This is a genomic window from Tepidibacter sp. Z1-5 (assembly GCF_037844525.1).
Taxonomy (GTDB): Bacteria; Bacillota; Clostridia; order Peptostreptococcales; family Peptostreptococcaceae; genus Tepidibacter_A.
The window spans coordinates 1-57671 of record NZ_JBBMMD010000034.1 but is presented as its reverse complement, the minus strand read 5'-3'; the positions used below and the strand labels follow the sequence as shown (position 1 = coordinate 57671).

Annotated in this window: 61 protein-coding genes and 1 riboswitch (1 of these 62 running past the window's edge); of the genes, 56 read left to right on the top strand and 5 right to left on the bottom strand. The window is 30.6% G+C overall.

Annotated elements, in window-relative coordinates:
• On the bottom strand, nt 1-2275 hold the 5' portion of the coding sequence (locus WJW32_RS07270) for an EAL domain-containing protein (RefSeq protein WP_340256867.1). The gene continues 245 nt to the left of window position 1, outside the view; 2275 of the gene's 2520 nt are visible here — the first part of the coding sequence; it begins with the start codon at nt 2273-2275; its stop codon lies beyond the left edge, outside the window.
• 390 nt (nt 2276-2665) lie between these two features.
• Between WJW32_RS07270 and WJW32_RS07265 the strand changes: the two genes are divergently transcribed.
• The 7 genes from WJW32_RS07265 (at nt 2666) to WJW32_RS07235 (ending at nt 10343) form a co-directional block, all read left to right on the top strand.
• Complete coding sequence (locus WJW32_RS07265; protein WP_340256866.1) at nt 2666-4606, top strand: S-layer homology domain-containing protein; 1941 nt, start codon at nt 2666-2668, stop codon at nt 4604-4606.
• 17 nt (nt 4607-4623) lie between these two features.
• A complete protein-coding gene (locus WJW32_RS07260; protein WP_340256864.1) occupies nt 4624-4977 on the top strand; it encodes a response regulator in 354 nt (117 codons plus the stop codon).
• Nucleotides 4978-5104: 127 nt separating this feature from the next.
• A complete protein-coding gene (locus WJW32_RS07255) occupies nt 5105-6127 on the top strand; it encodes an HlyD family secretion protein (protein ID WP_340256863.1) in 1023 nt (340 codons plus the stop codon).
• A gap of 9 nt (nt 6128-6136) precedes the next feature.
• Complete coding sequence (locus WJW32_RS07250) at nt 6137-7264, top strand: ABC transporter permease (RefSeq protein ID WP_340256861.1); 1128 nt, start codon at nt 6137-6139, stop codon at nt 7262-7264.
• Complete coding sequence (locus WJW32_RS07245; protein WP_340256860.1) at nt 7251-8375, top strand: ABC transporter permease; 1125 nt, start codon at nt 7251-7253, stop codon at nt 8373-8375. Before WJW32_RS07250 ends, WJW32_RS07245 begins: the two co-directional genes overlap by 14 nt.
• On the top strand, nt 8353-8844 hold the full coding sequence (locus WJW32_RS07240) for a MarR family winged helix-turn-helix transcriptional regulator (RefSeq protein WP_340256858.1): 492 nt from the start codon (nt 8353-8355) through the stop codon (nt 8842-8844). Before WJW32_RS07245 ends, WJW32_RS07240 begins: the two co-directional genes overlap by 23 nt.
• 2 nt (nt 8845-8846) lie before the next feature.
• Nucleotides 8847-10343 carry a TolC family protein gene (locus tag WJW32_RS07235; RefSeq protein WP_340256857.1) on the top strand — a complete coding sequence of 499 codons (1497 nt, stop codon included), beginning with the start codon at nt 8847-8849 and terminating at the stop codon, nt 10341-10343.
• Nucleotides 10344-10783: 440 nt separating this feature from the next.
• Here WJW32_RS07235 and WJW32_RS07230 read toward each other — a convergent pair whose 3' ends face one another.
• A complete protein-coding gene (locus WJW32_RS07230) occupies nt 10784-11452 on the bottom strand; it encodes a hypothetical protein (protein ID WP_340256856.1) in 669 nt (222 codons plus the stop codon).
• Nucleotides 11453-11584: 132 nt separating this feature from the next.
• Here WJW32_RS07230 and fsa point away from each other — a divergent pair, with 132 nt between their 5' ends.
• On the top strand, nt 11585-12226 hold the full coding sequence (gene fsa, locus WJW32_RS07225) for a fructose-6-phosphate aldolase (RefSeq protein ID WP_340256854.1): 642 nt from the start codon (nt 11585-11587) through the stop codon (nt 12224-12226).
• A 555-nt stretch (nt 12227-12781) separates the two neighbouring features.
• On the opposite strand, the gene WJW32_RS07220 is transcribed toward fsa, so the two are convergent.
• Nucleotides 12782-12928, bottom strand: coding sequence for a hypothetical protein (locus tag WJW32_RS07220; protein ID WP_340256853.1), 147 nt, complete (start codon nt 12926-12928; stop codon nt 12782-12784).
• Between the two features lie 542 nt (nt 12929-13470).
• On the opposite strand from WJW32_RS07220, the gene pdxS reads away from it, so the two are divergent.
• The 27 genes from pdxS (at nt 13471) to WJW32_RS07085 (ending at nt 36713) form a co-directional block, all read left to right on the top strand.
• On the top strand, nt 13471-14349 hold the full coding sequence (gene pdxS / locus WJW32_RS07215; RefSeq protein ID WP_340256851.1) for a pyridoxal 5'-phosphate synthase lyase subunit PdxS: 879 nt from the start codon (nt 13471-13473) through the stop codon (nt 14347-14349).
• 1 nt (nt 14350) lies between these two features.
• Nucleotides 14351-14929, top strand: coding sequence for a pyridoxal 5'-phosphate synthase glutaminase subunit PdxT (gene pdxT / locus WJW32_RS07210; protein WP_340256850.1), 579 nt, complete (start codon nt 14351-14353; stop codon nt 14927-14929).
• A 400-nt stretch (nt 14930-15329) separates the two neighbouring features.
• A complete protein-coding gene (gene glpX, locus WJW32_RS07205; protein ID WP_340256848.1) occupies nt 15330-16331 on the top strand; it encodes a class II fructose-bisphosphatase in 1002 nt (333 codons plus the stop codon).
• Nucleotides 16332-16438: 107 nt separating this feature from the next.
• Nucleotides 16439-17407: a class II fructose-bisphosphatase gene (glpX, locus tag WJW32_RS07200; protein ID WP_340256847.1), complete on the top strand. Its 969-nt coding sequence runs from the start codon at nt 16439-16441 to the stop codon at nt 17405-17407.
• Between the two features lie 369 nt (nt 17408-17776).
• On the top strand, nt 17777-19129 hold the full coding sequence (gene rho, locus WJW32_RS07195; RefSeq protein ID WP_340256845.1) for a transcription termination factor Rho: 1353 nt from the start codon (nt 17777-17779) through the stop codon (nt 19127-19129).
• A 97-nt stretch (nt 19130-19226) separates the two neighbouring features.
• Nucleotides 19227-19427, top strand: a complete 201-nt coding sequence (gene rpmE, locus WJW32_RS07190) for a 50S ribosomal protein L31 (protein ID WP_340256844.1) — start codon at nt 19227-19229, stop codon at nt 19425-19427.
• A gap of 50 nt (nt 19428-19477) precedes the next feature.
• Complete coding sequence (locus WJW32_RS07185; protein ID WP_340256842.1) at nt 19478-20062, top strand: thymidine kinase; 585 nt, start codon at nt 19478-19480, stop codon at nt 20060-20062.
• A gap of 234 nt (nt 20063-20296) precedes the next feature.
• Complete coding sequence (locus WJW32_RS07180; RefSeq protein ID WP_340256841.1) at nt 20297-21253, top strand: DUF1385 domain-containing protein; 957 nt, start codon at nt 20297-20299, stop codon at nt 21251-21253.
• On the top strand, nt 21210-22055 hold the full coding sequence (gene prmC / locus WJW32_RS07175; protein ID WP_340256839.1) for a peptide chain release factor N(5)-glutamine methyltransferase: 846 nt from the start codon (nt 21210-21212) through the stop codon (nt 22053-22055). Before WJW32_RS07180 ends, prmC begins: the two co-directional genes overlap by 44 nt.
• A 40-nt stretch (nt 22056-22095) precedes the next feature.
• A complete protein-coding gene (prfA, locus tag WJW32_RS07170) occupies nt 22096-23166 on the top strand; it encodes a peptide chain release factor 1 (RefSeq protein WP_340256838.1) in 1071 nt (356 codons plus the stop codon).
• Between the two features lie 113 nt (nt 23167-23279).
• Nucleotides 23280-23957 (top strand): ZIP family metal transporter, encoded by a 678-nt coding sequence (locus WJW32_RS07165; protein ID WP_340256836.1) that lies wholly within the window; start codon nt 23280-23282, stop codon nt 23955-23957.
• Between the two features lie 46 nt (nt 23958-24003).
• Nucleotides 24004-25017, top strand: a complete 1014-nt coding sequence (locus WJW32_RS07160; protein WP_340256894.1) for an L-threonylcarbamoyladenylate synthase — start codon at nt 24004-24006, stop codon at nt 25015-25017.
• Between the two features lie 521 nt (nt 25018-25538).
• Nucleotides 25539-25988 (top strand): ribose 5-phosphate isomerase B, encoded by a 450-nt coding sequence (rpiB, locus tag WJW32_RS07155; RefSeq protein WP_340256834.1) that lies wholly within the window; start codon nt 25539-25541, stop codon nt 25986-25988.
• 22 nt (nt 25989-26010) lie between these two features.
• The gene (upp, locus tag WJW32_RS07150; RefSeq protein ID WP_340256833.1) at nt 26011-26640 is read left to right on the top strand and encodes a uracil phosphoribosyltransferase; all 630 of its coding nucleotides are present in this window, start codon (nt 26011-26013) and stop codon (nt 26638-26640) included.
• A gap of 156 nt (nt 26641-26796) precedes the next feature.
• A complete protein-coding gene (locus WJW32_RS07145; RefSeq protein ID WP_340256832.1) occupies nt 26797-27285 on the top strand; it encodes a deoxycytidylate deaminase in 489 nt (162 codons plus the stop codon).
• Nucleotides 27286-27306: 21 nt separating this feature from the next.
• Nucleotides 27307-28344, top strand: a complete 1038-nt coding sequence (locus tag WJW32_RS07140; RefSeq protein WP_340256830.1) for a glycosyltransferase family 4 protein — start codon at nt 27307-27309, stop codon at nt 28342-28344.
• An 11-nt stretch (nt 28345-28355) separates the two neighbouring features.
• Nucleotides 28356-29501, top strand: a complete 1146-nt coding sequence (gene wecB / locus WJW32_RS07135) for a non-hydrolyzing UDP-N-acetylglucosamine 2-epimerase (protein WP_340256829.1) — start codon at nt 28356-28358, stop codon at nt 29499-29501.
• Between the two features lie 269 nt (nt 29502-29770).
• Nucleotides 29771-30001 carry an AtpZ/AtpI family protein gene (locus tag WJW32_RS07130; RefSeq protein WP_340256827.1) on the top strand — a complete coding sequence of 77 codons (231 nt, stop codon included), beginning with the start codon at nt 29771-29773 and terminating at the stop codon, nt 29999-30001.
• 4 nt (nt 30002-30005) lie between these two features.
• Complete coding sequence (locus tag WJW32_RS07125) at nt 30006-30398, top strand: ATP synthase subunit I (protein WP_340256826.1); 393 nt, start codon at nt 30006-30008, stop codon at nt 30396-30398.
• A gap of 1 nt (nt 30399) precedes the next feature.
• A complete protein-coding gene (gene atpB, locus WJW32_RS07120) occupies nt 30400-31092 on the top strand; it encodes a F0F1 ATP synthase subunit A (protein WP_340256824.1) in 693 nt (230 codons plus the stop codon).
• Nucleotides 31093-31137: 45 nt separating this feature from the next.
• Entirely contained in the window at nt 31138-31395 is a 258-nt protein-coding gene (atpE, locus tag WJW32_RS07115) for an ATP synthase F0 subunit C (protein ID WP_340256822.1), read from the top strand.
• Nucleotides 31396-31463: 68 nt separating this feature from the next.
• Nucleotides 31464-31970, top strand: a complete 507-nt coding sequence (gene atpF, locus WJW32_RS07110; RefSeq protein ID WP_340256820.1) for a F0F1 ATP synthase subunit B — start codon at nt 31464-31466, stop codon at nt 31968-31970.
• A complete protein-coding gene (locus WJW32_RS07105) occupies nt 31958-32500 on the top strand; it encodes a F0F1 ATP synthase subunit delta (RefSeq protein WP_340256818.1) in 543 nt (180 codons plus the stop codon). The genes atpF and WJW32_RS07105 overlap by 13 nt, the downstream gene beginning before the upstream one ends.
• A 16-nt stretch (nt 32501-32516) precedes the next feature.
• Entirely contained in the window at nt 32517-34019 is a 1503-nt protein-coding gene (gene atpA / locus WJW32_RS07100; RefSeq protein ID WP_340256816.1) for a F0F1 ATP synthase subunit alpha, read from the top strand.
• Nucleotides 34020-34046: 27 nt separating this feature from the next.
• Nucleotides 34047-34892 carry an ATP synthase F1 subunit gamma gene (atpG, locus tag WJW32_RS07095; protein WP_340256814.1) on the top strand — a complete coding sequence of 282 codons (846 nt, stop codon included), beginning with the start codon at nt 34047-34049 and terminating at the stop codon, nt 34890-34892.
• Between the two features lie 12 nt (nt 34893-34904).
• Nucleotides 34905-36302: a F0F1 ATP synthase subunit beta gene (gene atpD, locus WJW32_RS07090; protein WP_340256812.1), complete on the top strand. Its 1398-nt coding sequence runs from the start codon at nt 34905-34907 to the stop codon at nt 36300-36302.
• Between the two features lie 6 nt (nt 36303-36308).
• Complete coding sequence (locus WJW32_RS07085; protein ID WP_340256810.1) at nt 36309-36713, top strand: F0F1 ATP synthase subunit epsilon; 405 nt, start codon at nt 36309-36311, stop codon at nt 36711-36713.
• Here the strand turns inward: WJW32_RS07085 and WJW32_RS07080 are convergent.
• A complete protein-coding gene (locus tag WJW32_RS07080) occupies nt 36710-37648 on the bottom strand; it encodes a hypothetical protein (RefSeq protein ID WP_340256808.1) in 939 nt (312 codons plus the stop codon). The two genes, WJW32_RS07085 and WJW32_RS07080, sit on opposite strands and share 4 nt — an antisense overlap.
• Before the next feature lie 191 nt (nt 37649-37839).
• On the opposite strand from WJW32_RS07080, the gene WJW32_RS07075 reads away from it, so the two are divergent.
• The 20 genes from WJW32_RS07075 to WJW32_RS06980 all read left to right on the top strand — a co-directional run bounded on the left by WJW32_RS07075 (nt 37840) and on the right by WJW32_RS06980 (nt 54940).
• A complete protein-coding gene (locus WJW32_RS07075) occupies nt 37840-38472 on the top strand; it encodes a coiled-coil domain-containing protein (protein ID WP_340256807.1) in 633 nt (210 codons plus the stop codon).
• Nucleotides 38473-38739: 267 nt separating this feature from the next.
• A riboswitch (molybdenum cofactor riboswitch) is annotated at nt 38740-38877 on the top strand.
• 62 nt (nt 38878-38939) lie between these two features.
• Complete coding sequence (locus WJW32_RS07070) at nt 38940-39962, top strand: molybdopterin-binding protein (protein ID WP_340256805.1); 1023 nt, start codon at nt 38940-38942, stop codon at nt 39960-39962.
• A 4-nt stretch (nt 39963-39966) separates the two neighbouring features.
• Nucleotides 39967-41184, top strand: a complete 1218-nt coding sequence (locus tag WJW32_RS07065; RefSeq protein ID WP_340256804.1) for a molybdopterin molybdotransferase MoeA — start codon at nt 39967-39969, stop codon at nt 41182-41184.
• Between the two features lie 151 nt (nt 41185-41335).
• On the top strand, nt 41336-41824 hold the full coding sequence (gene moaC, locus WJW32_RS07060) for a cyclic pyranopterin monophosphate synthase MoaC (RefSeq protein ID WP_340256802.1): 489 nt from the start codon (nt 41336-41338) through the stop codon (nt 41822-41824).
• Between the two features lie 72 nt (nt 41825-41896).
• Complete coding sequence (mobB, locus tag WJW32_RS07055; protein ID WP_340256801.1) at nt 41897-42403, top strand: molybdopterin-guanine dinucleotide biosynthesis protein B; 507 nt, start codon at nt 41897-41899, stop codon at nt 42401-42403.
• The gene (gene moaA / locus WJW32_RS07050; protein ID WP_340256799.1) at nt 42403-43374 is read left to right on the top strand and encodes a GTP 3',8-cyclase MoaA; all 972 of its coding nucleotides are present in this window, start codon (nt 42403-42405) and stop codon (nt 43372-43374) included. The genes mobB and moaA overlap by 1 nt, the downstream gene beginning before the upstream one ends.
• 14 nt (nt 43375-43388) lie before the next feature.
• Nucleotides 43389-43820, top strand: a complete 432-nt coding sequence (locus WJW32_RS07045; RefSeq protein ID WP_340256798.1) for an MOSC domain-containing protein — start codon at nt 43389-43391, stop codon at nt 43818-43820.
• 225 nt (nt 43821-44045) lie between these two features.
• The gene (gene acpS, locus WJW32_RS07040) at nt 44046-44432 is read left to right on the top strand and encodes a holo-ACP synthase (RefSeq protein ID WP_340256796.1); all 387 of its coding nucleotides are present in this window, start codon (nt 44046-44048) and stop codon (nt 44430-44432) included.
• 2 nt (nt 44433-44434) lie between these two features.
• A complete protein-coding gene (locus tag WJW32_RS07035; protein ID WP_340256795.1) occupies nt 44435-44884 on the top strand; it encodes a CBS domain-containing protein in 450 nt (149 codons plus the stop codon).
• 17 nt (nt 44885-44901) lie between these two features.
• Entirely contained in the window at nt 44902-45486 is a 585-nt protein-coding gene (gerS, locus tag WJW32_RS07030; protein ID WP_340256793.1) for a germination lipoprotein GerS, read from the top strand.
• Between the two features lie 19 nt (nt 45487-45505).
• Nucleotides 45506-46666 (top strand): alanine racemase, encoded by a 1161-nt coding sequence (alr, locus tag WJW32_RS07025; RefSeq protein ID WP_340256792.1) that lies wholly within the window; start codon nt 45506-45508, stop codon nt 46664-46666.
• A gap of 29 nt (nt 46667-46695) precedes the next feature.
• Nucleotides 46696-46980, top strand: a complete 285-nt coding sequence (locus WJW32_RS07020) for a CopG family ribbon-helix-helix protein (protein WP_340256790.1) — start codon at nt 46696-46698, stop codon at nt 46978-46980.
• Nucleotides 46973-47332, top strand: coding sequence for a type II toxin-antitoxin system PemK/MazF family toxin (locus WJW32_RS07015; protein WP_340256789.1), 360 nt, complete (start codon nt 46973-46975; stop codon nt 47330-47332). The genes WJW32_RS07020 and WJW32_RS07015 overlap by 8 nt, the downstream gene beginning before the upstream one ends.
• Before the next feature lie 94 nt (nt 47333-47426).
• Nucleotides 47427-47939: a hypothetical protein gene (locus WJW32_RS07010; RefSeq protein WP_340256787.1), complete on the top strand. Its 513-nt coding sequence runs from the start codon at nt 47427-47429 to the stop codon at nt 47937-47939.
• 407 nt (nt 47940-48346) lie between these two features.
• Nucleotides 48347-50407, top strand: coding sequence for a DUF5693 family protein (locus WJW32_RS07005; protein WP_340256785.1), 2061 nt, complete (start codon nt 48347-48349; stop codon nt 50405-50407).
• Entirely contained in the window at nt 50400-51524 is a 1125-nt protein-coding gene (csaB, locus tag WJW32_RS07000; protein ID WP_340256784.1) for a polysaccharide pyruvyl transferase CsaB, read from the top strand. Before WJW32_RS07005 ends, csaB begins: the two co-directional genes overlap by 8 nt.
• Nucleotides 51502-52254 (top strand): WecB/TagA/CpsF family glycosyltransferase, encoded by a 753-nt coding sequence (locus WJW32_RS06995; RefSeq protein ID WP_340256892.1) that lies wholly within the window; start codon nt 51502-51504, stop codon nt 52252-52254. The genes csaB and WJW32_RS06995 overlap by 23 nt, the downstream gene beginning before the upstream one ends.
• Before the next feature lie 18 nt (nt 52255-52272).
• Nucleotides 52273-53139: a YitT family protein gene (locus WJW32_RS06990; protein ID WP_340256782.1), complete on the top strand. Its 867-nt coding sequence runs from the start codon at nt 52273-52275 to the stop codon at nt 53137-53139.
• A gap of 53 nt (nt 53140-53192) precedes the next feature.
• Nucleotides 53193-54014: a transketolase gene (locus tag WJW32_RS06985; RefSeq protein WP_340256780.1), complete on the top strand. Its 822-nt coding sequence runs from the start codon at nt 53193-53195 to the stop codon at nt 54012-54014.
• A complete protein-coding gene (locus WJW32_RS06980) occupies nt 54014-54940 on the top strand; it encodes a transketolase family protein (protein ID WP_340256779.1) in 927 nt (308 codons plus the stop codon). The genes WJW32_RS06985 and WJW32_RS06980 overlap by 1 nt, the downstream gene beginning before the upstream one ends.
• 45 nt (nt 54941-54985) lie before the next feature.
• Here the strand turns inward: WJW32_RS06980 and WJW32_RS06975 are convergent, their stop codons facing one another.
• Nucleotides 54986-56764, bottom strand: a complete 1779-nt coding sequence (locus WJW32_RS06975) for a methyl-accepting chemotaxis protein (RefSeq protein WP_340256777.1) — start codon at nt 56762-56764, stop codon at nt 54986-54988.
• A gap of 378 nt (nt 56765-57142) precedes the next feature.
• On the opposite strand from WJW32_RS06975, the gene WJW32_RS06970 reads away from it, so the two are divergent.
• The gene (locus tag WJW32_RS06970; RefSeq protein WP_340256776.1) at nt 57143-57442 is read left to right on the top strand and encodes an iron-sulfur cluster biosynthesis family protein; all 300 of its coding nucleotides are present in this window, start codon (nt 57143-57145) and stop codon (nt 57440-57442) included.
• Nucleotides 57443-57671 lie beyond the last annotated feature (229 nt).

The following is a 57671-nucleotide window of genomic DNA, read 5'->3' as shown; positions in this document are numbered from 1 at the left end:
CCACTGGTAAAAAGGTTAAATAACTAAGGGAGGAATAGCCTGTTCCAAAATCATCTAGGGCAATTTTTATCCCTAAGCTCCTTAATTTATTCAGAAACGCTATGGTTTCTTCTTTTTTATCTAAAAATATACTTTCTGTAATTTCTATTTCTATATACTTACTTTCTACATTTTTTTTCTTTAATTCATTTTCTAAGAATGTAATATAATCTAAATCATCTAATTGCTTTGCTGAAAAATTAATGGCGATAGACTTTACATCAACTCCATTATTTTTCCATATTGATATTTGGTTGATTGCCTCTTTTGTAACCCATCTTCCAATTTCAATAATCATACCATTTTCTTCTACTGCTGGGATGAAAACAGCTGGTGAGATGGAATGATTTTTTAACCTTAAAAGAGCTTCAAACCCTACGATTGATCTAGTATAAGTACATACTTGAGGCTGGTATAGTAATTTGAATCCATCTTCTTTTATTGCCTCTCTTAAAATTCTTTCTATCTCAATGTGTTCCTTTAATTTTTCTGTCATCTCTTTTTTAAAGAACATATAGTTGTTTTTTCCTAGATCTTTTACTTTATACATGGCCAAATCAGCATTCATAATTAATTGGTTTACCTCGTTGCTATCAAAAGGATATCGAGTGATTCCAATACTACATCCTATATAGACACTATTCTCTTCTACCATAAGTTTGTTTTTAAATATATTGGTTACTTTTTTCGCATAATTTTCAATTTCAGTAATATCTTTTTCTCCTTCTATTAAAACAAGAAATTCATCTCCACCAAACCTTGATATAACTACTTTTTCATCTTTTATACTTATAAGCGCTTGTGCTACTTTACTTAACACTTTATCACCATATGTATGGCCTAATGTATCGTTAATTTCTTTAAAATTATCCAAGTCTAGTAACATAACAGCTCCTGATTGATTTTTATTAATTGATTCTTCCAGCTTTTCTAAAAAACTTCTTCGGTTTGGTAAGTTTGTCAAATTATCATTATAAGCAAGATGCTCTATATATGATGTGTAGTTTTGTATTTCATCATATTGAGCTCTGAGTTCTTCGTCTGATGCGGTTAGCTGCTGATAAGACGCTACTATCTCTTGGTTAGATATTTTTAAATTTTCTTGATTTTCTTTTAACTGGTACAAATATGTATTTGCTTTATCTAATAGGTTGTTAATAGAATAGGTTAATCCCCAAAAAGTATCTTTATCTACTAAGGGTAGTCTATATGCTATATTATTCTCCACGTCTATTTGATTGATGTTATGGTTTAATTGATTTACTGGTTTGATAATATTTTTATTTTGTACCCATAAAAATATTAAAAATATTATAATGGATATAATAGATGATGTTACAAAAATAGTATAAATAGAAGAATAAACACTTTCCATAGAAAGTCCTATGACTAGAGCGCCTGTGATTTCTCCATCAATAAATATAGGAACTGTAATTTCGAGCAATTTCTTATCTATTTTATCATAGAACCACTCTTCCGTACCTATATTCCCTTTGATAGCTTCTTTTAGTTTTTTTTCTTCAATAGAATCATAAACAATTCCAATATCTTCTATATCGGAATCAGCAATGGCTTTTAAATTTGTATCTACAATTGTTACATAAACAATATTTTCTTCTTGTGCTAATTCTTCGACTAATTTTTGATAGTTGAACTTTTGTGTTAATTTTTGTATATTATCTGCTAAAATACCTACCTGAACAAAATATCCATTTGCATTCTTTATGGAGCCATATTTAGTTGGAATACCAAACTTTGCATCTGGTCTTATATCCTCCATTAATTCTTGATCTTTACTGCGTACAAAATCATACAATGGATGACCTTTAAAAGGAATCCATCCTCTATACGCTTCAATGTTTGAATATAAAGTTTCTCCATTGTCATTTATCCAGTTCAATTCATCTATTTGAGAGTCTTTCGCTAGTTCTATTAAAAAATCATCGCTTAGATTTTTTTCATTTTTTATTACCATTTTCCCTGTTGTTTTAATTTGTTGTTCCAACATTTCATTAATTATATCTAATGAGGCTTCATTTCTTTCGATTTGTTTTGTCACTTGTTTTGTAAGATTGAGTCCATCTTGTTTTACTTGTTCTAATAAAAAAGTTTTATTTATGTAAAAACTCGAAATACTAATAATAAAAGGAGCTAATAGTGAAATCAATAAGGGTAAATATATTAATTTGTATTTATTTACTACATTTTTTCTTAGGTTGTTTTTTGTTTTTTCCATAAAGTTGCCTCCTTCCCATCAGCTCTTTAAGTATTACACCCACATTTTTATTTTTCGTCATAATTCTCCTTTGTTCTAATAATTATCACATATTCCTTTGTTTTTTTCAATATTTGCATTTCAAAACTGTTAACTATATTTCAATAGTTCTATGTATAATAATAAAAAATGGAAAATATTATATTTATATAATTTGTTTGGAGATGAAAAAAGATTAATTTCGCTCTAGAAATTACCGTTTGTTTTGAGATGGATCTTTTGGAATATATATAGTTTAATGGGTTAGAATGAGTTATACTATAATATGTCATTTATTATATCTTTTACATTGAATAATTATGTGGTAAAGTAAAAGTATATATCTTAATATAAGTAGGTAGGGGGTTCGATATGAAAAAATTAAGAATTAAAAAATGGGTTAAAAGTACTCTGGCTGTAATGCTAGCTGTATTTTTGATTTTGACGAGTGTTATGTATTCTTTTGGAGCTCAGATGTTCACGGACGTAACGAATAAGCATTGGTCTAAACAATATATAGAAAATATGGCTTCTAAAAAGATAGTAACGGGATATGATGACGCCACATTTAAACCAGATAAGTCGGTATCTAGGATAGAATCTATAGTTCTTATAACAAGATTATTCGACCCAAAAGAAGTGCAAGCTTCTTATGATGCGAATAAATCTAAATATGAAAAATCTCTTAAAGATTATGGAATATTGACATACGCAAACTGGGCTAAAGAAGAGATAGTTTTTGCTCTTGAAAAGAAAATAATAAACAATGAAAATTTATTATCTACTTTTATAAAAAATGGAAATCCACAAAATGCATCGAGATGGGAAATAGCGGTTTATCTTGCAAGGGGATTAGATCTTGAAAATAAATTGAACAAAGTAGTTATATTAGGGTTTAAGGATGCTAATGAAATACCATCAGAGGCTAAGCCATATGTAGATATACTTATACAAAAAGGAATAGTAAATGGATCTGGTGACTGGAAAGGAAACTTTAATCCCAAAAATCCTGTAACTAGAGCTGAAATGTCTAAGATGTTATCTGTTGGATATGATTTAAAGCATAATAATACAAATACAAATACAAATACAAATACAAATACAAACACAAATACAAACACAAACACAAACACAAACACAAATACAAACACAGATAATAGTCAAATTTTAACATCTGTTGAAGGTAAAATAGACGATGTATTAGAGTATAATGGAAATATAACTTTAACTATAAAGGATTCAAGGGATAAAAAACTTGTGTTTAGCAATAAAAGAAGTGACATAAGTATTAAGCTTGGAAGTCAAGTGGCAAAAATTGAGGATTTAAAAGAAGGAAGAGAAGTTAAATTAACTGTTAGTGGAAATAAGGTTTATGCCGTAAAATTAAGTGATGTAGAAGAACAAAAAGAAGGATATTTCTATACTGTTTCATTCGATGCTAATGGAGATCATACTGTTAGATTTAAAATTGAAAATAAATATAATGAATATAGAATAAGTACTACTAGTAGAGTAAAGCTTGATGGAGAAGATTCTAGTATTTACAAGCTTGAAAAAGAAGATAAAGTAACTTTAAAGTTAAAAAACGGTGTCATAGAAGAAATAGATGCTCAGTCTAAAGATTTTAAAGTTAAAGGAATAATTCAAGAAGTATCTTCTTCTAAAATAGAGATAAAAACTGATGACAAGTATGAAAAAACTTATAAATTCGATATAAACACAGATGCTAGAATAAGAAGAAATAATGATTCAGCTAAAATATCAGATCTTAGAGTAGGAGATAAGGTAGAGCTTGAGGTTGAGTACGATAAGGTAAAGGATATAGATGCAGATACAGTTAGGGCAACGATAAAAGGAACTTTAAAAGAAATAAAAATGGCACAAACTCCAGAGATAACTATATTAGATGAAGATAATAAAACAAAGACATACAAGCTACTTCCTGGATTTGAGGTTGAGATAAATGATAGATCTGCAGGCCTTTATGATCTTAGAATAAATCATAAGATAGATATAACTCTAGAAAGTGGAGAGGTAACTAAGATTAGATCAAATCAAAATGTAAGCATGAATACATATACAGGAAAGATAACTAATATAGATACTGGTGATAATGAAATCAGAATTGAAAACAATTCAGATGGAAAAACTATATATATAAGATATGATACTAGTAATGTAAGGTTTGTAGATATAGATGGTAGTACTATGAGAGAACATGATTTTGACAAAGATGATATAATATCTGTTGTTGGAGAAGATAAATTGGGTTCTATTGAAGCTAAGATAATAACAAGAATAGAGAATCATTAATATAGGGAGATGTATTTATGAAAAAGATACTTATTGTAGATGATGAGTTAGGATTAAGATCCCTTTTAAACAGTTTGTTCAGTGAAGAATACGAAGTTCATTTAGCAGAAGATGGAAATCAAGCCATAGATATAGTAAAAAATAATAAATTAGATTTAGCTCTTTTGGATATGAGACTTAAGAATATGGATGGTGCTGAAATTCTTGAAAATATAAGAAGATATGATAAAGATATAAAAGTTTTCATACTAACAGCATTCACAGACCCTAAAAAGATGCATAAACTTAATGAGCTAAAAATAGAAGGAATACTTCAAAAACCTTTTGACATATTTGAGTTAAAAGAAAAAGTTGATAGTGTATTAATGTAAAAAGAGTGGATATAATATCCACTCTTTTTATATGAAAAAACATATTTACAAAATGTTATTGAGGTAATATAATTAACATATAAACTAATTGATAAACATATTAACTATTTAGGGGAGGTAACATAACGTGAGAAATAAGAAAAATATTTTAATCTGTCTGATTATCATGACAAGCATGATGCTATTTGGATGTGCATCTAGTCAAGAAATTGAAACTAATGATAAATATCAAGGAATTATAGAGGCTCAAGAGGTAGATATAAATTCAAAGATACCAGGTAAAATCGGTGAGGTAAAAGTAGAAGAGGGGCAATTGGTTAAAGAAGGAGATGTAATAGCAACTGTAGATTCTAAGGAACTTGCGGCTAAAAAAGATCAAATGGAGGCTCTTGTAAGTGCAGCTAAGGGACAATTAGAGGCGGCTCAATCTCAAGTTGCAGCTGCTAATTCACAACTTACAAAAGCTGAAAATGGAGCTAGAAGTCAAGATATAGCAAAAGCTCAGACTTATTATGATCTTATGTTAAAAACTTGTGAAAGAGTAGAAAATTTATATGAAAAAGGGGCTGTGTCAGCTCAAAAGAGAGATGAAGTTAAGGCTCAACTTGATATAGCAGAACAAACACTTAGCATGGCAAATGAAGGAGCTAGAAGTGAGGATGTATCTGGAGCACAAGCTATGGTTGCAGCAGCTACTAATATGGTAGAAGCGGCAAGAGGTAAGTATGAGCAAGCTAAAGCTGGACTTGAAGAAGTTAATGCATATATACAAGACACGAATATGAAATCACCTATAAATGGGAATGTAACTCTTTTAAATGTAGACAAAGGAGAAATGGCATCTACAGGAATGAGTATAGCTACTATTTCTGATTTAAGCAATATGTGGATTGAGGTTAATTTAGATGAAACTAAATTAAGTGAGGTTTATGAAGGTCAAGAAGCTAAAATAACGGTTACGTCATTTAAAGATAAAACTTTTAAGGGTAAGGTTATAAGAGTTAATAAAAAGCCTGACTTCGCAGTGAAAAAAGCTACTAATGACAATGGAAATTACGATATAGTTTCATATGGAGTAAAAATAAAAGTAGAAGATGAGGAAAGTATATTAAGACCTGGAATGAGTGCGTTTGTGGATTTTGAAAAGTAGGTGATGTTGTTGAATAAAATAAAAAAATATATAATGGCATTTAGTTTGATATTCATAACACCTTTAGTGGTAAATGTAATGCTTTGCTATATGTTCTCGGATCATCAACTAAAAGAAATCCCTACTGCTGTATATCTTGGAGATAATACTCAGTTCTCTAGAAGTATAGTAAGTTATTTTGATGATAATGAAACATTTGATGTTAAGTATTATGTAGAGAGTCCATACGATATAGAAAAGTTGATAGTAGAAAATAAAGTTAGATTTGGACTTGTGATACCAGATGATTTTTATAAAGACTTAAAGGAGTATAAATCACCTACTATATTGACTGTATATGATGGGAGTCAGCTTGCTTATACTTCATTTACTAAGGCTCAAGCATCTGAAACACTTATGACTATAAAAGGAGGAGCTTTAGTAAAGGTGCTTCAGGCAAAGCTTAATCTTCCTTTTGATCAAGCTAAAAAAATAGTATCATCTATAAGCATACAAACTAGGATGTTATTTAATCCAACTAGAAATTATACTAATTATTTAATGCCTGGATTTATGGCTGCTATGGTTCAAGCAGGTCTTGTTATAGCAGCTTCTGTTAGTATAAATAGGGAAAAAAGAAAAAGTATGATTACTTATTTAGGATCTAAAATATTGGTGTATAGTATTCTTGGATTTATATCATTAATGTTAAATATATATATACAAACTAGTATATTTGATGTCCCATTTAGAGGTAATATTAAAGATCTTATGGTTATTACCTTTGTATTCTCTATGGCTGTATCTACTATTGGAATATTTATATCATCAGTAGTATGGGATAAAATAAAGGCATCTCAGGCTGCCGCTGTACTTTTCTTACCTAATACTATTATGATAGGTTATACATATCCTTTGATAGGTATGATGGATGGGTATAAATTTGTAGGAAAGTATATACCTCTTTATCATTATGCAGACAATCTAAGAGATTTAATGCTGAAGGGATATGCTATGAATTACGCTAAAGACATAAAATATCTACTATTTGTATCAGTTATATTTTTAGTTTTAGCTGTATTTGTTGAGATATTAAGAGAAAATAGAATTAGTAGGAAAAAGAGCTTGGGAGAAGGTGATACTATTGAAAATAATTAATGAGATAATAAAGTTTTTTAAGCAGCCTAAAAATATAGTTATATTAGTTTTAGGACCTTTATTTTTCACCTTTCTCATTGGCGGAGTTTACATGAAGGATTATTTAAATGATATACCTATAGTGGTGCTTGATATGGATAATTCATCTTCTTCAAGAATGATAGTAAATGAATTCGAAAATAATGATAGATATTATATAGCTTCTAGAGTTAATTCATTTAAAGAACTAAAATATTCTATAGATTCTAAAGAATCTCATATGGGTATTTATATACCTAAGGATTTTAATAAGGATATAAAAAAGCAAAAATCATCTAGTGTAGCTCTTATAATAGACGAAAGTAATATAACTGTAGGAAATACAGCTTTAGCATCTGCATCGGAGATATTGGCTACTTTAAATGCAGGTATAAATATAAAGATACTTCAAGCTAAGGGAATAGACCCTAAGACTTCTTATGATTTAGCGAAGGTATTCAATTTTGAATCTAGGGTATTGTATGATGCTAAGTACACTTATAAAGGGTATGTTATGCCGGGTATAATACTGGTATTCGTGCAACAATTGTTTTTGTCAGCCTTTATTCCTGCTATAATGGATGATAGAGAAAATATATTTATAAAATCAATTGTGTATTCTACTATAGGTAGCTTAACATATGTATTATGTGCATTGATTCTTAAACATGTTTTTCATATAAGCTTTACAGGTTCATTCTTATATGCATTTTTATATGTAACGATATTTATATTGACACTTGTTGGACCGGGTATGCTAATAGCAGCTTTATTCAAAGATAAGATTCAGGTTACGCAGTTTACAATGCTTTTATCAATGCCTACTTTTTTAACTGCTGGATATGTATGGCCCGTAGAGCAAACTCCTGTTGTTCTTTCGTATATAATAAAAATGATATGGCCTCTGATATATGCTATAGCTCCTGTAAGAGATATATTAGTAAAGAGCACACCTGCGGGTATATTTAGAAAAGATATAATTTGTCTTATGTTATTTGGGTGTATATGGGGGCTGATTGGATATAATTTGTTTAATAGAACATTTAAAAATAATAATCGAGGTGGTATGAGTGAACAACAAGGAGTTGTTTAATTTTTTAGATAGTTATAATTTCATTGAAGATGTGTCTGGAAAAACTATAATTAACTTATTAAAAAGTGTTGAGATAATGAGATTTATTTATAATAGCTTATTTGCAAATCATGGTATATCTGAATCGAAATTTTATATTCTACTGTTGCTTTCATACTCAGAAAACGGTATGGCTTTATCAGAAATAGGAGATAAGATGCTTGTAACAAGGGCAAATATGACAGGTCTTATAGATAGAATGGGAAAAGAGGGATTAGTAGAAAAGAAGATTAATCCTAAAGATAAAAGATCTTCTATAGCTTATCTTACTGATAAGGGAAGAGATCTATTTGATAACATAAAAGGTACTCATATAGATTTTAGTAGACAAATGACTAGCGGGTTAAGTATTGAAGAAAAAGAACAAATAAATACATTACTTGAAAAGCTTCAAAATGACATAGTGAAGAGTTTTAGTGAGGAGGAATAAAAATGAATAAAAAAATTATTTCCGTGGCAATATCGGCAGTGCTTGTTTTAACACCTATGAGTACAGCTTTTAATTCATATGGACAAGAAGATGTAAAAGAACAACAAATAAACGAAGAGCCTAAAAATTTGAATTTAACTTTGGATGATGCTATAAAGATTGCAACTGAAAATAACTATATATTAAAATCTCTGCAGGTAGACCTAGAAGCAGCAGATTTATCTTTAGATAGAGCAAAGCATAATGAAAGAAAGATAAAAAAGGGCCAGGATAAGCTTGATGATGGGCAGAAGCAATTAAAACAATTAAAAGGGAGTAAGGATTTATTAAATGGAGCGTATAGTCAAATAAAAGGAGCTTTAGACTCAGGTTATACATTAGATCAAATAGCTCAAAATCCTACTGCAAAACAAGGGTTAGATGCTTTAAAAAGTGCTGGTATAGATCCAACATCTAAAGACGGGTTTGATAAGCAATTCAATAATACTGTAGAAGCTGGAGAAAATGCTTTAAAATCAGGAGAAGGCGCTTTTGATTTAGCAATTGAAGATGCTAATTCAGTTATAGCACAGAAGTTAAATATAGATGTAGAAAGAGTTCTAGCAGTTGATTCTACAACTCAGCTTATGACTACTATGGCTGATCTTCAAAATGAGGTTACAAAGGATGGATATCTAATTGCTCAAAAGCAAATAGGACTTCTTACTCGTCAAAAATACTATGAAGTAATAAAGACTAAGAAGATAGAAGATCTTAAAAAAATAGCTCTTGATAGAGCTACTGCTCAATACAAGATGGCAAAAGATGCATATGATGCTGGAATGAAGGCTAAAGATGATGTTTTATTATCTCAAGCTCAAGTGAATCTTATGAACGTAGATTATAGAAATGCTTGTATGAACAGAAAGAATGCAGAAATAGAACTTAAAAAGGTTATTAATGTAGATCTTAATAAAAATATAAATTTAGTTCAAGATTTTACTACTACAAAGTTAGAAGTTAATTTAGAAGCGGGATTAAAGCAAGGTAGCGAGAAGAGAATAGAGATAAGAAAGGCTCAAGCTCAGTATTTAGTTGATAAATTGAGTTTTGAACTTACATCTGGTCAGTATCCAGAAAATACTTATCAGTATAAGGAAGCTAAAATAAAGATGAATAAGTCAAAGGTAGGGATTGAAAGTGCTGGACAGGATGTTAAATCGAGCATAATGCAATCTTATGAGGCTGTAGAAGCTACTGCTGATATGTTAGCTTATACAGAGGGTGTAGTTAATAATGCTAAGGAATCTCTTGAAATAGCTGAGTACAGATATAAAGAGGGGTATGGATTTGAAACTAGTGTTATAAAGAATGCAAACCTTCAAGATATGGCAGGTACTATGGTTGAGGTTATTGCAGCTCAAGAAAGGCTTGCTGATATAGAGGAGAAGGTTATAGAGGTTATATTTAATTATAATTTGGCTAGGGATAAATATTTAAATGATATAGGGAGTTATTAGAAATATATTTTTTCTTAGTGGGATTATGAGGCAAAAATACCTGTAATTAAAATAACGATAATGTGTTAAATGTTTTTATAAAACTAAACGTTACATCTTATTGAAAATCCTAAAAGTTCTAAACTCACTGTGTTCAGACAACGAACTTTCTTAACGGATATTCAAAAGATGCAACATAAGTTTTATGAAAAAACATTTAAATCATTATCTAACATTTTAATTACAGGTATTTTTTTAGTGTGTAGCCTAAGAGAAAAAAGTATATTTTTAAAGTGGAGGAGTATAAGGAAAAAACATTAAAACATTTAAAAGCTCTGAAATACTTGAGTTCATACAACGAAGTTTATTAATGTGTACTTAAATTATGTAATACAATTATTTAGATAAAGCACATGAAAACAAAGAAAGTATGTATTTAAATATTTAAAATAAAGATTTTTTTACTTACTTTCTTCAAATTGTTCATCGTAGAACATTATATCGCTTATTATTTTTTGAGCTCTAGGAAGGAATTCTTTTTCTAGGGCTAGTGGATATTGAACTATTAAATAGTACAACCTTTCGTTGTGGTTAAATAGAGATACTTTTCCTATAATATCTGTTTTACCTTCTTGCTTTTTTATTATATCAAACTCTTCATCAGCGTCATTTATTAGGGTGTAGTCGTTGACTGTCTGATCTGTTGTCTCAAATCCATCTTCTGTTACGTTATCTCTTGCTACCTTGGTCATGTTTTCTACGTTTGATGATACTGTTTTTATTGGTGAGAAGAATGTTATTTTGGCTTTTTTATTTTTCTCGTTGTTAAAGTTAGCGTATATTGTTAAAAAATCACCTTCTTTAGAAGAAGCTAACATGTCTTGGGGTATATATGTTGTGAATTCTAAGTTAGGATCATCGTATAAGTTGAAATCTAGAGTTATGTCTTGATTTGCAATTTTAAGTGTTTCATTCTTTGATTGAGCTCTTGTTTGAGCTGGAGTATCTTTGATTTTTTCCTTTTCTACTGCATTAGGATCTGGTTCTTGGTATGAAGGCGAAAAATCAAAACATGCTATTGTATTGAACAATATAAATATAAGTAAAATAATAAGAGATAATTTTTTCATGGTAAACCTCCTTGGTGGTAAAATACATAAGTTTTATATTAGTATGCCCAATGTAAAAATAAATATATATAGGACAAGTTAATGTATGTTAAAATAGAATATGAAAACGATTACATATAAGGAGTTGATTTTATGAAATTATTTATAGATACAGCTAATGTGGATGAGATAAGAGAGATAAATGACTGGGGAGTTATTGAAGGGGTTACTACTAATCCATCTTTAATAGCTAAAGAAGGAAGAGTTTTTAAAGAGGTAGTAAAAGAGATAACTAGTATAGTAGATGGACCTATATCTGCTGAGGTAATATCTTTAGAGTCTGAGGGTATGATTAAGGAAGCTGATGAGCTTGTTAAGATTCACCCTAATATAGTTATAAAGATACCTATGACTAAAGAAGGGTTAAAGGCTGTGAAGCATATGGCAGGTAAGGGAATTAAGACTAATGTTACTTTAGTATTTTCTGCAAATCAAGCTTTACTTGCAGCAAAGGCTGGAGCTAGTTATGTAAGTCCATTTGTTGGAAGATTAGATGATATAGGACATGTTGGTGTAGATTTAATAAGAGAAATATCTGATATATTTGATATTCATGGAATAGAAACTGAGATAATATCTGCAAGTATAAGAAATACTGAGCATGTTAAGCAATCTGCTCTTGCAGGAGCTGATATAGCTACTATTCCTTATAAGATATTTGAACAGATGTTAAAGCATCCTATGACTGATCTTGGAATTGAGAGATTCTTAAAGGATTGGGAAGGGGTTAAGTAAAAATATTTTTTAAGTTTAGTGCTTGAGCGAAAATGCTGATTATTGAAATAACGCTTCTTAGTTAAAATTTTTATAAAACTAAAGATTCTGCTTTATAAAATATCCTAAAACTTCTTAAACTCCCGTTGGTCAGACAAAGAAGTTTCATAACGGATATTTTAAAAGCACAATCTAAGTTTTATAGAAAAATATTAACTCAAAAGTAGCTACCTAAATTTCGTACAAATGTAATTATTTATTCACTATAAAATACCAATTGATCAAATCTCTAATTTGGAAAAATTATAGCTCTTAATCCANTAAAAGTTCTGAACTCCCTCAAGGTCAAACAACGAACTTTCTTAACGGATATTCAAACGCTGTAATTCAAGTTTTATACAAAAATATTTAAATCATTCGCTAACATTTTAATGCCATTTGTTTTTTAATATGTTTCTTAGATATGAAATGGATTTAAATATATGTTGTTCTCAAAAAAGACAAAAAGAAACAAAGGTAATTAATTCATTACCATTATTTATAATGAATATTCTGTTTTATTTCTTACCTAAATTATCATAAATTAAAACTCAACTGCTCATACGAAGGATTACGCATTGCGTTAGCAATAAGGTTTGCAAGTTTAGTTACGGTCGGAATATCTACAATTATTTCATTGAAAGTACGCTTTACAAATCCTTTTACATTTCCTACTTTTTTCACTAAGTCTCCTATACCTATATTCCATAAAACTTAGTAGTTCTAAGGTTTCTAATGTGATAAACATTCTTAGCCATTTTAAAAAAACTTCTATATTTTTCCAAAGAAGAATTTAGAAGGTCTTTGAATCTATGTGAGCAATGGACATTTCCAGAATCGAGATATATTTGTAGCATTCATTCGCCTTAAAAGAATATTAATTTGAGATTGGTCAGGGAAACTATCCATGTTAAATGAATTTGCTGATAGTTTTTAATAACCCACAGACCCTAAAAAAATAACCCAGATTTCGTTTGTACGAAATCTAGGTAGCTAACATTTCAATAATCAGCATTTTTTAGTTGAGTAGCCTAAGAAAAAATATTTTTTAGTAAGATAGATACTTAAAAAGAGATAATTGAAACTCAATTAAATTGTATTGATACAATTTAGGAAAATGAATTGATTTACATAATAATATTGATAAAAATGATTAAATATGAGATTATAATACTAGAAAAGGAAAAAGATGTAACTACCGTATGGGTACAATTGAGGAGGGGTTAATGATGAGTAGATATGAATTAAATAAAAACTTAGCTCAAATGTTAAAAGGTGGAGTTATAATGGATGTTACTAATCCAGAAGAAGCAAAGATTGCTGAAGAAGCAGGTGCTTGTGCTGTTATGGCACTTGAGAGAGTTCCTGCTGATATAAGAAAAGATGGTGGAGTTGCAAGAGCTTCTGATCCACAAATGATAAAAGGTATTCAAGAAGCTGTTTCGATACCAGTTATGGCAAAGGTAAGAATAGGACATTTTGTAGAAGCTCAGATACTTGAGGCTTTAGAAGTGGATTATATAGATGAAAGTGAAGTTTTGACACCTGCTGATCCAACTCTTCATATTGATAAAAAGGATTTTAAAGTTCCTTTTGTTTGTGGAGCTAAAAACTTAGGTGAAGCTTTAAGAAGACTTGGAGAAGGTGCTTCAATGATTAGAACTAAAGGTGAGCCTGGTACAGGAGATGTTATCGAAGCTGTTAAACATATGAGAATGATGAATTCTGAAATTAGAAGAATTCAAGGTTTATCAAAGGAAGAATTAATGAATGCTGCTAAAGAACTGCAGGCTCCTATTCATTTGGTTGAGTATGTTCATGAAAATGGAAAACTTCCTGTTGTAAATTTTGCAGCTGGTGGGGTTGCTACTCCTGCTGATGCTGCAATGATGATGCAGCTTGGTTGTGATGGAGTATTCGTTGGTTCTGGAATATTCAAATCAGGAGACCCAAGAAAAAGAGCTAGTGCTATAGTTAAAGCTGTTACACACTATAATGATCCAAAAATATTAGCTGAAGTATCAGAAAATCTTGGAGAAGCAATGGTTGGAATAAATGTTTATTCAATAGATAAAGATGAAAGAATGGCTAATAGAGGGTACTAAAATGAAAAAGATTGGTGTTTTAGCACTTCAAGGTGCATTTAGAGAGCATATAAATATAATTAAATCTATAGGGCACGAAGCAATTGAAATAAGAAAAGCTGAACAACTCGATGATATTGATGGGATTATTTTACCTGGTGGTGAAAGTACGGCTATGGGAAAATTACTTGATGATTTTAAAATTAAAGATATTTTAATAGATAAAATAAATAGTGGGTTACCTGTATGGGGAACATGTGCTGGAATGATTTTGCTTGCAAATGAACTAGACGGTAATGAAGATGCTCATTTGAAAGTTATGGACATAAAAGTAAGACGAAATGCGTATGGCTCTCAATTAGATAGTTTTGTTGCAAAAGAGGTAATTAAAGAGGTTAGTGATAAGGAAATACCTATGGTGTTTATTAGGGCTCCATACATTGTAGATGTAGGTGAAGATGTTGATTTGATTCATAAAGTTGATGGTAATATTGTAGCTGCCCGTCAAGGGAATATACTTGTTACTTCTTTTCATCCTGAACTTACGGATGATACAACTTTTCATGAATACTTTATTAATATGACAAATAATAGAATATAAGTATAAAAAGGCTGTTAGTTGATATCAACTAACAGTCTTTTTATACCTTGTTGGCAATATGAGTCACCGCGTTAGCGAGTAGACGAATTTTTTATTTTATACTATGAATTATTTAAGAAAGTTACAATTAGATTACAATAGTAAATTAATTAAAAACTATAATGTAATTGAATAAAGTAACAATAAGTAAGAAAAGATATGAATTCACTATACAACTCGAGGTGTTTTGTATATGTTAAGTACTAATAGTTATGAATTATATTAAATATAAGTGATATATAAGTAATAATAAAAAGAAAGATAACATAAATAATAAAAAATATAACATATATCTTTGCAAAATGTTTAAATATGATGTATAATCAAAGTGAAATTTGTATTTAACGGGAGGAAGTTGATTATGGATAGAAATTTAGCGTTGGAGATTGTTAGGGTTACGGAGACTGCTGCACTTGCTAGTGTTAGATTTATGGGCAAGGGCGATAAGAACGGAGCAGATGGAGCTGCTGTTGAAGGTATGAGAAAGGCTTTTTCTAGTATTAAGGTAAGAGGAGAAGTTGTTATTGGTGAAGGTGAGCTTGATGAGGCACCTATGCTTTATATAGGTGAGAAGGTTGGTTGTGGAACTGATGGTGATATGGAAGTTGATATTGCGGTTGATCCTTTAGATGGAACTTCATTAATAGCTAAGGGACTTCCTAATGCTATTGCTGTAATTGCCATGGCGAAAAAAGGATGTTTACTTCATGCACCAGATACGTATATGAAGAAACTTATAGTAGGACCTAAAGCTAAGGGATGTATAGATATAAATGATTCAATAGAAAATAATCTTACAAAGGTTGCAAAAGCGCTAAATAAGGAAATATCTGATTTAACAGTTATAATACAAGATAGAGAAAGACATGATGAAATAGTTGCTGAGGTAAGAAGACTTGGTGCTAGAATTAAAATGTTTGGAGAAGGAGATGTAGCTGCTGGTATTGCAACTTGCTTTGAAGATACTGGCGTTGATATATTAATGGGAATAGGTGGAGCACCTGAGGGTGTGATAACTGCGGCTGCTGTAAAATGTATGGGCGGAGATATGCAAGGAATTCTTTATCCTATGAGTGATGAAGAAAAAACTAGATGTCATGACCTTGGACTTAATGATGAGGATGTAAAAAAGGTATTAATGCTTGATGATCTTGCTAAAGGAGATGAGTTATTCTTTGCAGCAACAGGAATAACAGAAGGAGATCTTTTAAAAGGTGCTGTATGTTATGATGAAAATAGAATAAAAACACATTCTGTAGTTATGAGATCTAAAACTGGAACTATAAGATTTGTTGAGGCTGTTCATAGACTTGATAAAAGTAAGGTAATAGAAGAGCTTATGGAAAAATACGGAAATATATAATTTATTTACAGATAAAAAATATATAACATACAAGTGGAAGAGGTTGACTTTTTAAGTAGTATAACATATTATATATATTGTGATATACTTAAAAGGGGGAATTTAGTATGGATAGAAATTTGGCTATAAATTTAGTTAGAGTTACAGAGGCTGCTGCTATTGGAGGATCTAAGTATTTAGGTAGAGGAGACAAAAATATAGCAGATCAAGCAGCTGTTGATGGAATGAGAAAAGTATTTGATACTATTGACATAGATGGAGAAGTAGTTATAGGCGAGGGGGAAATGGATGAAGCACCTATGCTTTATATCGGAGAAAAAATAGGAAGACGCTCAGCTGATTCTATTAAGGTTGATATAGCTGTAGATCCTTTGGATGGAACTAACTGTGTTGCAAAAGGACTTCCTAATGCTATTGCAGTAGTTGCTCTTGCACCTAAAGGATGCTTACTTAATGCACCTGATATGTACATGGACAAAATTGCTGTTGGACCAAAGGCTAAAGGCCTTGTAAAATTAGATAATCCTGTTAGCTATAATTTAAATATACTATCTAATGTACTTAATAAGAGTATGGATGATTTGACTGTTACTATGCTAGATCGTGATAGACATTCAAAATTAATACAGGAATGCAGAGATGCAGGAGTTAGAATAAAGCTATTCAATGAAGGTGATGTAGGAGCTGCCATGGCTACTTGTTTTGAAGGTACAGGAATAGATATGATGATAGGAATCGGAGGTGCTCCAGAAGGAGTACTAGCAGCAGCAGCACTTAAATGTATGGGAGGAGATTTCCAAGGTAGACTTGTTCCTTTTGAGAAAGAAGAAGAACAAAGATGCTTAGACATGGGAATTGACCATAAAAAAATTCTTACGATGGAAGACTTAGTAAAAGGAAATGAAGTATATTTTGCAGCTACGGGTATAACAGATGGTGATTTTCTAAAGGGAGTTATATATAAAGGTAACAAAACTGCTCAAACTCATTCAGTGGTAATGAGATCGGAAACGGGAACTATAAGATTTATAGAAGCTATACACAAATTAGATACAAAACCTAGCTATGCAAAATAGGTATAAAAAATTCGTCTAGTCGCTACGCACTGACTCATGTCGCCAACAAGTCTTAACAGACTCTGTTGCTTAAAAATAGTTGAAAGTGTATTTCTTTCATCAATATTATCCACAGATTTTAAATTATATAGTTTTCTATAGAATAAAAAATAAGCATATGGATATATATAAAAGAGAGATTATAATCTCTCTTTTTTATATATAAGGAAACTATATAATTTGCAAGCTATGCGTTAGCATAAAGCGAATTTTTTTTCTTGACCTTATAATACAACAGTGGTAATATTACCTTATTAGATTTTCACTTCTATATTCATATCTTATTTTCCCGAGGTTAAATTAAACACTTTAAATTTGGAGGGATACCTATTGAATTGCCAAGATTTACAAAGCAAGACCATAGCACAACTTAGAGAGATTGCAAAAGAATTAAACATAAAATCTACAACTAAGTACAAAAAACTTGAACTTATAGATATGATACTTGAGATAGAGAAAAATGAGAAAAAAGATGACAATGAGAAAACTAATGATGTTGAAAAAAAGATAGAAGAGTTGAAGGTTCAAGATAGTCATATTCCTAAAAAGGTAATAAATGAGATGAGAAATGATCAAAAACAAGATATAGCACATGGAGTTTTGGAAATACTACCTGATGGATATGGTTTTTTGAGAGGTTCAAATTATCTTTCAACAGGACAAGATGTTTACATATCACCATCTCAAATAAGAAGATTTAATATGAAAACAGGAGATAAGGTAATGGGTATTACTAGACCTCCGAAAAGTGGGGAAAAATTTAGAGCATTACTTTATGTTCAAAAGATAAACAATGAAAATCCTGAAAATAGCATAAGAAGACCTTCATTTGAAAAATTGACACCTATATATCCTGATGTTAGAATTAATCTTCAAAATGAACAACATCAAATAGCTACAAGATTAATAGATTTAATAGCACCTATAGGAATGGGTCAAAGAGGACTTGTCGTAGCTCCCCCTAAAGCTGGTAAAACTATACTTCTTAAAAATATAGCAAACAGCATATCTTCTAATTATCCAGATGTTGAACTTATAGTTCTTTTAATAGATGAAAGACCTGAAGAAGTTACTGATATGCAGGAATCTATAAAAGGTGATGTTATATATTCAACTTTTGATGAATTACCATCTCATCATATAAAAGTAGCTGAAATGGTACTTAATAGGGCACAAAGACTTGTTGAACATGGAAGAGATGTTGTAATACTTCTTGATAGTATAACAAGGCTTGCAAGAGCTTATAACTTAACAATACCGCCAACAGGAAGAACTTTATCAGGTGGACTTGATCCTGGAGCACTTCATGGACCTAAAAAATTCTTTGGAGCAGCTAGAAATATAAGACAAGGTGGATCGTTAACTATACTTGCAACAGCATTAGTTGAAACAGGATCTAGAATGGATGATGTTATATTTGAAGAATTTAAAGGAACTGGAAATATGGAAGTTCATTTAGATAGAAAGCTTGCTCAAAAGAGAATATTCCCAGCCGTTGATATAGTTAAATCTGGAACTAGAAAAGAAGAATTACTTCTTAATAGTGAGGAAATGGCTCTTCTTTGGAAAGTTAGAAAGTCAATTGGAAACAATACTCAAGAATATACAGAAAAGATGATAAAATTCTTAAAACAAACAAAAGATAACAAGGAATTTGTAAATTTAGTAAATAAGAATATTTAATCTTGAAGAGAAAAAAGTCATATGATATAATGTAAGAGTTGAATATTGATAAGAAAATAAAATTAACATAATTAAAAATGTGAAAGAGGTGGAAAAGATGAAAAAGGATATACAACCAAAATACGAAGAAATAACTGTACATTGTGCATGTGGAAATACATTTCAAGCAGGATCAACTCAAGATGAAATAAGAGTAGAGATCTGTTCAGAGTGTCACCCATTCTACACTGGAAAGCAAAAGAACATTGAAAAAGGTGGAAGAATCGACAAGTTCAAGAAAAAATTCAACATTGGTTAATAGTGGAGGTTGGTTAATCCAACCTCTATTTTAATTTGGAGGGGATTTTTATGTATAGACCTATCCATCATGGATACATAGAAGTAGTTATTGGACCTATGTATAGTGGAAAAAGTGAAGAACTTATAAGAATACTTAAAAGGTCAAAAATAGCAAAGCAAAATGTAGTAGCATTTAAACCTGCTATAGACAATAGATATAGTGATGAAGATGTTGTATCTCATAGTGGAGCGAGCATTACGGCTATTCCAATTAAAAGTGCAAAAGAAATTTACGATCATATAGATTCAGATACACAAGTTGTTGGTATTGATGAGATTCAATTCTTTGAAGATGAAGTCGTTGATATTGCAATAAGCCTTGCAGATAAAGGTATAAGAGTGATAGCAGCAGGACTGGATATGGACTTTAAGGGAGAGCCTTTTGGCCCTACACCAAGACTTTTAGCTGTAGCTGAATTTGTACAAAAGCTTCAAGCTGTATGTATGGTTTGCGGAAATCCTGCGCATAGAACTCAGAGATTAATAAATGGACAACCTGCTAAATACGATGATCCAATAATATTAGTTGGAGCTACGGAAAGTTATGAAGCAAGATGTAGGAAGTGTCATGTAATAATAAAAGAAAATGATTAAATAAAAATACATATAGGGGATCCCCTATATGTATTTTTTTATACTATAGGAAACTATATAATTTTGAATCTGTGGATAATATTGATTGAAGACCTACATTTGCAACTATTTTGAGCAACTGATCCCGTAGGATCGTTGGGGACATGAGTCAGTGCGTAGCAACTAGACGAATTTTATGAGTATGTGCGAACTTTATATTTTTATGATAATATATATTGGAAAGGAGATGAGTCTATGGGTAAAAGTACTGTTGGAGGACAGGCTGTAATGGAAGGCGTTATGATGAAGAATCAAAATCAAATAGCTGTGGCTGTTAGAAAATCGGATGGAGATATTGAGATAGATAAGAAGAAAATTAAAAGCTGGGTTATTGATAAGGGATTTAACAAGATTCCATTTTTAAGAGGTGGATTTGTACTTCTTGAGACTATGGTTGAAGGGATTAAGGCTCTTAATTTTTCAGCTCAGTTTTTTGATGAGGAGGAAGAAGTTGAACCTTCTAAGTTTGAAAAGTTCTTAGAGGATAAGTTTAAGGATAAGACTAATGATATACTGATATACTTTTCTATGTTCATAGCTTTTGTATTCTCTATTTTATTGTTCATATTATTACCTACTTTTTTAGGTGGTATATTAAAGAAATTTACTGATAGTGTTATGATATTGAACTTTACAGAGGGATTGGTTAGAATTGGAATGTTTTTAGGATATGTATCTCTTATATCTTTAAATAAGGATATAAAGAGGGTATTTGAATATCATGGAGCAGAACATAAATCTATTTATTGTTATGAAGAGGGTCTTGATTTAACTGTAGAAAATGCAAGAAAATTTTCTACTCTTCATCCAAGATGTGGAACCAATTTTATGTTTATAGTTATGGTTGTATCTATGCTTATATACTTTTTGTTTGGGTGGCCAAACCCGGTTTTAAGAGTTATATCTAGATTGATATGTATACCTATTGTTGCTGGGATATCATATGAGATTATAAAGATTGCTGGAAAGTACGATAATATATTTGTAAGAATTATTGCATTTCCTGGTATGATGCTTCAAAAAATTACTACTAGAGAACCAGATGACGAGCAATTAGAGGTAGCTCTTTGTGCTCTAAAGGCTGCTCTTGGAGAAGAGGTGGATAAGAATGACCATAAGACAGATGATGAAAAAGTGGATAAGAGAGCTTAGTAATAGTACTACTGCAAAGCTTGATGTTGAACTTGCTATGTGTAAGGTACTTGATGTGACTAGACTTTATATACATCTTAATTTAGATGAGGAAATTTCTAAAAAAGATGAAAATAGGATTGAGGCTCTTTTGAAACAAAGAAGAAAAGGAAGACCTATGGCTTATATTATAGGAAAAAAAGAGTTTATGGGACTGGATTTCTTTGTTAAAGAGGGAGTGTTAATTCCAAGACCAGATACTGAGGTGTTGGTTGAAGATATTATAGAACAAGCTAAAAAAATAGATAATCCTTTGATAGTTGATATAGGAACGGGTTCTGGTGCTATAAGTGTGTCTTTAGCTAATTATATAAAAGATTCAAAAATATATTCTCTTGATATATCTGATGATGCTCTTGAGGTAGGAAGTATTAATGCTAAGAACAATGAAGTAGAAGATAGAATAACTTTTTTAAAGTCTGATGTATTCTCAGCACTTGAAAATGAGGATGTTAAATTCGATATAATAGTGTCTAATCCTCCTTATATAAGAAAAGCTGATATAGAAGGACTTGAGGTTGATGTTAAGAACTACGAACCATCTTTAGCTCTTGATGGAGGAGAGGATGGTCTTGATTTTTACAAAAAGATAACTGAGGATTCTATTAGATTTATAAAGGATAATGGAATCTTAGGTTATGAAGTAGGATATGATCAAGCAGAGGATGTAAAAAAGATAATGATACAAAATGGATACGGTGATATAAGAATATTAGAAGATTTAGCTTCTATACAAAGGGTTGTTATAGGAACAAAAATTTGATATAATGAAAAATTGATATATTGAAAGAGGTGAAAAACTTATGTTTGATAAAGTTGAACTTATAGAAGATAAGTATAAAGATTTAACTCAAAAGATTGGAGATCCTGAAGTTATTAACAGACAATCTGAGTGGCAAAAATATATAAAAGATCACGCAGAAATAGAACCTATAGTTATGAAGTATAGAGAATATAAGGAAATTGTTGGGGGAATTGAAGAATCAAAGCAAATCCTTCAAGAAGAATCTGATGAAGAATTAAGAGAACTTGCTAAGATGGAATTATCTGAACTTGAAGATCAATTACCTAAAGTAGAAGATGAACTTAAGCTTTTACTTGTTCCTAAAGATCCTAATGATGAAAAGGATGTTATCGTTGAGATAAGAGGTGGAGCCGGTGGTGACGAGGCTGCACTTTTTGCTGGAACTTTATTTAGAATGTACTGTAGATATGCAGAAACAAGAAGATGGAAAGTAGAGTTAATGAGTAGTAATGAAACTGGTGTTGGTGGATATAAAGAGGTTTCTTTCTCTATAAAAGGAAAAGGAGCTTATTCAAGACTTAAGTATGAGTCTGGAGTTCACAGAGTTCAAAGAATACCAGCTACAGAGTCTGGTGGTAGAATACATACGTCTACTGCTACTGTTGCAGTTTTACCAGAAGTTGATGATGTTGAAGTAAATATCAATCCTAATGATTTAAGAATAGACGTTTTCCGTTCTTCAGGAAACGGTGGACAAAGTGTTAATACTACCGACTCTGCGGTAAGAATAACGCATCTTCCAACTGGAGAAGTTGTGTCATGTCAGGATGGAAAGAGTCAGCTTAAGAATAAGGAAAAAGCCCTTAAGGTATTAAAGGCTAGATTATTCGATAAAGCACAAGCTGAACAACATAAAGAGATATCAGCTGAAAGAAAGAGTCAGGTTGGAACTGGAGACAGATCTGAGAGAATAAGAACTTATAACTTCCCTCAAGGAAGAATTACAGATCATAGAATAAATTTAACTTTATATAAGCTAGATAGCTTTATAGAGGGAGATATAAATGAAATGATAGATGCTCTTATAACTGTAGACCAAGCTGAAAAATTAAACGCTGTAAATAACTAAAATATTAGTCCTATATTATTCATTATGAATGATATTAGGACTTTTTTTAGAAAAAAGCATATTTTAAGCATAACTATCATAAAACTTATTGAGGTTTAGGTAGGGGGTATATTATGATTGAAATTACTTTGCTTGGTTTTTTGTGTGGGGTTGTTGGAACTTTTACTGGAGGGGTTATAGCTTTTATATTTAGAAAAAAGGCTGATAGGTACTTAAATCTGTTCATGGGTCTTGCAGGAGGAATTATGTTGTCTGTGGTTACATTTGACTTGTTGACTGAGGCTATGAATGCAATTGGTGTCAATCTGGCTATAGTTTTTACTTTTATAGGTGTTTTTGCTAGCATGATTATAAAGAGGTTTATGCATTTTGAAGGAATGCTAAAGACTGGATATTTGATATTTTTTAGTATTTTATTACATAACTTTCCCGAAGGGCTTGCTATAGGGTCTTCATTTAGCGTAAAAGAATCTTTGGGTATTACTTTGGTAATAGTAATAGGGATACATAATGTACCTGAGGGTATTGCTATGGCGTTAACTCTTATAAAAGGAAGAATGAATGTAGTAAAGGTTATGCTTTTTACTTTACTTGCAGGTATTCCGATGGGAATAGGCAGCTATATAGGGTCTTATTTTGGAGAAGTTTTTCAGGGATTTGTAGGTTTTTTCCTGGCAATAGCATCTGGAACAATGCTTTATGTTACTATAGAAGAAATTTTTCCTAATTCAAAAACTATATACACTATAACGGGGTTTTTATTGGGAATTTTGATGGTTAGTATATTTTAATACTTATGAAGAGGTGAGATAGTTGAAAAAGACTTTGGTATTCAAAATGGATAAGGATAATATTGATATAGATAAAATGAAAGAGTTTGGAAAAATTCTAAGAGACGGCGGAACGGTTATATTTCCAACTGAAACTGTTTATGGACTTGGAGCTAATGCTCTTGATGAAAAAGCAGCTAAGAAGATATATGAGGCTAAAGGAAGACCAAGTGATAATCCTTTGATAGTTCATATTGCAGATAAAGAAGAAATTCATAAGATTGCTACTGACATAGATGATAGAGTTTATAAGGTTATGGATAAATTCTGGCCGGGACCTATAACAATAGTATTAAAAAAGAAGGATATAGTACCATCTATTACTAGCGGAAACTTAGATACAGTTGCAGTTAGAATGCCGTCTCATCCTATAGCGTTATCTCTTATAAAGGAAAGTGGAGTATATGTTGCAGGTCCATCTGCGAATATATCTGGAAGACCATCTCCTACTGATGAGGAGAATGTATATGAAGAGATGAATGGTAGAGTTGATGGTATTATACTTGGAGGAGATTCTAATGTTGGACTTGAATCTACAGTTCTTGACTTAACTGGAGATATACCTACGATATTAAGACCTGGTGGAGTAACGCTAGAAGAATTGAGTGAGGTTTTAGGAGAGGTTATAATAGATCCTGCAATACTTGAAAAAAACGAAAATATAATTGCAAAGGCACCTGGAATGAAATACACTCACTATGCTCCAAATGCAGAGGTATTTATTGTTAAAAAAGATGATGGAGATTATGTGGATAAAATCAACAAATTAGTTGATAAAGGAAATAAAGAAGGTAAAAAAGTGGGGATTATGTGTATTAATAAAAATAAAGACAAGTATAAAGGTGAAGTTATAGGTCTTGGGGATGATTTAAATGGAGTAGCTTATAACTTATTTAAAACTTTGAGAGAAATGGATAAAAAAGGTGTGGATATTATATATTCTGAAGAGTTTGAGAAGGCTGGGATTGGGCAAGCTATAATGAATCGCCTAACAAAGGCGGCAGGGTATAAATTTGTATAGATATTAATAGAGTAGATTTATGTGTTTGAGAGAAAATCGTACTTATTAAAATACCGAATAATTATATAGGTTTAATCCAAAAATAAATGACATTAAAATACCGATAATGTGGTAACTATTTTTAATAAAACTAAGAATTCCATCTTATTGAATATACTAAAAGTTCTAAACTCCCTAACGGTCAGACAACGAACTTTCTTAACGCATATTCAAACGCTGGAATGCTAGTTTTATACAAAAATATTTAAATCATTCTCTAACATTTTAATGCCATTTATTTTGTAAGTGTAGTTCTTAAAATTTAGTGTAGTAGTTAATGGAGATACAAATTTATAGGAAAATCAAAAGGGAAAAACATAGAATTTTAAAACATAAAATATAGAATGGAAATAAAATATAAAAATTTGCAGAAAAAAATTAAAATAAAAAGAAGGAATATAAGAATCTATGTCGAAATGTTAATAGGTTTGGAGTTAATTAGATTAAAAAGGCTTTAAAAATTAATTTGGAGGTGAACGTAAGTGAAGAAAATAGGGATTGCAAGTGACCATGGAGGATACAATTTAAAGGAAGAGATTAAAAATCATCTAAAAGGTGAGTATGAAATTGTTGATTTTGGAACTGACTCATTGGATTCTGTTGACTACCCAGATTATGGAGTTAAAGTTGCGGAGGCTGTAATAAGTGGAGAGGTTGAAGAAGGAATACTTTGCTGTGGAACAGGTATAGGTATATCTTTAGCAGCTAATAAGGTACCGGGAATAAGATGTGCTGTTGTTTCTGATACTTTTTCAGCTAGAATGTCTAAGGCCCACAACGATGCTAATATGATATCTTTAGGAGAGAGAGTAGTTGGAAAAGGACTAGCTCTTGAAATAATAGATACATGGTTAGGAACTGAGTTTGAAGGAGATAGACATCAAAGAAGAGTAGGAAAGATAACAGAAATAGAAAAAAAATATTCTAAATAAATTTTAAAGGGAGGCAAATTAAATGTCAAAAGTAGTTATGATGAATCATCCATTAATCCAACATAAGTTAACACTTATAAGAGATAAGAATACAGGTTCTAAAGATTTTAGACAGTTAGTAAAAGAAGTTTCTATGCTTATGGGATATGAAGTAACAAGAGATTTAGCTTTAGAAGAAGTTGAAATTGAAACTCCAGTTACAACAACTAAGTCTAAGGTTATATCAGGAAAGAAATTAGGAATAGTTCCTATATTAAGAGCTGGTCTTGGAATGGTAGATGGAATACTTGAGTTAGTTCCAGCTGCTAAAGTTGGACATGTAGGACTTTATAGAGATCCAGAAACTTTAAAGCCAGTTGAGTACTACTCAAAGTTTCCTGCTGATATAGAGGAAAGAGACTTTATAGTAGTAGATCCTATGCTTGCTACAGGTGGTTCTGCAGTTGCTGCTATTGATGTTTTAAAGAAACAAGGAGCTACAAGCATTAAGCTTGTAAACCTAGTAGCTTGTCCAGAGGGTATAGAAGAGGTTGAAAGATGTCATCCGGATGTAGATATATATGTAGCGTCTATTGATGAAAAATTAAATGATCACGGATATATAGTTCCAGGTCTTGGAGATGCTGGAGATAGATTATACGGTACTAAGTAATACTTTGAGTGTGTCATATGACACACTCTTTTTTTTTGTTTTTTTAATTTATTACTTCCAGAATTATTAATTAACTTGTGTATATTTTATATAAATAATATAATGGAGGTAGCGTGGTTAGAATTTTTATTCTATAAAGGTGATGGAGGAAAATTTATGGAGAGAAGAGACAAGCATAACTATTATTTAGATATAGCAAAATCGGTTCTTGAAAGAGGAACTTGCCTTAGACGTAATTATGGGGCTATTATTGTTAAAAACGATGAGATAATATCTACAGGATATACTGGAGCTCCTAGGGGGAGAAAAAATTGTAGTGATTTGGGATATTGCTTAAGAGAAAAGATGAATATTCCAAGAGGTCAAAATTATGAAAAGTGTAGAAGTGTTCATGCTGAAGCCAACTGTATTATATCTGCTAGTAGAAGAGATATGATTGGAGGGATTCTTTATTTAGTTGGTAAAGATATGAAAAATGATGAACTGGTTAATAATGCAAATTCATGTACTATGTGTAAAAGACTTATATTAAATTCTGGTATAGAAAAAGTAATAATAAGGGAAACTAATCAAAGTTTTAGAATTATAAAAGTAGATGAATGGATAGAAAATGATGATTCCCTAACGAATGATATGGGATATTAAAATATTTAAAGAGGTGAAATTATGAGTCAGATTATTATAGCTATTATTCTATCGTTTGGAATATCTTATTTTTCAACGCCGCTTGCTATTAAGCTTGCACATAAAATAGGAGCTATAGATATACCGAAGGATGATAGACGAGTACATAAAGATCCTATACCAAGACTTGGTGGGATTGCAATATTTTTAGGATTTTTCTTAACTAGTATTTTTATTGTAAATATAGACAAGCAGATAATGGGAATACTACTTGGATGTTTTGTAATAGTTTGTATGGGTGTAATTGATGATTTAAATGAAATAGGAGCAAAGACAAAATTATTAGGTCAGTTACTTGCAGCTGCAATAGCTGTTGCTTGCGGAATTAGAGTTGAATGGGTTACAAATCCATTTACTCAAAGTGGAATAACTCAACTGGGTTTAATATTATCTGTTTCTGTGACTATATTTTGGATAGTTGGAATAACTAATACTGTTAACTTGATCGATGGGCTTGATGGACTTGCAGCGGGAGTATCTGCAATAGCGGCTATTACACTTGCGTTTGTAGCGTTTGCTAATAATCAACAAACATCAGCTGTGTTATTGATGTGTTTGGCTGGGTCGGCTATTGGATTTTTACCTTACAATTTCAATCCTGCTAAAATATTTATGGGAGATACCGGATCTTTATTTTTAGGATATATACTAGCTGTTATATCTATACAAGGAGCTATAAAGTCAGCAGCAGCTCTTGCTATATTTATACCTATACTTGCTCTTGGTATACCTATATTTGATACAACATTTGCCATAATAAGAAGAAAACTAAGCGGAAAACCTATAATGCAGGCGGACAAAGGGCACCTTCATCATAGGCTTTTAAGCAAGGGATTATCTCAAAGAAAAACTGTGCTTATACTGTATGGCATAAGTTTGTTCTTAGGAATTAGTGCTGTTTTAATATCTGAGAGCAATTTTTTTGAATCAACTATTATACTTATATTAGATGCATTATTTATATACTATGGAATAGTTAGACTAAAGCTTTTATCGCCAGAAGATAGTGAACTGAAATAGGAGGATTTGAAATGAATAAAATAAAAGTTATGACTGTATTTGGAACAAGACCAGAGGCTATAAAAATGGCACCTTTAGTAAAAAAAATGGAGCAAAATGAAAGAATAGAATCGATAGTTTGTGTAACTGCACAGCATAGAGAAATGCTAGATAGTGTACTTAAAATATTCAATATACAACCTAAGTATGACTTAAACATTATGAAGCACGGTCAAACTATAACAGATGTTACTAATAGAGTTTTAAAAGAACTTGAAAGTGTAATATTTAATGATAGACCGGATATTTTACTGGTTCATGGAGATACTACGACTACTTTTTCTGCCTCTTTAGCAGCTTTTTATAATAAGGTTCCGGTAGGACATGTAGAAGCAGGACTTAGAAGTGGGAATATATATTCTCCATATCCTGAGGAGATGAACAGAAAGCTTACAGGAATGATAGCGTCTATTCACTTTGCTCCTACTGTTGGAAATGAGGAAAATTTGCTAAAAGAGAATATAGATAAGGATAAGATATGCATAACTGGAAATACTGTTATAGATGCCCTTTTATCTGTAATAGACGAAAATTATAAGTTCAATAATAAAGAAATAGATGATATAGACTATGATAATAATAAGGTTATACTATTGACTTGTCATAGAAGAGAAAACTGGGGTAAACCTATGGAAGATATATTTAAAGCAATTAAAAGAGTGGTTGAAGACAATGAAAATGTAGAGATAATATTCCCTATGCATTTGAATCCTAAAGTTAGAGATTGTGCAAAATCTATAATGGGAGGTATGGATAAGATACACCTTATAGAACCTCTTGATTATGAACCTTTTGCAAACCTAATGAATAAAGTAGATATAATACTTACTGATTCTGGAGGAATACAAGAAGAAGCTCCGGCTATTGGAAAGCCTGTTTTAGTTTTGAGATCTGAAACAGAAAGACCAGAGGCTGTTGAAGCTGGAACTGCAAGAGTTGTAGGAGTTGACGAAAAAGAGGTTTATGAAGCGACAAATCTTTTAATAAGAGATGAGAGTGAATATGCTAAAATGTCAAATGCAGTAAATCCTTATGGTGATGGGAAGGCTTGTGATAAAATAATTGAGTATTTAATATCGAATTATAAAGAAAATGTGAAAAAAACAAAGGATTTTTAAGGTAATAATCAGAAATGCTTAGATTTCACAATGGAAAAAGTTTTCACTATATTTGCTTTTTAATTCGTCAAAATATATAATAGATATGTGGGCGAATTTTAGCCCATATATATGAAAAATTTAGATTTATGAAATTAAGAGAATGTTTTCATTGAAATGTAGGGTATGTATAGTATATAATTTTTATTAAACGGTTATGTAAATGGACTGATTCAAACATGATAGTTTTAAAATTAACAAAATTCGACCAGATATAGGGGAATAAAGCGATGAGTAAAAAAAATAAATGGTTTGAAGCTTTAGTTTATTTAAGCTTAGTATCTCAAATAGGCATATACATGGTAGTTCCAATTCTTGTATGTGGTTTTCTGGGAGGGGTAATAGACAGAAAATTCAATACAGAACCTATTTTTTTTATAATACTCATTGTAATAGGGATTGGAGCAGGTTTTGTTAACGCATATAAGATATCTATATCGGTTATAAAAAAAAGGAAGTGATCCTTTGAAAACGACATTAGAAATGATTTTGAGTATAGTAAAAGTGATGATTGTAGTATTTATACTTGTAGTTATCGTTGCTTTTTTAACACATACTATTTCGAAGGAACTTTTGTGTGGTCTTGCATTTGGCAGTATTTTTTCAATATTAAATCTTAGACTTTTGTCACTTACTTTGGAAAAAGCTGTAACTATGCATCCTGGGAATGCTCAGGGGTATGTTCTTTCAAGGTATATAATAAGGCTTATAATAACAGCTTTGGTATTGATTATATCTTTAAAAGCTATATATATAAATATTATAGGAACCATAATAGGTTTACTTTTACCTAAAATTAGTATATTGATTGTAAATCTATTTGGCATAGAAAAAATTATTAAAGGAAAGGAGGCGTAATATGAACGGTCCTAAGATTATGTTTATAATTCCCAAGCTTAATATACCTGTTAGTGAGACAGTAACTACAACATGGCTTATTATGATTGGGCTTACATTATTTGCTTATTTTGGAACTAGGAAATTAAATAAGGTCCCAAGAGGTTTTCAAATTATTATTGAAGCAATAGTAGACGGATTATACTCTATAGTAAAACAAACTATGGGAGAAGACAAGATGAGATTTGCTCCTTATATAGGAAGTTTATTTTTGTTTTTTATGTGTTCCAATCTTATTGGATTACTAGGTCTTAGATCACCTACAACAGATCTTAATACAACTTTAGCGTGGTCTCTTATAACATTCTGTATGATTCACTATAATGGAGTTAAGAGTAAAGGCTTAGGCAAATATTTAAAAGGATTTACAGAACCAGTATCAGCTATGTTACCTCTTAATATAGTTGGAGAGCTTGCAACACCAATATCATTAAGTTTCCGTCCATTTGGTAATATTACAGGAGGTATGGTTATAATGATGCTTTTATATCAACTACTTGCTTTCTTAAGTGGTTTGATAGGAATAGGTATACCAATACTTCAAGTAGGTATTCCATCAGTACTTCATATTTATTTCGATTTATTCTCTGGAGTACTTCAAGCATTTATATTTATAATGCTTACAATGGTTTTTGTTTCAAGTGCTATTGATTAAAAAATTATATAGAAAATACATAAAAATGATTAGGAGGAATTTAAAATGGAAAAAGCGATAGTTTTAGCAGGTTCAGCTATAGGAGCAGGTTTAGCAATGATAGCAGGTATAGGAGCAGGTATAGGACAAGGATTTGCAGCAGGTAAGGGTGCAGAGGCTGTTGGAAAGCAACCAGAAGCACAAGGAGATATTATAAAGACTATGCTTTTAGGAGCAGCGGTTGCAGAGTCAACTGGTATCTATGGTCTAGTTATAGCAATGCTTCTTTTATTTGCTAATCCACTAATGAAACTTTTAGGATAATAAAAATAGGAGATGAGCTCATCTCCTAGCTAAAGAAAGTGGAATGATTAGCAGAAGGGAGGATTACGATGTACAAAAGCTTTGTAAGTTTAGACTGGGATGTTGTATTTCAACTTGTAAATACATTTATAATGTATTTAATACTTAAAAAATTATTGTTCAAACCAGTTACAGAATTTATGGCAAAGAGAACTGCTGAAGTTGAAGGAACATATAAAGATGCAGAGGAAGCAGTTCAAAAAGGTGAAGAACTTAAAGCTGAATATGAAACAAAAATAAATTCGGCTAAAGAAGAGGCTCAAGAAATAGTTAAGAATGGTTCAAAGAGAGCTGAAGAAAGAGCAGATGAAATAATCAAATCAGCTCAAGAAGAAACAATTCAACTAAAAGAAAGAGCTAATAGAGAGATTCAAAGAGAAAAGCAAAAAGTTATGAATGAGCTTAAAGATGATATATCATCTCTAGCAATTTTAGCAGCTTCTAAAATTATAGAAACTGATGTAGATGAAGCTAAGCACGAGAAATTGATAGGAGATTTTATAAAAGAGGTAGGCGAAGCTAAATGGCAAAGTTAGTTGCTAGTAGATACGCTAATGCTTTATTCGAAGTTGGAGTTTCAGATGGGACTACAGAGGCTTTAAACAATGATTTAAAGGTTATAGTGGATCTTTTTAATGAAAATGAAGACTTTTTAAAGATACTTAAGGCTCCTTTGATTTCTAAAGAAGAAAAGAAAGCATTAGTTGAAAAAATTTATGATAATAACACTTCTTTAGAAATGATGAACTTTTTAAAAGTTTTAATAGATAAAGATAGAATAGGAATTATAGGTGAGATATTCACTGAATTCAATTCTTTAATTAATGAGAAAAATAACATCTTAGAAGCTGTTGCTATAACAGCGGTACCTATGAGTGAAATAGATTTAAATAATCTTAAATTAAAGCTTTCTGAATCTAAAGGCAAGAATATAACACTTAAAAATGAAGTTGATAAGAGTGTTATAGGTGGTGTTTTAGTTAAGATGGGTAATGAAGAAATAGATGGAACTATAAAAACTCGTTTAGAAAAATTAAAGGATCAGTTATCTCAAATAATAGCGTAGAAGGGCGGTGAAACCCATGAATTTAAGACCGGAAGAAATTAGTTCAATTATAAAAGAACAAATAAAAAAGTATGAAAATAAATTAGAATTGACTGATGTTGGTACAGTTACTCAAGTTGGAGATGGTATAGCTAGAGTTCATGGACTTGAAAAGTGTATGGCAGGAGAGCTTTTAGAGTTTCCAGGTCAGATTTATGGAATGGCATTAAACTTAGAGGAAGAATCTGTAGGAGCCGTTTTACTTGGTTCTGAAGAAAATATAAAAGAGGGCGACACTGTTAAAAGAACTGGAAGAATAGTTGAGGTTCCAGTAGGAGAGGCTCTATCTGGTAGAGTTGTAAATGCTCTAGGACAACCTATAGATGGTAAAGGACCTATAACTAGTGATAAGTTTAGACCTATTGAGGCTATAGCGTCTGGTATAATATCTAGAAAATCAGTTCATGAGCCACTTCAAACTGGTATTAAGGCAATAGATTCTATGATTCCAATAGGAAGAGGACAAAGAGAGCTTATCATCGGAGATAGACAAACTGGTAAGACTTCTGTTGCACTAGATACTATAATCAACCAAAAAGGTAAAAATGTTAAGTGTATATATGTAGCAATAGGACAAAAGCGTTCTACAGTTGCTCAAATAATGGATAGATTAGAGTCTAATGGTGCTATGGAGTATACTACTATAGTATCAGCTACTGCATCTGAGCTTGCTCCACTTCAATACATGGCTCCATATGCTGGTTGTGCAATCGCAGAGGAATTCATGTACAATGGTGGACACGTTTTAATAGTTTATGATGATTTATCTAAGCATGCGGTTGCTTATCGTGCGATGTCACTTCTTCTTAGAAGACCACCAGGACGTGAGGCATACCCAGGAGATGTATTCTACTTACATTCAAGATTACTTGAAAGAGCAGCTAAATTAGCTGATGAGTTAGGTGGAGGTTCTATAACTGCACTTCCAATAGTTGAAACTCAAGCAGGAGACGTTTCAGCTTACATCCCTACAAACGTAATATCTATAACAGATGGACAGATATTCCTAGAGACTGAGCTTTTCAACTCTGGAGTTAGACCTGCTGTTAACCCTGGTATATCAGTATCAAGGGTTGGAGGTAGTGCGCAAATTAAACCTATGAAAAAGGTTGCAGGTACATTAAAGCTTGCTTACTCACAATACAGAGAACTTCAAGCGTTTGCTCAGTTTGGATCAGACCTTGATGAAGATACAAAGTCAAGACTTGCTCAAGGGGAAAGAGTCGTTGAAATGCTAAAGCAAGGCGAGAATGACCCAATAGCTGTTGAAAAGCAAGTTATGATTATATATGCTGTAACTAATAAATTCTTAACAGATATTCCTGTTAGTGAAATAGGAAGATTTGAAAGAGAATTCTATAAGTTTATGGATGAGAATTACCCACAAGTTGGTAAAGATATCCTTGATGGAAAAGACTACAAAGAGGGATTAGAAAGTGCCATAACAGAATTCAAAAAAAGATTTAAAATTGAAGAGTAATCCTCTTTAAACAGGAGGTGAAATAATATGGCTGGAATGAAGGATATTAAAAGACGTATTAAAAGTGTTGGTAACACTAAGCAAATAACTAAAGCTATGGAGCTTGTTTCATCAGCTAAGTTAAAAAAAGCTAAAGAACAAGCACAAGCTACTAAGCCATATTTTGAAACTCTTTATGCTACTATAGAAAAAATAGCTAAAAGTGCTAAAGGAGTTCAAAGTATATTCTTAGAGCAAAGAGACTCATCTAAAAAATGCTATATAGTTATAGCGGGAGATAGAGGTCTTGCTGGTGGATACAACTCAAACGTCTTAAAGACTGCAATAAACCATATGGAACATAAACAAGAAAGTATTATAGCTATTGGTAAGAAGTCTATAGATTTCTTTAACAAAAGAGGCTACAATATTTTAGATAAATTCACTGGAGTTGAAGATTTAACTTATACAGATGCTAGAAAGATTGCAGATATTGCACTTGATGCATATGAAAAGGAAGAAGTAGATGAAGTATATCTTGTTTATACTAAGTTTGAATCAACTTTAACTCAAACACCAGAGGTATTAAAATTACTTCCACTTTCTTTTGATGAGGATAAAGAAGGTACAAAAGGTGAGATGATAGAGTTTGATCCAGGTGAAGAAGAGGTACTTGAGTATTTAGTTCCTAAGTTTATGGAAGGATCTATATATGGAGGTATAGCTGAATCTTCTGCATCAGAACAAGGAGCTAGAAGAACTGCTATGCAATCTGCTACTGATAACGCAGATGAGATGATTTCTAAATTAGAATTAAAATACAATAGAGCAAGACAAGCATCTATAACTCAAGAAATATCAGAGATAGTTGCAGGTTCAGAGGCGTTAAAATAAGGAGGTACGAAAATGCCAGAAAAGAATATCGGTAAAGTTGTTCAAATTATCGGACCCGTACTGGATATAAAGTTTAGTAGTGAGAACTTACCAAACCTACTAAATGCGATAGAAGTAGAATATAATGGAAATAAAATAGTGGCAGAGGTAGCTCAACATATAGGAGATGACACTGTTAAGTGTATCGCTATGAGTTCAACTGATGGACTTGTTAGAGGTATTGATGCTGTTGATACAGGAGCACCTATATCTGTTCCTGTTGGAAAAGGTACATTAGGAAGAATATTCAATGTACTTGGAGAGGTTGTTGATAATAAGCCTGCTCCAACTGATTCTCCAAAGTTACCAATACATAGAGAAGCTCCTTCTTTTGAAGATCAAGAGACTTCTACTGAAATTCTTGAAACAGGAATCAAGGTAGTTGACCTTATAGCTCCTTATGCAAAGGGTGGAAAAATCGGTCTATTCGGAGGAGCAGGAGTTGGTAAGACAGTTCTTATAATGGAGCTTATTAACAACATAGCTACTCAACATGGTGGACTTTCAGTATTTGCTGGAGTTGGAGAGAGAACTAGAGAGGGTAATGACCTTTATAACGAAATGATCGAGTCTGGAGTTATCGATAAGACTGCTCTAGTTTACGGTCAGATGAATGAGCCACCTGGAGCGAGAATGAGAGTTGCGCTTACAGGACTTACTATGGCTGAATACTTCAGAGATCAAGAGGGACAAGACGTATTATTATTCGTTGATAATATATTCCGTTTCACTCAAGCAGGATCTGAGGTTTCTGCACTATTAGGACGTATGCCATCTGCGGTTGGATACCAACCAACACTAGCTACAGAGATGGGTGCTCTTCAAGAGAGAATAACATCTACTAAGAAGGGTTCTATCACATCTGTTCAAGCAGTATACGTTCCAGCCGATGACTTAACTGACCCGGCACCAGCTACAACATTTGCCCATCTTGATGCTAAGACAGTTTTATCAAGAGATATAGCATCTCGTGGTATTTACCCTGCGGTTGATCCACTTGATTCAACATCTAGAATACTAGATCCAAATGTTGTTGGAGAAGATCACTATGATGTAGCTCGTAGAGTTCAATCAGTTCTTCAAAGATATAAAGAACTTCAAGATATAATCGCTATACTTGGTATGGACGAATTATCTGATGAAGATAAAATGGCTGTTGCTCGTGCAAGAAAGATCCAAAACTTCTTATCGCAACCATTTAGTGTTGCTGAGCAGTTCACTGGTATGGAAGGTAAATATGTACCTCTTAAAGAAACTGTAAGAGGATTTAAAGAAATCCTAGAAGGTAAGCATGATAACTTACCAGAATCAGCTTTCCTTTATGTTGGTTCTATAGAAGAGGCAATTGAAAAAGCTAAGAAGGGAGAGTAGATAAACATGGCAGGAGAATTTTCTGTAGAAATAGTTACTCCCGATAAAAAGTTTTTTGAAGGCACTGCTGAAATGGTAGTTGTTAGAACTATAAACGGTGATGTTGGTATACTTAAGAATCATGCAAGTTACGTAGCGCCACTAGATATAGGACTGTTAAAGCTTAAAAAGAATGGTTCATTTAAAGAAGCATCTGTTGCAGGTGGTTTTATCCAAGTTGATAAGGAAAAGACTACTATATTAACAGAAGCTGCTGAATGGGCTGATCAAATAGATGTACAAAGAGCTAATAAAGCTAAAGAAGAAGCCGAAGCAAAGATTAAATCTGCTGATGAAAAAGAAGTAAAACTTGCTAAAGTTGATCTTAAAAAAGCGATTAATAGAATAGAGGTTTCAAATAAAAGGGACTAGTTTTCACTAGTCCCTTTTTGCATGAATTCACTTAAATTAGATATAACTATAGGTGCGTTTATTTGTACTAATTTTAAATTTTTATTTTCAATTGATTTTTGAAGAGCCTGAATTGAGTATTTAAGTTTTGCAAATTTTTCTTTTTCTTTTGAATATATGTCGGCTTTTGAATTTAGAAGTTCAGAAATACTGGTTATTGTTGTTAATGCTTCTTCATAGCTTTCCATATCACACAGTAATACAGCCTTTCTTACAGAATACTTTGCATTATCTATATCGTTGTTTGTGTAGGTTTTAAAGTATTGTCTGAAAGAGGACAAATACTTAGTCATATTATTAGAATATACTATTGAATCGAATATATTGTATTGACCGATTGAATCTGTTAATGAGTTTAAATTTGTTTCGAAATTTTTAATGTACTCAGGGTCAGCAGAAACTTCGCTCATACTTGCTTGAAGGCTATTCCAGTCTTTGTGAATATCAACTAAATCTTTATTTATATCAAGCCAGTATTCTTCTAGTTTGAATTTTAAGGGTTCTTTTTCTAGTTTGTTTAAATCATCTATATCCTCAGCTAATAGAGATGGATATATGCATGTATTTATTATGTGGCTAGATAGTTTGACTTTGTCTTTTTCTATGTCTTCAGGTGTTTTTAGTTTATCTGCCTCTGGTAGTCTAGACTCGCTTAGTGAAGCTAGTTCTTTTTCTTTTTGAAATGATATTTCTGTTAGTTTGTTCCTTGTTTCAATAGCATTGTTAATACTTGGCATCAAATCTATTTTAGCCATTATAGTTAATATACTGTCTTGTAATGTTTGCAAAGTTTTGGGCTCTTTAGGAAGAGTACTTCCAGATGTTTTTTCTGCTGGTTTTGCGCATCCGCTTAAAATAAGTACAAAAAATAGTAGAATACTTATAATTTTTCTCATAAAATCACCTCATGAAATTATTTTTTCCAAACACTAAAAAATAATTCAAAAGATTCATTGACTTGATATATTTTATCTAGTAAATTTTTATATAGAAAGAAATTTAGTTATAAATTTTAATTAATAAAATATAAATTGATTTTGACGATATAATAATTGAAAGGTATTTAATAATGGAAGGTTGGAAAAATATGATATTTGGTAAAGATAAAATATTTGGCGAAAATACACTAGATGTGAATTTAATTGAGGAAATAGTAAAAAAAAATAAAGTTCCTATATTAGTTCAATATGAGCCATTTAAAGAGCTTATTAAGAGGGGATCAAATGATTTAATATCTAAACAGATTAAAGAATTAAATGAGTTGATAAAAGAGAAAAATACTATTGAAAAACAACTTCTTGATCTTCAGGCAAAAAAGCCTAAATTGATGGCTAGGATAATATATATATCAAATGAACTAAATGAGAATAAAAATATAAAAGCAGAACAGGAATTAGATAGATTAAAGCAGGAAATGGAAGATATAAATAATAATATAGATATGATATTTGAAAAATTAGAAGATATGCCTATGCTAATAAAAGAAAAGAATTTAAATCTTTTGAGAGAAACGGTAAAGCATTCTTACGAGAGAATAAATAAAGGAGAATCAAATCTTTCTGATGTTAATGATAAGATAACAAAGCTTAGAAAAGAATTAGATGAGCTTAGAATACAAAAGGAAAAAGAGGAAGAGAAGGTTAATAGTACTTATAATTTTATACATGCAATACTAGGGCATAAGGATATGGAAAAACTAGACAATAAGTTTTTGAAATAAGGAAAATTGGCTTTATGCTAACCTATGGCTCATGTCACCAACGAGTCCTCCGCAATCCATTGCTTAAAATAGTTGTAAGTAGAGATATTTAATCGATGTTACCTGTGAGTTGGCAATTATATAATTTTTTATTCATTAAAAAGAAAGTAGCTTTAAGCTACTTTCTTTTATTAAGTATAGAATTTGGATTATGTGGATAAAAAAGGATTGAAAAAAACTGTATTTAGCTTTATATTAGAAGATAGAAGAAGTATAATTGTTTGAAAAATAACATATAGTCTCCGAACTATATATCCTAAGGATTAATCTATGGAGTATAGTCAGGATTTTTAAATCCACGGGGTATTTTAGAAATGAGATACCCTTCCGTAACATATTTTGAAAAGGAGAATTTTAAAGGATTTGAGCCCTTTATTGCCTTTTTTGCAATAAAGGGCTTTATTAATTTTATTTAAGGGGTGAATAGAATGAAAAAAATTTCAGTTCATGATGCTATTGGGCATGTACTGTGTCATGACATAACTCAAATAATACCTGGAGAAATTAAAGACAGAGCTTTTAAAAAAGGACATGTTATAAAAGAAGAAGATGTTAAAGTTTTGCTTTCTTTAGGAAAAGATAACATTTATGTATGGGAAAAAAAAGAAGGATACTTACATGAAAATGAAGCAGCGAAGAGACTTACAAAATTAGCAGCAGGTATGGGATTAGAATTTAGTGATGTAAAAGAAGGAAAGATTAATTTTATTGCTAAATATGATGGTCTTTTAAAGATAAACACTGATTTATTATTAAAAATTAATTTATTGGATGAAATTATAATTGCTACAAGACATAATAACTATCCAGTAAAAAAAGGAGATAAGTTAGCAGGTACAAGAGTAATTCCGCTTATTATAGATGAGAAAAAAATTATTGAAGCTGAAAAAATTGCAAATGGGAAAACGATAGTAGATGTCATTCCTTATAATAAAGTAAATGTAGGTATAGTAACTACTGGAAATGAAGTTTATCATGGAAGAATAAAAGATGCTTTCGGACCTATTATAAGGAAAAAAGTAGAAAATTACGGATGTAATGTTATAGATCAAAAAATAGTTTATGATGATACTGAGAAAATTTGTGATGCTATAAAAGATCTTATAGATAAAGGTGCACAAATGGTTATATGCACAGGAGGAATGTCTGTAGATCCTGATGATTTAACTCCGAGTGCTATAAAAAAGACAGGAGCAAATATAATATCTTATGGAGCACCAGTATTGCCTGGAGCAATGTTCTTACTTGCTTATAATGGCGATATTCCTATATTAGGACTTCCTGGTTGTGTAATGTATGCTAAAACTACAATCTTTGATTTGGTACTTCCAAGAGTACTTTCACAAGATAAGATTACAATTGAGGATTTAGCGGGATATGGTCATGGCGGATTATGTTTAGAATGTAGCGAATGTACTTATCCACAGTGCAGTTTTGGAAAAGGGTGGTAAGAACATGAAACAGATGGTGAATTTAGAAATAGCTAATGAAATATTAGCCCAAAAAATACAGAGTATTGAAGATGAATATGTAAATTTAACAGATACTCATAAAAGAATACTTTCTAAAGATATAATTTCTACTATTAATCAACCACCTTTTAATAGATCACCATTAGATGGATATGCTTTAATATCAGAAGATAGTAAAGGAGCAAGTGAAGAAAATCCAGTTGTTTTAGAAATTGTAGAAGAGGTTTGTGCAGGAAGTTATCCTACTAAAGAATTAAAGAATAATATGGCAACTAGAATTATGACAGGAGCACCTATTCCAAAAGGTGCTGACTGTGTAATAAGACAAGAAGACACTTACGAAAAAGACGGAAAAGTATACATATATATAGAGTTAAATAAATTTCAAAATTACTGTTTTGAAGGAGAAGATTTAAAAAAAGGACAAACAGTTATTAAAAAAGATAGTGAAATTAATTTTGGAGAAGTAGGAATAATTGCAAGCCTCGGAATGAAACAAGTATCGGTTTATAAAAAACCTAAAGTAGCTATATTAAGTACAGGAGATGAATTACTAGATATAGGAGAAAAATTAATTCCAGGAAAAATATATAATAGCAATATATATACATTATCAGCTAGATTAAAGGAATTAAATGCAGAACCAATTATATTAGGTATCTGTGGTGATGATATAGAAAAAACTTCTAGAAAAATTGAAAATATAATTGATGAAGTAGATTTGGTAATAACTACAGGCGGAGTATCTGTAGGAAAAAAAGATATTATAAAGGATGTAATGAAAAAGATAAATGCTGACATATTATTTTGGAAAGTAGATATAAAACCAGGAACTCCTGTGCTTTGTAGTTACTTAAAAAATAAGTTGATAATAAGTTTATCAGGTAATCCAGCAGCATCTAGTATAACATTCGAGTTATTAGTAAGACCTGTACTGTCTCAAATGGTTAATAAGAAAGATTCAAAATTAAAAAGAACAAGTGCTATATTTGATAATTCTTATTTGAAAAAAAGTAAAAAAAGAAGATTTTTAAGAGGAAAATTATCATATTCTCAAAATGGACCAGTAGTTAAGCTTACTAGTTCAAAACAATCTTCTGGAGTATTAAGTTCTACTTTAAAATGTAATTGCTTGATAGATGTGCCAAAAGGGTCTACTGGACTTGAAAAAGGAGATAAAGTGGAAATTATACCTTTATAAAATTCGCTTCATGCTAACGCATGGCTAATGTCGTCAACAAGTCTCACGACTCTGTTGCTTAAAAATAGCTGCTAATTTAGCTTTTTAAGCAACATTATGTGCAAATTGAAGTTATATAATTTCCTTAGAGATAAAAAATGGAGGATGGATAATGGAGAATGAACCTAAACTAAATCATTTTGATGAAAATGGAAAAGCAATTATGGTAGATGTTAGTGAAAAAGAAGATACTGTAAGAATTGCTATAGCTAAAGGTATAGTGACTATGAAAAGAGAAACTCTTGCTTTTATAGAGAATGGAGAAATTGGAAAAGGAGATGTTTTAGGTGTAGCTAGAGTAGCTGGAATTATGGCAGCAAAAAAAACATATGAGATAATTCCAATGTGCCACCCTTTAATGCTTAGCAAATGTCAGGTTGATTTTCATATAGATACAGACAAATCACAAATTAATATAGAAGCTATAGTTAAAACTACAGGAAAAACAGGTGTAGAGATGGAAGCATTGACGGCTGTATCTGCAGCGGGATTAACTATATATGATATGTGCAAAGCTGTAGATAAAGAAATGATAATTGAAGATATTCATCTTGCTAAGAAAACAGGTGGGAAAAGTGGAATATTCATTAACGAAAGATAGAGTGAAACTTAATCTAGAAGCTGGAGTCTTGAACTATTAGCTTTCGGATAATTAACCCGAAAGGAGAAAAAAATGACCCCTATAGTTTGTATTGTCGGTAAATCTAATGTTGGAAAAACAACTTTAGTAGTAAAAATAATTAAAGAATTAAAACGAAGAAATTACAAAGTTTCAACTATTAAACATGATGTTCATGGATTTGATATTGATAAGCCTGGAAAAGATACTTGGAAACATTCGCAAGCTGGAGCGGATTCTGTTATGATTTCTTCACCTTACGGAGTGGCTATGATGAAAAAAGTTGAAAAAGAATTGGATTTGGATAAATTAATTGAACTTAATAATGATTCGGATATAATAATTGCAGAAGGATTCAAAAAAAGTAATAAGCCTAAAATAGAAGTAATAAGATCTGAGAAGTATACAGAATCAATATGTAAAAAAGAAGATTTAATAGCTATAGCTAGTGATATAAACCATATTATCGAAGACGTAGTTGTTTTTGATTTAGATGATTCTGTTGGATTGGTAGATATAATAGAAGAAAAAATCTTAAATATTAGAAAGTGTGATAAGTAATGGTTGATAATACGGGTAGAAAAATAGAATATTTAAGAGTGTCAATAACAGATAGATGTAATTTGAGATGTATATACTGTATGCCAAAAGATGGAATAGAGCTTATTAATCATGACGAAATATTAACATTTGAAGAGTTATATAGAATAATAAAATCATCATCAAGTTTAGGAATTTCAAAAATTAGAATAACAGGTGGAGAACCATTAGCTAGAAAAGGAATAATTGAATTTATAAGAAATGTAAAAAGTATACAAGGTATTGAAGAGGTAAGTTTAACTACGAATGGAATTTTGCTTGAAGAATACTTAGATGAGTTATTAAAAGCCGGGTTAGATAGAATAAATGTTAGTGTAGATACCTTAAATGAAGAGTTATATAGCAAAATAACTAGAAATAAAGGGTTGGATAAAGTATTAAGAGGGATAAATGCAGCTTTAGATAAAGGTATAAAAAGAGTAAAAATAAACACAGTGATAGTAAAAGAAATAAATAATGAAGAAATAATGGATTTTGTAGAATTAATTGAAAAAATTCCAGTAGATGTTAGATTTATAGAACTTATGCCTATTGGAGAAGGAAAAAAATATACACAAGTATCAAATGATGAAGTAAAAAATATTATATTAAAAAATAGAGAATTGATTCCTTTTTTTAATGTGAAAGGGTCAGGTCCAGCTACTTATTTTAAAACTAAATCAAGTAAGGGATCAATAGGATTTATAAGTCCTATTAGTCATGAGTTTTGTAGTCAATGTAATAGAATAAGAATAACCCCAGAAGGATTTTTAAAATTATGTCTTCATTGGAATGATGGAGTAGATTTGAAAAAGTATTTAAGAAACGAAGTAAGTGATGAAGAGTTGAATAATATTATATATAAAGCTATAAAACAAAAGCCGTATAGACATGAATTTAAAAGTCAAAATAAAAATTCAGACTGTAGAAATATGTCTCAAATAGGTGGATAATTAGGAGGATTAAAATGGGAAAAATATTAGGGGTATGTATAAGTGAGAAAAAAGGTGTTCAAAAAAATAATGTAGGAAAAATTGAATTAGTAGAAAATCATGGATTAAAAGGGGATGCTCACGCAGGAGACTGGCATAGACAAGTTAGCTTGCTTTCATGGGAAAAAATAGAAGACTTCAAAAATAGAGGTGGACAAGTTAAGGATGGAGATTTTGGAGAAAATTTAATAGTACAAGGTATAGATTTAGCAAAATTACCAGTAGGAACTAAGCTTAAGATAAATGAAATAGAATTAGAAGTAACTCAAATAGGTAAGCAGTGTCACCAGCATTGTGCTATTTATCATGCAGTTGGAGATTGTATAATGCCTAGAGAAGGTATATTTGCTAGAGTATTAAGTGGTGGGATAGTACAAATAAATGATGAAATAAATATAGTTGAGTAACTGAACGTATATAAAGGTATTAAAATAAGAAGTATATACCACTATAAAATCACTAGTTCAATTAAGTTGTGCTTTGTGATAATAGTGGTTCTTTTTTTTTGATTAAATTTAATATAGAATGTATCCATATAAAGTGAAACTTAATTCAGATGGAGTTTCTAATCCCACAGAACTTTTGGATTTCGGAAAAAAATTCAATAAGGAAATATATTAAAGGAGGGTTTTATGAATATTTTAGGTACTGGAATAGATATAATAGAAATAGAGAGAATAAAAAAAGCCATAAATAAAAATAATAAGTTTTTAAGAAGAATTTATACAGAGAAAGAAATAGAGTATTTTAAACAAAAAAATTATAAGGCTCAAACTATAGCTGGAAATTTTGCTGCAAAAGAAGCTATAAGTAAAGCATTTGGAACTGGAATCAGAGGGTGTAATTTTAAAGATATAGAAATATTAAGAAATAGTCTTGGAAAACCAGTTGTAACATTATATAATGAATTATATGAATTATCAGAAAAGTTAGAAATAAAAGAAATTTTATTATCTATATCTCACTCAAGGGATTATGCAGTTGCAAATGCTATTATAACGACTAGAAAGGAGGTTTGATTATGAAAGCTAAAGATATAATGACTAGTGATGTGATGGTTGTAAAACAAGATGCTACTATAAAGGAGATAGCTGAGATATTCTTAAATAATAGGATTGGGGGTGTTCCTGTAGTAGATGAGGAAAATAAGATAGTAGGTATAATATCAGAAACAGATATTATACAAAAAGAGAAGAATGTAAATGTACCATCTTTCATAAATATACTTCAAGGATATATTTTTTTTGATAGCTTTAAAGAGGTTGAAGAGGATATTAGAAAGATAGCAGCTTGTAAGGCATCTGATATAATGTCAAAGGATGTTATGACTGTTAAGGAAGATGATAGTATTGAATATGTTGCAAATGAAATGATAAAGAAGTCTATAAACAGGGTACCTGTTATTGATGATAATAATTATATTAAGGGAATTATATGCAGATATGATCTTATAAAAGCTATGTACAATTAAATATAAGGGGGGATTTTGTGAAAAAGTGGATCTTGTGTATCCTTGTAATTATACTAGTAAGTATTAATTTTACAGGATGTAGAGAGTCCACAGATGAAGAAGTGTATTATAAATTTCAAAAGAAAATAAATAAATTAGATTCGTATTCATGTATAGCAAATATAAGTGTATGTGGTAATAAATCTATAAAAGAGTATGAAGCAAGTCACTATTTTAAAAGCCCAAATTATTACAAGCTCAAAACACTATATCCTAGCAATATAAAAGGAAAAATAACTATTTATGATGATGATAAGATTATAATAAAAAATCCAAAATACAAAGATGAATTAAAATTCACTCATAGAGGTATAGAAAATAGATATTTATTTGTAGGAGATTTTTTGAAAAATATTTTTGAAAATGAAAATTTAAAGATAAGTTGCGATAGATATTTCTTGATTCTAGAAACTAATATACCTGGTTCTTCTTTTTATTTTAATAAACAAAAGATTTATGTTGACAAAAAAACATTAAAGCCTAATAAATTAGAAATAATGGATGTTAACTTGAAGAAAAGATTTGTTGTTAATTATAAGGAGTTTAAGTACAACGGGGATTAAATTGAAGGGGGAAGGAATATTGAGTTATAAAACAAGAGCTACTTGGGCAGAAATAAATATAGAGAACTTAAAGCAAAATTATAAAAATATAAAAAAATTACTCAAAGAAGACACCAAAATATGCGGAGTTGTTAAAGCTAATGCTTATGGACATGGTTCTGTGCAAATTGCAAAGGCGCTTGTAGGTGAAGGCGTAGATTATCTAGCTGTTGCTACACTTGAGGAGGGATTAGAACTTAGAAATAATGATATAAAATTACCCATATTATGTCTTGGTTATATACAAGAAAACTGTTTTGATCTGGCAGTAGAAAATGACATAGACATAACTATATATACAAATGAATTAGCCCAAAGTTTAAACAAAGTTAGTCAGCAAAAGAATAAAAAAGCTAGAGTACATATAAAATTAGATACTGGAATGTCGAGACTTGGATTTCAAATAAATGATGAATCTGTAGACTCTATTGAGAGTATATGTGAATATTCTAATTTAGATGTTGTAGGTATATACAGTCATTTTGCTAAGGCAGATGAAAAGGATAAGACATTTACCAATATGCAGTTTGATAAATACACATATATAATAAATAAATTAGAAAATAGAGGTATAAAAATCCCGATAAAGCATATATGTAATAGTGCGGGTATAATGGATTGTCCTGAGTATCATCTTGATATGGTAAGAAGTGGAATAATACTTTATGGACATTATCCTTCTGATGATGTTATGAAGGATAGGATAGATCTAAAGCCTGTTATGACATTAAAGACAACAATATCTAATGTTAAAACTGTAGAACCTAATATAGGAATAAGCTATGGTCAAAAGTATAGAACAAATGATTTTGCAAAAATAGCTACTGTTCCTATTGGGTATGCAGATGGTTTTACAAGAATGCTAAACCAAAATGCAAATATGAAGATAAAAGATAAGCTAGTACCTGTAGTTGGAAGAATATGCATGGATCAATGCATGCTTCGAATAGATGGATTAGACGTAAGTATAGGAGATGAAGTAAAAATATTCGGAGAAGATTCAGATATTAAGATAGAGAGATTAGCTGATTCTTTAAATACCATAAATTATGAGGTCTTATGCATGATTTCTAGAAGGATACCGAGGGTGTATTTGGAAGGAAATAGAGTTTTACACATACTAGATTATCTGATAAAATAGAGGTGTAATTAACTTTGGGAGGCGGTTTTGTGTCTAGTTGTATGGGTAAAAAGAAAATCGTTGTAAGTTTACCTAATAACTTACTTTCAGAAGTGGATAAAATAATAAAAGTAGAAAATAAAAACAGATCAGAATTTATAAAAGAAGCTATGAACCTTTATTTGAGAGAGAAAAGGAAAGTTCAAACAAGAGAATCTATGATAAAAGGTTATAGAGAAATGGGTGTTATAAACTTAGCTTTAGCGGAAATGGGTCTTAGTATTGATATGTCTTCTTTGAAAGGGTATGAAGGGAAGATAGCAGAAGGTGAATAATTTAGAGATTAAACGAGGTGACATATTTTACGGTGACTTAAGTCCTGTGATAGGGTCTGAACAAGGGGGAGTAAGACCAGTATTGATTATTCAAAATGATATAGGTAACAAATATAGCCCAACAGTTATAATTGCAGCTATAACATCTCAAATCAACAAGGCAAAACTACCGACTCACATTGAAATAAATGCAAATGATTACGGACTTAGTAGAGACTCTGTGGTATTACTTGAACAGGTAAGGACTATAGATAAAAAGAGATTGAGAGAAAAAATAGGCAATTTCGATGATGATATGATGAAAAAAGTAGACGAAGGTCTTCAAATAAGTTTAGGATTGTTTGATATTTAGTGAGCCGATAACGGCTCTTTTTTTTTTATTGATTTATTCTATGAATTTTGTAATAATGGATATTAGATGATGAGTGTATTGGAGGGGAAATTTTATGTTTAAGGATTTGATTAAAAATAAAGTTGTGATATCTATTTTGTCGTGTTCGATTATTATAACATCTACATATATAGTTAAGGCATCTGGTTATGAAGCAGGATCTAATATGGACCCGGTTGTAACTAAATCTTACGTTGATATGAAAATAGATGAGCTAGCAAAGAATGTAAATCAGGTTATTGAAAAGATAAATACTGGAAATCAAGGGAATGGGACACAGGTTAAGCCAGAAGCTAAACCTTCTAATACATTAGAGATAGTAAGTATTAAAGCGGGACAAAGTATAATATTAACATCAGGAAGTGAAATAATATTAAGAGGCGGTAAAGGATCTATAATAGATTCGGAGTTTGGAGGAATAGCTGATTTAACTCAAGGTGTAGATTTAAGAAAAGGATATGATGCTCCAGCAAATCATCTTTTAATGATACCAAGATCAGATGGAAGAGGTATTAATGCAAAGACAGACTGCATATTCATGGTAAAAGGAGAATATGAAGTAAAATAATCTAAAGAAGGGGGATTAATACCCCTTATTTTCATGTATTCAACCCAAATACCTAATTAAGCTAAAAATTATACTCACTAAAATAACGCTACTTAGTCAATATTTTAATTAAACTACAGATTTTACTTTATAAAATAGCCTAAAAGTTCTGAACTCCCGTTGGTCAGACAACGAACTTTCTTAACGGATATTTTAACAGTATAATCTAAGTTTAATAATAAAATATTAACCAAAAGTAGCTAACATTTTAATGAGCATAATTTTTAAGTGTAGTGCCTAAATTTTGAGTGAATTTTAAGAGAAAATATTTTTAAAGAGAGTTCGGACAACATACATAAAATCAAAAATAGAATGTATTTAAAGTTTTTAGAATGAAGACTTTTGTCAAAAATAAAGGAGGGATAAACTTGAAGGTAAATAGATTGTTTAGTGTGTTTCTAATTATAGCTATATTATTTTCCAGTGTTCTAGTATTTAAAAGAAATAGTATAGAGAATGAATACAAAAATGTTGAAGTAGTTCTTGATTATGATCAAGTGATTAAGATGCAAAAAGAAAGTGATAAAGATTTAAAGTATTTCTTAGATGAATTTAAAGATATGAAGGTTAGTACAGTTGCTATAAATGAAGCTACTATAAATACCTTGAAAAACAGAAAGGAATATAAAATCAAAACTAGCATAGAGGGGTATGATTTAATAGTAAATGCAGATGCTAGTATATATAATTTTATATTAGAAGGATTTAAGAGAAAAATAGGACAAGATAGGGTAGAGGCTATAGACTCTAACACTATGAGAATTAAAGGTGAAAATAAAGATTACATATACGATGAAACTAAGCTTTATGATATTAATGGAGATTATGTAGGAAAGAGCACGGTTTTAGAAGGATCTAAACTTGAGTTTTTGGGACTTGGTTTCTTACAAGAGGATATAGATACTATAAAAGCTAGTGGACTTGAGGTTCTTCCAAGACCTATATACTTATCTGAGTATGAGGATGAAAAAAGTATAAAGTATTATTTTAAATTTTTAGATGATCAGGATATCCATCCAAGTTCTATAATATTTGCTGGTGGAGAAGCTTTAGGTTTTGGTTATGATACTGATTACTTGAAAAAAGAACTTAAAAAGAGAAATATGGTAGTAGGTATGATTGAAACTAGTGTTCAAAGAGAAAATATAGATCAAAAAGGTCTTAATAAGTTAGTTGAGGATAGTGGATATTATGCTACAAGAGTTTTTAATGTATGGGATTGGGTTCAAATAAGATATGATTATGAGATTCCTCTACATCATCAAGGACAAGAGATAATAAATTCTATGTATAGAGCAGTAACAGAGAGAAACATAAGGGTTATATACTTTAAACCTTTTATAGATAAGCAAGGAAAGTATGTAACGGATATGAGTATATATAAGCAAAGATTTGAAGAATTTGATAATAGAATACAAAAGGGACATAATATGAAAATTGGCAAGGTCAATTCTATGAGAGAAGTTCATCCTAATAGATTGATGCACATACCTATAGCTATAGGTATAATAGCTGCATTTTTAATATTAATAGACAATTTACTTAATATAAAACCTAAGTATATGAATATATTATTTGGATTATCATCAGCAGGTACTGCACTTTTATATGGCTTAGGTATTAAAGCAGATCTTCTAGACAAAATGTTTGCTCTACTTGCAACTATTGCAATGCCTTCTATAAGTATGGCATTTATATTGTATATTGTGAGAGCTGCTTTGAAAACTAAAAATAATATGAATGTATTTAATATCCTATTAAAAGGAATAATAACATTGATAATAGCTTGTATAATATCTTTAATAGGAGTTTTATTTGAAACATCTCTTTTACTTGATAGTAAGTTTTTACTTGAGATGGATATATTTAGAGGAGTTAAGTTATCTCAAATAGCTCCTATAATGTTCACTGTATTACTTTATTTATCTATATTTGGATACAAGAGAGAAAAAGAAAAAAATGGTTTATGTTTAAATGAGATAATAAGATTGTTCAAAGAAGATATAAAGATAGGGCATGTTATAGTTTTAGGAATGTTCTTGGTTATAGGTGTAGTATTTATAGCTAGAACTGGGCATGAAACTAATATAAAGCCTTCGAGCATAGAATTATTGTTTAGAAATATGTTAGAGTTATCTTTGACTGCAAGACCTAGAAATAAGTCATTCTTAATGGCTAATCCAGCATTTATTTTGATGATATATCTAGCGTTTAGAAAACAAAAGTGGTCTGTATTTCTTCTGTCTTTATTAGTTGTAATAGGTCAAGGAAATATAGTCAACACTTTCTCTCATATAAGAGCACCTCTTTATCTATCTTATGCTAGAACTAATTATGAGATAGTATTTGGAATTATTATAGGAGGTATAAGTATTCTTTTAATCGATTTTATATGGAGAAAGATTGAAGGGAGAAAAATAAATGCCTAAAGTTGTTATATCTGGATATTATGGGTTTAATAATATCGGAGATGAAGCTATACTTAAAGGATTAATAGATGGAATAAAAGATTTTAATCAGGATACTGAGATAGTTGTATTATCTCAGTATCCTGAATTCACTTCAAAAAAGCATAATGTAAGATCTATAAAGAGAATGAATTTTTTTAGTATAATAAAAGAAATTAAAGACTGTGATTTATTAGTTAGCGGAGGAGGATCACTGCTTCAAGATGTAACTTCAAAGAGGTCTATTCTTTATTATATAGCTATAATACATATAGCAAAGATTTTAAATAAAAAGGTTATGATATATTCTCAAGGTATAGGACCTGTTAACAAGAAGTACAATCGAAATATTTTAAAGAGAGTTTTAAATAAGGTCGATTTTATAAATGTAAGAGATGAAAATTCTAAACAAGAGCTTTTAGATATGGGTATAGAAAAGGATATACTAGTTACAATGGATACTGTGTTTGGAATTAAAAAGCCAGATATTGAGATTGGAAAAGAAATATTAAGGGATATAAATATAGATTTTGACAAGAAGATAGTGGGGCTTTCTATAAGGCCATGGAAGAATAATAAGCAAATAGTATCAGAGATTTCTAAGGTTTGTGAAAGTTTGGTGGAGGAATATGATTATCAAGTATTATTCATACCTTTTCATTTTTATGCAGATTCTAGTATAATAAAAGATATTTACAAGAACATAGATAAAAAATATAGAAAAAATGTATTCGTATTAGATAAGTATCTTTATGTGGATGAATATATATCTTTGGTTGGAAATTTAGATTTTTTAATAGGAATGAGGCTTCATGCACTTATATTTTCTGTTTTAATGGGAGTACCTGTTGTAGGACTTTCTTATGATCCGAAAATAAATAATTTTTTAAATTTTATTGAAAAAAATGAGGTTATATCTATTTTAAATATAAATTTTAATGATATAATGAATGAGGTAAAATATTTAATAGATAACATCGACTCAGAGAGAGCATTAATATCTAGAAAGAAAGATGAATTCAGGGAAATAACGGATATTCACAATAAGATATTGATGGATTTGATTGAAAATAGAGGTGAATATTTTGGAAAAAATTAATATTTTAGGAGTTCCAGTACATAAAGTAGATATGAATGAAGCATTAAATGCATCTAGTAATTTTTTTGAAAGAGATAAAAAAAGTGTTATAATAACGCCAAATAGTGAAATAGTTATGATGGCTAAGGACGATGAGCAGTTTTTAAATATAATAAAAGAAGCTGATCTTGTTATACCAGATGGTATAGGTCTTGTAATAGCTTCTAAAATAGTAAAAAATCCTTTAAAGGAAAGAGTTACAGGAATTGATCTTATGGAGAATATACTTAATTACTGTAACGAAAACAATAAATCTATATTTATACTAGGTGGAAAGCCTGGAGTTGCTGATAAAGCAGTTGAGAATATAGTTAAAAAATATCCCAACATAAAAAAATCGGGAGCTCATCATGGATACTTTAAAGGACATCATATAGGACATGAAGGTCACGATGAGGAAAAAGAGGTTATAAACAAGATAAATGAACTAAAACCGGATATATTATTTGTTGCATTTGGAGCTCCAAAACAGGAATTATGGATTCAAAGATATAAAGACGAGGTAAATACATCTATACTTATGGGTGTTGGAGGAAGCGTTGATGTATATGCAGGAGAAGTTAAACGAGCACCTGAATTTTATCAAAAGTTTGGACTTGAATGGTTATATAGACTTGTAAAAGAACCGTGGAGATATAAAAGAATGATGTTACTGCCTAAATTCATTGTACAGGTAGTAATCAAAAAATAGATAAAGGGGAAGTGCAATATGAAAAAAAAGCACTGGAGTACTATATTAATTGAATATATACTTATAACTGTTGGGTGTGCTTTAATGGCAGTGGCAATAGATTTATTCTTAGCTCCTCATACAATAGCACCTGGTGGAGTTACAGGTCTTGCGATAGTTATTAAAAAGATTACAGGTATATCTATTTCAGTAACCAACTTAGTTATAAATATTCCTCTTTTCATAGCTGGGGTTATAATTCTTGGGAAAGCATTTGGAGCAAAAACTGGTTATGCTACGTTGGCATTATCATTTTTTATAGAAATAATTTCAAAAACGGCTCATGGATATATACCTACTAATGACATGCTGTTATCTACTATATATGGAGGTCTTATTGTAGGAGTTGGAATTGGTCTTGTATTTAAATCTGGAGGAACTACAGGTGGAACCGATTTAGGAGGAGCAATATTAAATAAATATTTTCCTAATATAAGCATACCAAAGCTTATGATGTGTATAGACCTTTGTATAGTAACACTTGCAGGTTTTGTAAATAAGAATATAGAAACATCTCTATACTCTATAATTGCGCTTTACATACTTGTTAAAATGGCTGACTTTATAATAGAGGGTATGGGTTATTCTAAGGCGTTCTTTGTAATATCATCAAAACCAGATGAAATAAGTGATGAAATAATGCAAAATCTAGGAAGAGGAGTTACTTCTCTAAATGGAAGAGGAATGTATACTAAAGAAGATAAAAATGTATTGTTGGTAGTCGTTGATAGAACACAAGAGGTAAAATTGAAGGATATAGTGAAATATGTTGATGAATTTGCATTTATAATGGTTGCAAATGTACATGAGGTTTTAGGCGAAGGTTTCAAGCCTATTAGATCATAGAGGTAGTTAAATTTTTAAAATATATAGTTAAAATATAAAAAGGAGGGTAATAAATGAGAGATCATAATGAATTGAAGCAAGTTGCTACTAGTATAAGAAAGAATATAGTTCAAATGATTAATGAATCAAAGTCAGGTCATCCAGGAGGTTCTTTATCTTGCGTTGAAATAGTTACAGCTTTATATTTTGACGAGATGAATATAGATTCTAAAAATCCTAAGAAGGAAGATAGAGATAGATTCGTATTATCAAAGGGACATGCAGCTCCTGTTTTATATAGTGCTCTTGCTGAAAAAGGATATTTTGAAAAGGAAGAGTTAATGAAATTAAGAAAGGTAAATTCTATGCTTCAAGGACATCCTGATATGAAAGGAACTCCTGGAGTTGAAATGTCTACAGGATCTTTAGGACAAGGATTTTCTGTTGCTTGTGGTATGGCAATGGCATCTAAGATGGATAATGCTCCTTGGAGAGTATATACTGTACTTGGAGATGGAGAGATTCAAGAAGGTTTAATATGGGAAGCTGCGATGAGTGCTGCTCACTATAAATTAGATAACTTAGTTGCTTTCTTAGATTTCAATGGACTTCAAATTGATGGTAAGAATGAGGATGTAATGAATATCTATCCAGTTGTTGATAAATTCAAAGCTTTTGGATGGAATGTAATAGAAATAGATGGACATGATTTTGATCAAATATTTGCATCACTTGATTCAGCTAGAGAAACAGTAGGAAAGCCTACTATGATAATAGCTAAGACTGTTAAAGGTAAAGGCGTTTCATTCATGGAAAATCAAGCTGGATGGCATGGAACAGCTCCTAGTGATGAAGATCTTGAAGTAGCTTTAAAAGAATTAGGAGGTGCCAAATAATGAAAAAAATAGCGACAAGAGAAGCTTATGGTAATGCCCTTGTTAAACTTGGACAAATGAACGAAAACGTAGTAGTATTTGATGCAGACCTTTCAAAATCTACAAAAACAGCAGATTTTAAAAAGAATTTCCCAGATAGATTCTTCAATATGGGAATAGCAGAGCAAAACTTAATAGGAGCAGCAGCTGGAATGTCAACTGCTGGTAAAATTCCTTTTGCAAGTACTTTTGCAATGTTTGCAGCTGGTAGAGCTTTTGAGGTAATAAGAAACTCTGTTTGTTATCCTAAATTAAATGTAAAAGTATGTGCAACTCATGCAGGTCTTACAGTTGGAGAAGATGGAGCATCTCACCAATCAGTAGAGGATATGGCTATAATGAGATCTATTCCTAATATGACGGTAATAGTTCCAGCAGATGGAGTTGAAACAGAGCAAATTATATTTGAAGTAGCTAAATATAACGGACCAGTTTATGTAAGACTAGGTAGATCAGCAGTACCTACTATATTCGATGAAAACTATAAATTCGAAATAGGTAAGGGTGTTGAAGTTTTAGAAGGAACAGATGCTACTGTAATAGCTTGTGGAATAATGGTAAATGAAGCTATGAAGGCTCATGATATGTTAAAAGAAGAAGGTATATCTTTAAGAGTTATAAATATGCCTACTATAAAGCCTATAGATACTGATATAATAATAAAGGCTGCTAAAGAAACAAAAGCTATAATAACAGCAGAAGAGCACAGTGTAATAGGTGGACTAGGATCAGCAGTTAGTGAAGTTGTAGTTGAGAATTGTCCAGTACCAGTTAAAAGAGTTGGAGTTAAGGATACTTTTGGTGAGTCAGGAACTCCTAATGATTTATTAGAAAAGTATGGTTTAACAGCTAATGATATAGTTAAGGCAGTTAAAGAAAGTCTTTAATAATAACTAAAAGCTAGCATTTTAATGCTAGCTTTTTTTTATTATTTACTGTACTTTAAATTTATTAGTTTGTTCTTTTAAATTCAAGATTACATTGTGCACTTCCCCTATGTTTGCTTCGATTTCTTCAAATGTACTCACTTGTTCTTCAAGATTTTGACTGATTTGCTCAGATGCACTAGCACTATCTTGAGTTTCTTTAGAAAGATTGTCCATTGCTTGTGCCATATCTTGAGTAATTTTTGATTGCAACTCTGATGATTCTGATATTGTTTTTATTTTTTCGGATATTTCTAATATAAGATTAGATATTTTTTTAAATTCTTCATTTGTATCATTTACTTTAGTAACACTTATTTCTACTAATTCTTGTTCTTCTTTTATTATTTTATCTGTATTATTTGTATTTTGTTGAATATCATTAATAATTTGTGTGATTTTAAGAGCGGACTCTCTGCTTTCTTCAGCTAATTTTCTAACTTCATCAGCTACAACTGCAAAACCCTTACCAGCATCTCCTGCTCGAGCAGCTTCGATACTTGCATTAAGAGCTAATAGGTTAGTTTGCTCAGAAATATTTGACATAATAGAAATAATTTCATTTATTTTATTAGATGAATGTTTAAGTTCATCTATAACATTAGATACTTTTGAAGAAGAAGTTTTTACTTTATATACAGATTCAACAATTTCATTTAACAAATTAATTCCAAAATTTGTAGCAGTTAAAACTTTTTCAGTATTTTCATATGAATTGTGAGACTGTTGAGAAACCATTTGAGCAGTACTTGCCACTTCTTCTATACTTGCAGTCATTTCTTCAACAACACCTGCATTACTTTGTATTCCATCACTTACTGTATTTATTGCTTTTGAAATTTCTATTATACCTTCGTTAGATTCTTCTATAGCTTGATTTAATATTTCGCTTGATTGAGATAGTGCGTTTGAATTTAATATAATTTGATATATAGAATTTTTTGTTTGAAGTATGAATGAATTAATCCATTTAGCAATTTCTCCAAGCTCATCATTTGAATCAACTTTAAGTGTTTTAGTTAAATCATTTTCGAATTTAACAATTTCTTTTAGTTTATTTAAATTTTTAATAAAATTTGATATTATAACAAAAGCCATAAAAATACCAAATAAGAACGAGAATATACTAATAATTAATATAAATTTGAAAGTATCTTCTTCATGGTTTTTAACAGTTTGAAGAGAATGTTCTGTAAGTTTTTCAATTTCTGTTATGAATTCTGTTAGTTCTTGATTAAGTTGTTCTTTTTCTTTTTCTATTTTTTCTGCAAGCAATTCGAATTCATGGAATTTTTTTATATTAATTAAATTAAAAGATTCCAAAATATGATTTTCATAATCAGTATGTTCTTTTTCTATTTGAATCAATTTATTATATATATGTTCAAATTGTTTTTTACTTTCAGAAGTGGATGCTATTTCTAAGCTTTGTTGTACAATTTTTTCAGCTTCTTTTAAATTTATATCAACTGATTTAGATTTTGCTTCGAGTTTTTTTTCTATATTTTCAAGTTCATTTTCTATAGGTCTTCCATATTCCGTCTCCTTCATAATTGCATATTTATATATTTGTTCAAAATAAATAGATTGTTCGAGTTGAGATTGAGTTATTTCTGTAATTTTTTCTATTAATGGTATATTTTCATTTGTGATTTCCTGTAATTCATTTCCTATTTTATTAATACTTATAATACTGATTGAACTTATAGATATTATAAATATTAGTAAAATACTTATTAAACTAATGATTTTAAACTTAATACTAAATATATTAGGTAATTTCATAAATGCCCCCCTTAAATTGTTGTATGTTCCTAATAATCATATAATTTATCGGCATATTTAGAGTTGTGCAAAAGAGGGATTTTACTGAAAATTTTTAACAATTTATTCGATTAGTTCAGTTTCTATCCAGATTTTCAATATATCTGTCAAAACTATTTTAGTTTTATTATCCCCATAGTGTTCCACTCTTCCACAATAATTTAATAATGCTTATAATATCAAGTTAAAAGCATCATAATAAAGGCAAACTTAATTCACATGGAGTCTTATAATTTATAGCTTTCGGATAAAAGTTGATATTACTTGACAAAATATAAATGAAAGTATAGAATTATACAAAAGATACCCTTGTGGGGTATAGGAAGAGGGGGGACGCAAATGAAAATAAATATAAGTGAAGATGCACAAAAAGAGCTTAAACTTATTTTAGAGGAAAAGAATTTACCAAATCATTCAGTAAGGATATTTAGACAATCTATTGGTTGAGGAGGTCCCGTTTTATCATTGGCTCTGGACGAGTCAAAGGATGAAGATATACTTATAGAAGAAGAAGGTTTTAAATTTTTAATAGATGGAAGACTTTCAATAAATATATCTAAAATAAATATAGATTATTCAAATGGATGGTTTAGAAAAGGATTTAGAATAACATCAGAGGGAGATTTTGGAGGCTGCTAAATCGGAAAAGCTATCTAGAATATATAAAACAGAACTAGTTTTATTTTAAATAGTAAAAAGAAAATAATAAATAACATAAAATATAGTGGTTAATCAAAAATGAGGCTCGTTAAAATATTAACCTAAAAGTAGCTACCTAGATTTCGTACAAACGAAATCTGGGTTATTTTTTTAGGGTCTGTGGGTTATTAAAAACTATCTATACAAATACCGCGAATACAACGATATT

Coding starts and splice junctions, on each gene's coding strand:
- WJW32_RS07265 (WP_340256866.1), top strand. CDS start 2,666: ATGAAAAAATTAAGAATTAAAAAATGGGTTAAAAGTACTCTGGCTGTA.
- WJW32_RS07260 (WP_340256864.1), top strand. CDS start 4,624: ATGAAAAAGATACTTATTGTAGATGATGAGTTAGGATTAAGATCCCTT.
- WJW32_RS07235 (WP_340256857.1), top strand. CDS start 8,847: ATGAATAAAAAAATTATTTCCGTGGCAATATCGGCAGTGCTTGTTTTA.
- WJW32_RS07230 (WP_340256856.1), bottom strand. CDS start 11,452: ATGAAAAAATTATCTCTTATTATTTTACTTATATTTATATTGTTCAAT.
- fsa (WP_340256854.1), top strand. CDS start 11,585: ATGAAATTATTTATAGATACAGCTAATGTGGATGAGATAAGAGAGATA.
- pdxS (WP_340256851.1), top strand. CDS start 13,471: ATGATGAGTAGATATGAATTAAATAAAAACTTAGCTCAAATGTTAAAA.
- pdxT (WP_340256850.1), top strand. CDS start 14,351: ATGAAAAAGATTGGTGTTTTAGCACTTCAAGGTGCATTTAGAGAGCAT.
- glpX (WP_340256848.1), top strand. CDS start 15,330: ATGGATAGAAATTTAGCGTTGGAGATTGTTAGGGTTACGGAGACTGCT.
- glpX (WP_340256847.1), top strand. CDS start 16,439: ATGGATAGAAATTTGGCTATAAATTTAGTTAGAGTTACAGAGGCTGCT.
- rpmE (WP_340256844.1), top strand. CDS start 19,227: ATGAAAAAGGATATACAACCAAAATACGAAGAAATAACTGTACATTGT.
- WJW32_RS07185 (WP_340256842.1), top strand. CDS start 19,478: ATGTATAGACCTATCCATCATGGATACATAGAAGTAGTTATTGGACCT.
- WJW32_RS07180 (WP_340256841.1), top strand. CDS start 20,297: ATGGGTAAAAGTACTGTTGGAGGACAGGCTGTAATGGAAGGCGTTATG.
- prmC (WP_340256839.1), top strand. CDS start 21,210: ATGACCATAAGACAGATGATGAAAAAGTGGATAAGAGAGCTTAGTAAT.
- prfA (WP_340256838.1), top strand. CDS start 22,096: ATGTTTGATAAAGTTGAACTTATAGAAGATAAGTATAAAGATTTAACT.
- WJW32_RS07165 (WP_340256836.1), top strand. CDS start 23,280: ATGATTGAAATTACTTTGCTTGGTTTTTTGTGTGGGGTTGTTGGAACT.
- WJW32_RS07160 (WP_340256894.1), top strand. CDS start 24,004: ATGGATAAGGATAATATTGATATAGATAAAATGAAAGAGTTTGGAAAA.
- upp (WP_340256833.1), top strand. CDS start 26,011: ATGTCAAAAGTAGTTATGATGAATCATCCATTAATCCAACATAAGTTA.
- WJW32_RS07145 (WP_340256832.1), top strand. CDS start 26,797: ATGGAGAGAAGAGACAAGCATAACTATTATTTAGATATAGCAAAATCG.
- WJW32_RS07140 (WP_340256830.1), top strand. CDS start 27,307: ATGAGTCAGATTATTATAGCTATTATTCTATCGTTTGGAATATCTTAT.
- wecB (WP_340256829.1), top strand. CDS start 28,356: ATGAATAAAATAAAAGTTATGACTGTATTTGGAACAAGACCAGAGGCT.
- WJW32_RS07130 (WP_340256827.1), top strand. CDS start 29,771: ATGAGTAAAAAAAATAAATGGTTTGAAGCTTTAGTTTATTTAAGCTTA.
- atpB (WP_340256824.1), top strand. CDS start 30,400: ATGAACGGTCCTAAGATTATGTTTATAATTCCCAAGCTTAATATACCT.
- atpE (WP_340256822.1), top strand. CDS start 31,138: ATGGAAAAAGCGATAGTTTTAGCAGGTTCAGCTATAGGAGCAGGTTTA.
- atpF (WP_340256820.1), top strand. CDS start 31,464: ATGTACAAAAGCTTTGTAAGTTTAGACTGGGATGTTGTATTTCAACTT.
- WJW32_RS07105 (WP_340256818.1), top strand. CDS start 31,958: ATGGCAAAGTTAGTTGCTAGTAGATACGCTAATGCTTTATTCGAAGTT.
- atpA (WP_340256816.1), top strand. CDS start 32,517: ATGAATTTAAGACCGGAAGAAATTAGTTCAATTATAAAAGAACAAATA.
- atpG (WP_340256814.1), top strand. CDS start 34,047: ATGGCTGGAATGAAGGATATTAAAAGACGTATTAAAAGTGTTGGTAAC.
- atpD (WP_340256812.1), top strand. CDS start 34,905: ATGCCAGAAAAGAATATCGGTAAAGTTGTTCAAATTATCGGACCCGTA.
- WJW32_RS07085 (WP_340256810.1), top strand. CDS start 36,309: ATGGCAGGAGAATTTTCTGTAGAAATAGTTACTCCCGATAAAAAGTTT.
- WJW32_RS07080 (WP_340256808.1), bottom strand. CDS start 37,648: ATGAGAAAAATTATAAGTATTCTACTATTTTTTGTACTTATTTTAAGC.
- WJW32_RS07075 (WP_340256807.1), top strand. CDS start 37,840: ATGATATTTGGTAAAGATAAAATATTTGGCGAAAATACACTAGATGTG.
- WJW32_RS07070 (WP_340256805.1), top strand. CDS start 38,940: ATGAAAAAAATTTCAGTTCATGATGCTATTGGGCATGTACTGTGTCAT.
- WJW32_RS07065 (WP_340256804.1), top strand. CDS start 39,967: ATGAAACAGATGGTGAATTTAGAAATAGCTAATGAAATATTAGCCCAA.
- moaC (WP_340256802.1), top strand. CDS start 41,336: ATGGAGAATGAACCTAAACTAAATCATTTTGATGAAAATGGAAAAGCA.
- mobB (WP_340256801.1), top strand. CDS start 41,897: ATGACCCCTATAGTTTGTATTGTCGGTAAATCTAATGTTGGAAAAACA.
- moaA (WP_340256799.1), top strand. CDS start 42,403: ATGGTTGATAATACGGGTAGAAAAATAGAATATTTAAGAGTGTCAATA.
- WJW32_RS07045 (WP_340256798.1), top strand. CDS start 43,389: ATGGGAAAAATATTAGGGGTATGTATAAGTGAGAAAAAAGGTGTTCAA.
- acpS (WP_340256796.1), top strand. CDS start 44,046: ATGAATATTTTAGGTACTGGAATAGATATAATAGAAATAGAGAGAATA.
- WJW32_RS07035 (WP_340256795.1), top strand. CDS start 44,435: ATGAAAGCTAAAGATATAATGACTAGTGATGTGATGGTTGTAAAACAA.
- WJW32_RS07010 (WP_340256787.1), top strand. CDS start 47,427: ATGTTTAAGGATTTGATTAAAAATAAAGTTGTGATATCTATTTTGTCG.
- csaB (WP_340256784.1), top strand. CDS start 50,400: ATGCCTAAAGTTGTTATATCTGGATATTATGGGTTTAATAATATCGGA.
- WJW32_RS06990 (WP_340256782.1), top strand. CDS start 52,273: ATGAAAAAAAAGCACTGGAGTACTATATTAATTGAATATATACTTATA.
- WJW32_RS06985 (WP_340256780.1), top strand. CDS start 53,193: ATGAGAGATCATAATGAATTGAAGCAAGTTGCTACTAGTATAAGAAAG.
- WJW32_RS06980 (WP_340256779.1), top strand. CDS start 54,014: ATGAAAAAAATAGCGACAAGAGAAGCTTATGGTAATGCCCTTGTTAAA.
- WJW32_RS06975 (WP_340256777.1), bottom strand. CDS start 56,764: ATGAAATTACCTAATATATTTAGTATTAAGTTTAAAATCATTAGTTTA.